The organism is Phascolarctobacterium faecium DSM 14760 (genome assembly GCF_003269275.1).
In the GTDB taxonomy this organism is placed as follows: Bacteria; Bacillota; Negativicutes; order Acidaminococcales; family Acidaminococcaceae; genus Phascolarctobacterium; species Phascolarctobacterium faecium.
In genome coordinates this window covers 288,358-346,028 of the sequence record NZ_QLTS01000001.1, presented here as the reverse complement: position 1 = coordinate 346,028, position 57,671 = coordinate 288,358, and the positions used below count along the sequence as shown (strand labels likewise).

At 45.6% G+C, this 57,671-nt stretch carries 58 protein-coding genes, 1 tRNA gene and 1 other annotated feature (2 of these 60 only partly in view); of the genes, 54 read left to right on the top strand and 5 right to left on the bottom strand.

Annotation, left to right across the window (positions count from 1 at the left end):
- The 17 genes from C8D73_RS01630 to C8D73_RS01555 all read left to right on the top strand — a co-directional run.
- On the top strand, window positions 1-1,468 hold the 3' portion of the coding sequence (locus C8D73_RS01630) for a radical SAM protein (protein WP_113077114.1). It extends 269 nt beyond the left edge of the window; 1,468 of the gene's 1,737 nt are visible here — the last part of the coding sequence; the start codon falls outside the window, past its left edge; it ends in the stop codon at window positions 1,466-1,468.
- Entirely contained in the window at window positions 1,465-2,265 is an 801-nt protein-coding gene (gene pgeF / locus C8D73_RS01625; RefSeq protein WP_113077113.1) for a peptidoglycan editing factor PgeF, read from the top strand. The genes C8D73_RS01630 and pgeF overlap by 4 nt, the downstream gene beginning before the upstream one ends.
- Window positions 2,266-2,318: 53 nt before the next feature.
- Entirely contained in the window at window positions 2,319-3,017 is a 699-nt protein-coding gene (locus C8D73_RS01620) for a YggS family pyridoxal phosphate-dependent enzyme (protein ID WP_113077112.1), read from the top strand.
- Between the two features lie 22 nt (window positions 3,018-3,039).
- Window positions 3,040-3,603 carry a cell division protein SepF gene (locus tag C8D73_RS01615; RefSeq protein WP_113077363.1) on the top strand — a complete coding sequence of 188 codons (564 nt, stop codon included), beginning with the start codon at window positions 3,040-3,042 and terminating at the stop codon, window positions 3,601-3,603.
- On the top strand, window positions 3,591-4,418 hold the full coding sequence (gene proC, locus C8D73_RS01610; protein ID WP_113077111.1) for a pyrroline-5-carboxylate reductase: 828 nt from the start codon (window positions 3,591-3,593) through the stop codon (window positions 4,416-4,418). Before C8D73_RS01615 ends, proC begins: the two co-directional genes overlap by 13 nt.
- 3 nt (window positions 4,419-4,421) lie before the next feature.
- Window positions 4,422-5,207, top strand: coding sequence for a YlmH family RNA-binding protein (locus C8D73_RS01605; RefSeq protein ID WP_113077110.1), 786 nt, complete (start codon window positions 4,422-4,424; stop codon window positions 5,205-5,207).
- 18 nt (window positions 5,208-5,225) lie between these two features.
- Entirely contained in the window at window positions 5,226-6,143 is a 918-nt protein-coding gene (locus C8D73_RS01600; RefSeq protein ID WP_113077109.1) for a DivIVA domain-containing protein, read from the top strand.
- A gap of 14 nt (window positions 6,144-6,157) precedes the next feature.
- Window positions 6,158-6,829, top strand: coding sequence for a histidine phosphatase family protein (locus C8D73_RS01595; RefSeq protein WP_113077108.1), 672 nt, complete (start codon window positions 6,158-6,160; stop codon window positions 6,827-6,829).
- Between the two features lie 44 nt (window positions 6,830-6,873).
- Window positions 6,874-7,092 (top strand) — a binding site (T-box leader).
- A gap of 35 nt (window positions 7,093-7,127) precedes the next feature.
- Window positions 7,128-9,914 (top strand): isoleucine--tRNA ligase, encoded by a 2,787-nt coding sequence (ileS, locus tag C8D73_RS01590; protein WP_113077107.1) that lies wholly within the window; start codon window positions 7,128-7,130, stop codon window positions 9,912-9,914.
- 205 nt (window positions 9,915-10,119) lie between these two features.
- A complete protein-coding gene (locus C8D73_RS01585) occupies window positions 10,120-10,602 on the top strand; it encodes a PaaI family thioesterase (protein ID WP_113077106.1) in 483 nt (160 codons plus the stop codon).
- 632 nt (window positions 10,603-11,234) lie between these two features.
- On the top strand, window positions 11,235-11,573 hold the full coding sequence (locus C8D73_RS01580; protein ID WP_021717682.1) for a helix-turn-helix domain-containing protein: 339 nt from the start codon (window positions 11,235-11,237) through the stop codon (window positions 11,571-11,573).
- 39 nt (window positions 11,574-11,612) lie between these two features.
- Entirely contained in the window at window positions 11,613-14,165 is a 2,553-nt protein-coding gene (locus C8D73_RS01575; RefSeq protein WP_113077104.1) for a YadA-like family protein, read from the top strand.
- 672 nt (window positions 14,166-14,837) lie between these two features.
- Window positions 14,838-15,047 (top strand): Rrf2 family transcriptional regulator, encoded by a 210-nt coding sequence (locus tag C8D73_RS11275; protein WP_211305762.1) that lies wholly within the window; start codon window positions 14,838-14,840, stop codon window positions 15,045-15,047.
- Window positions 15,037-15,249 (top strand): Rrf2 family transcriptional regulator, encoded by a 213-nt coding sequence (locus tag C8D73_RS11270; RefSeq protein ID WP_211305761.1) that lies wholly within the window; start codon window positions 15,037-15,039, stop codon window positions 15,247-15,249. The genes C8D73_RS11275 and C8D73_RS11270 overlap by 11 nt, the downstream gene beginning before the upstream one ends.
- Window positions 15,250-15,258: 9 nt before the next feature.
- Window positions 15,259-15,552 carry a helix-turn-helix transcriptional regulator gene (locus C8D73_RS01565; protein WP_113077103.1) on the top strand — a complete coding sequence of 98 codons (294 nt, stop codon included), beginning with the start codon at window positions 15,259-15,261 and terminating at the stop codon, window positions 15,550-15,552.
- 285 nt (window positions 15,553-15,837) lie between these two features.
- Window positions 15,838-19,098, top strand: a complete 3,261-nt coding sequence (locus C8D73_RS01560) for an autotransporter outer membrane beta-barrel domain-containing protein (protein WP_249033575.1) — start codon at window positions 15,838-15,840, stop codon at window positions 19,096-19,098.
- A 379-nt stretch (window positions 19,099-19,477) separates the two neighbouring features.
- Window positions 19,478-21,931: an autotransporter family protein gene (locus tag C8D73_RS01555; RefSeq protein ID WP_113077101.1), complete on the top strand. Its 2,454-nt coding sequence runs from the start codon at window positions 19,478-19,480 to the stop codon at window positions 21,929-21,931.
- A gap of 175 nt (window positions 21,932-22,106) precedes the next feature.
- On the opposite strand, the gene C8D73_RS01550 is transcribed toward C8D73_RS01555, so the two are convergent.
- Complete coding sequence (locus C8D73_RS01550; protein WP_211305760.1) at window positions 22,107-22,343, bottom strand: hypothetical protein; 237 nt, start codon at window positions 22,341-22,343, stop codon at window positions 22,107-22,109.
- A gap of 131 nt (window positions 22,344-22,474) precedes the next feature.
- On the opposite strand from C8D73_RS01550, the gene C8D73_RS01545 reads away from it, so the two are divergent.
- Both C8D73_RS01545 and C8D73_RS01540 read left to right on the top strand, forming a co-directional pair.
- Entirely contained in the window at window positions 22,475-23,155 is a 681-nt protein-coding gene (locus tag C8D73_RS01545) for a L,D-transpeptidase (RefSeq protein WP_227202304.1), read from the top strand.
- Between the two features lie 84 nt (window positions 23,156-23,239).
- A tRNA-Val gene (locus C8D73_RS01540) sits at window positions 23,240-23,316 on the top strand.
- 33 nt (window positions 23,317-23,349) lie between these two features.
- Here the strand turns inward: C8D73_RS01540 and C8D73_RS11190 are convergent.
- The gene (locus tag C8D73_RS11190; RefSeq protein WP_130921064.1) at window positions 23,350-23,547 is read right to left on the bottom strand and encodes a hypothetical protein; all 198 of its coding nucleotides are present in this window, start codon (window positions 23,545-23,547) and stop codon (window positions 23,350-23,352) included.
- A 114-nt stretch (window positions 23,548-23,661) separates the two neighbouring features.
- Here C8D73_RS11190 and C8D73_RS01535 point away from each other — a divergent pair, with 114 nt between their 5' ends.
- The 6 genes from C8D73_RS01535 (at window position 23,662) to C8D73_RS01510 (ending at window position 26,915) form a co-directional block, all read left to right on the top strand.
- Window positions 23,662-24,171: a YdbT family protein gene (locus tag C8D73_RS01535; RefSeq protein ID WP_113077100.1), complete on the top strand. Its 510-nt coding sequence runs from the start codon at window positions 23,662-23,664 to the stop codon at window positions 24,169-24,171.
- Complete coding sequence (locus C8D73_RS01530; RefSeq protein ID WP_113077099.1) at window positions 24,149-24,406, top strand: hypothetical protein; 258 nt, start codon at window positions 24,149-24,151, stop codon at window positions 24,404-24,406. The genes C8D73_RS01535 and C8D73_RS01530 overlap by 23 nt, the downstream gene beginning before the upstream one ends.
- A gap of 185 nt (window positions 24,407-24,591) precedes the next feature.
- Window positions 24,592-25,023 carry a phage tail protein gene (locus C8D73_RS01525; RefSeq protein WP_021718283.1) on the top strand — a complete coding sequence of 144 codons (432 nt, stop codon included), beginning with the start codon at window positions 24,592-24,594 and terminating at the stop codon, window positions 25,021-25,023.
- 46 nt (window positions 25,024-25,069) lie between these two features.
- Window positions 25,070-25,309 (top strand): DUF1653 domain-containing protein, encoded by a 240-nt coding sequence (locus C8D73_RS01520; protein ID WP_021718284.1) that lies wholly within the window; start codon window positions 25,070-25,072, stop codon window positions 25,307-25,309.
- Window positions 25,302-26,216 carry an ADP-ribosylglycohydrolase family protein gene (locus C8D73_RS01515; RefSeq protein ID WP_113077098.1) on the top strand — a complete coding sequence of 305 codons (915 nt, stop codon included), beginning with the start codon at window positions 25,302-25,304 and terminating at the stop codon, window positions 26,214-26,216. The genes C8D73_RS01520 and C8D73_RS01515 overlap by 8 nt, the downstream gene beginning before the upstream one ends.
- A gap of 39 nt (window positions 26,217-26,255) precedes the next feature.
- Window positions 26,256-26,915 carry a M48 family metallopeptidase gene (locus tag C8D73_RS01510; protein WP_170123148.1) on the top strand — a complete coding sequence of 220 codons (660 nt, stop codon included), beginning with the start codon at window positions 26,256-26,258 and terminating at the stop codon, window positions 26,913-26,915.
- A 58-nt stretch (window positions 26,916-26,973) separates the two neighbouring features.
- On the opposite strand, the gene C8D73_RS01505 is transcribed toward C8D73_RS01510, so the two are convergent.
- Window positions 26,974-27,873: a DMT family transporter gene (locus C8D73_RS01505; protein WP_113077096.1), complete on the bottom strand. Its 900-nt coding sequence runs from the start codon at window positions 27,871-27,873 to the stop codon at window positions 26,974-26,976.
- A 174-nt stretch (window positions 27,874-28,047) separates the two neighbouring features.
- Here C8D73_RS01505 and C8D73_RS01500 point away from each other — a divergent pair, with 174 nt between their 5' ends.
- Complete coding sequence (locus C8D73_RS01500; protein WP_113077095.1) at window positions 28,048-28,644, top strand: 3'-5' exonuclease; 597 nt, start codon at window positions 28,048-28,050, stop codon at window positions 28,642-28,644.
- Between the two features lie 59 nt (window positions 28,645-28,703).
- On the opposite strand, the gene panF is transcribed toward C8D73_RS01500, so the two are convergent.
- Together panF and C8D73_RS01490 are read right to left on the bottom strand one after the other, a co-directional pair.
- A complete protein-coding gene (panF, locus tag C8D73_RS01495; RefSeq protein ID WP_021718289.1) occupies window positions 28,704-30,200 on the bottom strand; it encodes a sodium/pantothenate symporter in 1,497 nt (498 codons plus the stop codon).
- Window positions 30,193-30,453 (bottom strand): YhdT family protein, encoded by a 261-nt coding sequence (locus tag C8D73_RS01490; RefSeq protein WP_113077094.1) that lies wholly within the window; start codon window positions 30,451-30,453, stop codon window positions 30,193-30,195. The genes panF and C8D73_RS01490 overlap by 8 nt, the downstream gene beginning before the upstream one ends.
- 257 nt (window positions 30,454-30,710) lie before the next feature.
- Between C8D73_RS01490 and C8D73_RS01485 the strand changes: the two genes are divergently transcribed.
- The 28 genes from C8D73_RS01485 to C8D73_RS01350 all read left to right on the top strand — a co-directional run.
- A complete protein-coding gene (locus C8D73_RS01485) occupies window positions 30,711-30,947 on the top strand; it encodes a hypothetical protein (protein WP_021718291.1) in 237 nt (78 codons plus the stop codon).
- 95 nt (window positions 30,948-31,042) lie between these two features.
- Window positions 31,043-32,170: a M20/M25/M40 family metallo-hydrolase gene (locus C8D73_RS01480; protein WP_113077093.1), complete on the top strand. Its 1,128-nt coding sequence runs from the start codon at window positions 31,043-31,045 to the stop codon at window positions 32,168-32,170.
- 295 nt (window positions 32,171-32,465) lie between these two features.
- A complete protein-coding gene (alaS, locus tag C8D73_RS01475) occupies window positions 32,466-35,090 on the top strand; it encodes an alanine--tRNA ligase (RefSeq protein WP_113077092.1) in 2,625 nt (874 codons plus the stop codon).
- Window positions 35,091-35,254: 164 nt separating this feature from the next.
- A complete protein-coding gene (locus C8D73_RS01470) occupies window positions 35,255-35,515 on the top strand; it encodes an IreB family regulatory phosphoprotein (protein ID WP_021718294.1) in 261 nt (86 codons plus the stop codon).
- Window positions 35,516-35,534: 19 nt separating this feature from the next.
- Window positions 35,535-35,963, top strand: coding sequence for a Holliday junction resolvase RuvX (ruvX, locus tag C8D73_RS01465; protein ID WP_113077091.1), 429 nt, complete (start codon window positions 35,535-35,537; stop codon window positions 35,961-35,963).
- 4 nt (window positions 35,964-35,967) lie between these two features.
- Window positions 35,968-37,560 carry an AsmA family protein gene (locus C8D73_RS01460; RefSeq protein WP_113077090.1) on the top strand — a complete coding sequence of 531 codons (1,593 nt, stop codon included), beginning with the start codon at window positions 35,968-35,970 and terminating at the stop codon, window positions 37,558-37,560.
- A 62-nt stretch (window positions 37,561-37,622) separates the two neighbouring features.
- Window positions 37,623-37,970 (top strand): DUF1292 domain-containing protein, encoded by a 348-nt coding sequence (locus C8D73_RS01455; protein ID WP_021718297.1) that lies wholly within the window; start codon window positions 37,623-37,625, stop codon window positions 37,968-37,970.
- A 73-nt stretch (window positions 37,971-38,043) separates the two neighbouring features.
- On the top strand, window positions 38,044-39,054 hold the full coding sequence (gene mltG / locus C8D73_RS01450) for an endolytic transglycosylase MltG (protein WP_021718298.1): 1,011 nt from the start codon (window positions 38,044-38,046) through the stop codon (window positions 39,052-39,054).
- 18 nt (window positions 39,055-39,072) lie between these two features.
- Window positions 39,073-40,299, top strand: a complete 1,227-nt coding sequence (locus tag C8D73_RS01445; protein WP_170123162.1) for a U32 family peptidase C-terminal domain-containing protein — start codon at window positions 39,073-39,075, stop codon at window positions 40,297-40,299.
- Window positions 40,293-40,523 (top strand): DUF4911 domain-containing protein, encoded by a 231-nt coding sequence (locus C8D73_RS01440; RefSeq protein ID WP_021718300.1) that lies wholly within the window; start codon window positions 40,293-40,295, stop codon window positions 40,521-40,523. Before C8D73_RS01445 ends, C8D73_RS01440 begins: the two co-directional genes overlap by 7 nt.
- A 71-nt stretch (window positions 40,524-40,594) precedes the next feature.
- A complete protein-coding gene (locus C8D73_RS01435; protein ID WP_021718301.1) occupies window positions 40,595-41,653 on the top strand; it encodes a M24 family metallopeptidase in 1,059 nt (352 codons plus the stop codon).
- Window positions 41,654-41,676: 23 nt separating this feature from the next.
- Entirely contained in the window at window positions 41,677-42,234 is a 558-nt protein-coding gene (gene efp, locus C8D73_RS01430) for an elongation factor P (protein ID WP_021718302.1), read from the top strand.
- 153 nt (window positions 42,235-42,387) lie between these two features.
- Window positions 42,388-42,882, top strand: coding sequence for an Asp23/Gls24 family envelope stress response protein (locus tag C8D73_RS01425; RefSeq protein WP_211305759.1), 495 nt, complete (start codon window positions 42,388-42,390; stop codon window positions 42,880-42,882).
- A 6-nt stretch (window positions 42,883-42,888) separates the two neighbouring features.
- Entirely contained in the window at window positions 42,889-43,407 is a 519-nt protein-coding gene (gene amaP / locus C8D73_RS01420) for an alkaline shock response membrane anchor protein AmaP (protein WP_021718304.1), read from the top strand.
- A 13-nt stretch (window positions 43,408-43,420) separates the two neighbouring features.
- Complete coding sequence (locus tag C8D73_RS01415; RefSeq protein ID WP_021718305.1) at window positions 43,421-43,648, top strand: DUF2273 domain-containing protein; 228 nt, start codon at window positions 43,421-43,423, stop codon at window positions 43,646-43,648.
- Between the two features lie 23 nt (window positions 43,649-43,671).
- On the top strand, window positions 43,672-44,082 hold the full coding sequence (gene nusB, locus C8D73_RS01410) for a transcription antitermination factor NusB (protein WP_021718306.1): 411 nt from the start codon (window positions 43,672-43,674) through the stop codon (window positions 44,080-44,082).
- The gene (locus C8D73_RS01405) at window positions 44,075-45,034 is read left to right on the top strand and encodes a Kae1-like domain-containing protein (RefSeq protein WP_113077088.1); all 960 of its coding nucleotides are present in this window, start codon (window positions 44,075-44,077) and stop codon (window positions 45,032-45,034) included. The genes nusB and C8D73_RS01405 overlap by 8 nt, the downstream gene beginning before the upstream one ends.
- The gene (gene xseA, locus C8D73_RS01400) at window positions 45,027-46,241 is read left to right on the top strand and encodes an exodeoxyribonuclease VII large subunit (protein ID WP_113077087.1); all 1,215 of its coding nucleotides are present in this window, start codon (window positions 45,027-45,029) and stop codon (window positions 46,239-46,241) included. Before C8D73_RS01405 ends, xseA begins: the two co-directional genes overlap by 8 nt.
- Window positions 46,238-46,492 carry an exodeoxyribonuclease VII small subunit gene (gene xseB, locus C8D73_RS01395; protein ID WP_021718309.1) on the top strand — a complete coding sequence of 85 codons (255 nt, stop codon included), beginning with the start codon at window positions 46,238-46,240 and terminating at the stop codon, window positions 46,490-46,492. The genes xseA and xseB overlap by 4 nt, the downstream gene beginning before the upstream one ends.
- 1 nt (window position 46,493) lies before the next feature.
- Window positions 46,494-47,369, top strand: a complete 876-nt coding sequence (locus C8D73_RS01390) for a polyprenyl synthetase family protein (RefSeq protein ID WP_113077086.1) — start codon at window positions 46,494-46,496, stop codon at window positions 47,367-47,369.
- Window positions 47,370-47,404: 35 nt separating this feature from the next.
- Complete coding sequence (gene dxs / locus C8D73_RS01385; RefSeq protein ID WP_113077085.1) at window positions 47,405-49,303, top strand: 1-deoxy-D-xylulose-5-phosphate synthase; 1,899 nt, start codon at window positions 47,405-47,407, stop codon at window positions 49,301-49,303.
- Window positions 49,300-50,118, top strand: a complete 819-nt coding sequence (locus C8D73_RS01380; RefSeq protein ID WP_113077084.1) for a TlyA family RNA methyltransferase — start codon at window positions 49,300-49,302, stop codon at window positions 50,116-50,118. Before dxs ends, C8D73_RS01380 begins: the two co-directional genes overlap by 4 nt.
- Window positions 50,119-50,134: 16 nt before the next feature.
- Window positions 50,135-51,001, top strand: coding sequence for an NAD(+)/NADH kinase (locus C8D73_RS01375; RefSeq protein WP_021718313.1), 867 nt, complete (start codon window positions 50,135-50,137; stop codon window positions 50,999-51,001).
- Window positions 51,002-51,042: 41 nt separating this feature from the next.
- A complete protein-coding gene (gene argR / locus C8D73_RS01370) occupies window positions 51,043-51,489 on the top strand; it encodes an arginine repressor (RefSeq protein ID WP_021718314.1) in 447 nt (148 codons plus the stop codon).
- A 20-nt stretch (window positions 51,490-51,509) separates the two neighbouring features.
- A complete protein-coding gene (gene recN, locus C8D73_RS01365) occupies window positions 51,510-53,192 on the top strand; it encodes a DNA repair protein RecN (RefSeq protein ID WP_113077083.1) in 1,683 nt (560 codons plus the stop codon).
- A gap of 5 nt (window positions 53,193-53,197) precedes the next feature.
- Window positions 53,198-53,746 (top strand): NUDIX domain-containing protein, encoded by a 549-nt coding sequence (locus C8D73_RS01360; RefSeq protein WP_113077082.1) that lies wholly within the window; start codon window positions 53,198-53,200, stop codon window positions 53,744-53,746.
- 423 nt (window positions 53,747-54,169) lie between these two features.
- A complete protein-coding gene (locus C8D73_RS01355) occupies window positions 54,170-56,854 on the top strand; it encodes an autotransporter outer membrane beta-barrel domain-containing protein (RefSeq protein WP_170123147.1) in 2,685 nt (894 codons plus the stop codon).
- A gap of 445 nt (window positions 56,855-57,299) precedes the next feature.
- Window positions 57,300-57,671: the 5' portion of a ShlB/FhaC/HecB family hemolysin secretion/activation protein gene (locus C8D73_RS01350; RefSeq protein ID WP_146739212.1), read on the top strand. 1,221 nt of this gene lie beyond the right edge of the window; the window shows 372 of its 1,593 coding nt (coding positions 1-372); its start codon is at window positions 57,300-57,302; its stop codon lies off the right edge, out of view.

Here is a 57,671-nt window from a genome sequence, read left to right as displayed (position 1 = left end):
GCAGCTTGCAGATTTTGAAGTTATCTGCGTGATGATGTCATTTGAAATGGATTATACCAATTTACTGACTATGCTGGCGCAGAGCAATGTGAAGCCTGAGGCGGCAGCACGCGGCGCCAAAGAACCGCTGGTGATCATCGGCGGTCCCTGCGCGACCTTCAATCCTGAGCCTTTAGCAGGGGTTGCCGATGCTTTCGTGATCGGTGAAGGTGAAGAAACTGTCAATAAACTGCTGGACGCTGTTTATGAAGCCAGGGACAAAGGCCTGTCTAAGGAAGATACACTGTTGGAGCTGGCGCAGCTGAGCGGCATCTATGTGCCGCGGTTTTATAAGCCGCAGTACGATGCTGGCGGTATGTTCTGCGGTATGCTGGCGTCACCGCAGGTGCCTGCCAGCGTAAAACGTCAGTGGGTACGTGAACTGGATAATTATCCGCAGACATCGGCAATTATGACAGATGCGACTGAATTTGAAAATATGTATATCGTCGAAGTAGCACGAGGCTGCGGGCGGCATTGCCGTTTCTGCATGGCAGGTTATTGCTTCCGCAAACCGCGGGCGCGCGATCTTGAGCTGCTGCTTGCTAAAATACGCAACCGTCCGCCACAGACTAAAAAGGTCGGGCTGATGGGGGCCGCGGTATCTGATTATCCGTACATCAAAGAACTGACACAGACACTGGTAGATGAGCAGGTACCTTTTACGGTAGCCTCTCTGCGGGCCGACACTTTAGATGTAGAGCTGACGCAGGCTTTGGCTGCCAGCGGTCAGAGGACGATGACTGTGGCTCCGGAAGCAGGCAGCGTGAAAATGCGTAATATCATCAATAAAGGCATTACCGAAGAACATGTTTTTAATGCCATAGAACTGGCAGCGGCAGCAGGTATGAAAAATATCAAGCTGTATTATATGCTGGGCCTGCCGGGGGAAGCTGACAGTGATATCGAAGAAATGATAGCGATGATCGGTCGGGTACGAGAAAAGATGGATGCCGCCCTTAATAAAGGCGATCTGATAATTTCCGTGAATGGTTTCATCCCCAAGCCGTTTACACCGTTTCAATGGTCGCCGCTGTGCGATGTCAAAACCTTGAAACGCCGTTTAAAAATGCTGGAAACCGCTTTTAAAAAAGCGAAACATATCCAGGTGCAGACAGAATCCTTGAAGGAAACTGTTCTGCAGGCAGTTTTGGCAAGGGGTGATCGCAGGATCGGCACCGCTTTACTGGAAGCCTTCCGCAGAGAAATGCCGCTGAAGCAGGTGCTGAAAGAGCAGGGACTGGATATAGAGGAACTTGCTGCTGCTGCTTACGAGATCGGCAGGCCTTTGCCCTGGCAGCATTTGGATATGGGCTTTACCGAAGCTTATTTGATCAGCGAGTGGCAGAAGGCGCAGCGGGAAGAATTTACACCGATGTGTTTTGACTTATGCCGCCGCTGCGGTGTTTGCGGGGAGGCACAGGTATGAGTTTCAGATTAAGAAATAACGGGCCGGTCTGGCTGGGTGAATTTACGGCGCTGACAGAAGCAGGATTCAGCAACGGCTGCAGCTGCCGTCTGCATGGAGCAAGCAGTATTGTGCCGGACGGATTCAACCTGGCGCTGCATGTGGGCGATGAAGCAGAGCTTGTAAACGCCAACCGCAGGCAGTTTGCGGCGGCGTTGGGTGTGGATGCGGCAAGGTTTACTACCTGTGCCCAGGTGCACGGCAGTAAGGTCGTTTGTGTGACAGAAGGCCTTATCGGCAGCGGCGCTGTGGATTTTGCCGATACTATTGCCGACACTGATGCTTTGATCACCGATTTGCAAAATGTGCCGCTGCTGCTGTTTTATGCAGATTGCGTACCGGTTTTGCTGGCTGATACAGAAACCGGGGCTGTGGGACTGGCGCATGCAGGCTGGCGCGGCAGTGTGGAGGAGATCGCCCTCAAAACGGTGCAGATGATGTGCCGTCATTATGGCTGCAACCCGGAAAAAATGCTGGCGGCGATCGGACCGTCGATTGGCAGCTGCTGTTACGAAGTAGACGATAAAGTTCTGACGGCGGGTGCAAAATACCGTGAGTGTTTTACGCTTAAACCAAATGGTAAATATCATCTGGACTTATGGCTGATGAATAGATTACAATTAAAAGCAGCAGGACTGGAGCGAGGTAATATCCACTGTGCCGCGACATGTACCTGCGATAATCGGGAACTGTTTTTTTCCTATCGTGCCGAGTTGGGTAAAACCGGGCGCATGGGCGTAAGCATTTGCCGAAGATAAAAAAGGAATAATAGTTTTTGTGGCGAATATAAAACTTTTAGGAGGTCTTTATTTTGTTAAAAGACAATCTGCACAAAGTACAGACCCAGATCGCCGAAGCTTTGAGCCGGCGAACTGAAACTAAACTGACCGGCGATAAGGTAACACTGGTCGCCGTAACTAAAAATCATCCCGTAGACGTGGTGCTGGAATCGCTGGCGCTTGGTGTGACTAATATCGGCGAAAACCGGGTGCAGGAAGCGAAGGAAAAACGCACTATTGTGCCTGACCGCGGCTTCTGGCATCTGATCGGCCATTTACAGACCAATAAAGCCAGGCAGGCCGTCACCTTGTTCGATCTGATTGAATCAGCTGACAGCGAGCATCTTTTGGCTGCGCTGGACAAGGCGGCTGGACAGCAGCATAAGCAGCAGGATATTTTGCTGCAGCTCAACATCGCCCGCGAGGAGCAGAAGACAGGCTTTTTGATTGAAGATTATCTGGCGGTATTGCCGCAGCTGGACGAATATCAAAACCTGCGTGTACGCGGTTTGATGGTTATTGCGCCGCTGTGCGATGATATAGAGGAAACACGCCCCGTTTTTAAAGAAGGTTACCGCTGTTTTTGCGAGCTGCGTGCGCAGCGGACCGGGATCGAGCTGCTGTCGATGGGTATGACTCACGACTTTACAGTAGCTGTTGAAGAAGGGGCCAACATCGTGCGTGTGGGTACGGCCTTATTTGGTAAGCGCGATTACAGTAAAAATAAATGAGCATGAAGGTATGGTGAAATGTATGAAATTTTTTGATCGTATCTCTGAAACATTAGGTCTATATGAAGAGGAAGATGATGAACTTTTAGAGGAAGAGGAACCCGTAAAAAAAGCTGAACCAGCTCCTAAACGGATTCCCCGCAGCACACCTGCCGTCAGCAGGGCAGCACTTCCCCCCGAGCCTGACGCTTTGGAAAAAAGCGAAAGCAGAAGCGAAGCGCCGGCCGAGAAAAAATCCTTCTTCAGCAAAAAGAACGTCCAAAATTCGCCTGAAGGCAAAACCATTTCCATGCCGCTTGCTCAAAAGCAGGTCAAGGTAGTAGTGCTGGAACCGGCTAATTTTGACGATTCGCAGAAGGTTGCCGATTATCTGCGCAACAACCAGCCTGTAGTAGTGAACTTTGAAGGTACTGAAGGCCTGGTGACCAAAAGAATGACCGACTTTATCAGCGGGACTATTTACGCTTTAGGCGGCAGTATGAAAAAAATCGGCCGTAATATTCTGGTCTGTGCCCCGAAAAACGTAGATATCGACGCCAGCGTCAACATTTATGATGAAAAGGGTGGTCAACCGTGGAAAAAATAACAGCTCAAACCGGCCCGCTGGCTTTTATCGGCGGCGGCGCTATGACTGAAGCTATCATCAAAGGTATTCTGGGAGCCGGACTGGCTGACCCGGGTGAGATCTTTGTCGGCGAGCCGTCAGCGGCACGCTGTGAATATTTACAGAAAACCTACGGCATTAAAGCATCTGGTGATAATAAAGCTGTGGTAAAAGATGCAGGGCTGATCATTCTGGCAGTAAAACCGCAGGTTGTTGATGCGGCGATCACTGCTGAGCTTGCTGCAGCAATGCCGCCGCAGGCAACGGTGCTTTCGATCATGGGCAGTGTCGATCTGGCGAAGCTGCATCAGGTAGTGCCGGGACATGCGGTCATCAGAGTGATGCCCAATACACCGCTGGCAGTAGGTGCGGGTATGACTGCTATCGCACCTGACAGCAAGGCCAGCGCCGGGATGATCAACGCCGCTAAAACTATTTTTGGTTCCTGCGGCGAGGTCGAAGTAGTGGCTGAAAGTGCTATCGAAGCGATCACGGCGGTATCAGGCTGTGGTCCGGGCTATGTCTTTATGCTGATCGACGCTCTGGCAGATGCTGGCGTTAATGCAGGCCTGCCGCGGGCGCTGGCGATCAAGCTGGCCGCCCAGACATTTGCCGGCAGCGGCAAAATGGTGCTGGAAACAGCATTGCATCCGGCGCAGCTGCGCGATCAGGTAACTTCGCCAGGCGGAACTACCATTGCCGGTATCCATGCTCTGGAAAACCGCGGAGTGCGTGCTGCGATGTATGATGCTGTACTGGCCGTGCTGGAACGCAGTGAGAAATTGAAGGGTAAATAACCAATGGCAGATAGAGAAAAGATTTTAAGATATTTTCGGGCCGGCGGCGATGAAGAACTGGCAGCCAAGCTGCTTGATCTGGCGGAAGGGGCTCATAGAAGCCGAAAATTCCGCGTCAGCGATTTTCTTGATCCGCATGGCTGTAATGTGGCCGAGATCGTTGCGGCCAATTTTGAAAATGTGAAGCTGGAAACCAGCGGCGGTTTTAAAAATGCCGAGCGTATGAAAGTTGCTTTTGTTGCCGAAGACTTTTTTGGTCAGCCGGATTTTGGCATGGTCTGCTTTAAAGTCGAATGGGACAAACGCTATTATGAACTCAGTCACCGCGATATTTTGGGAGCTTTTATGGGGATGGGCTGTAAACGCGAGATTTTGGGCGATATTATTTTTATCCCTGAAGGAGCACAGTTCGTAGCCGACAAATCCTTTGCTGCTTACATTATGAACAATCTGACGCAGATAGGTTCTGCCCCGGTTTCACTGACCGAGATCACAGAAGCTGACCTGCTGCAGAAGGAAGAAAAGGTCAAGGTCATCAGCGCTACAGTTGCAGCTTTAAGGCTGGATGCCGTTGCTGCTGCAGGATATGGCGTATCCCGGTCACGTATGGCTGACGAGATCAAAGGCCAGAATGTTAAAGTAAACTGGAAAGAGGCCAAGAACGCAGCCCAGCCGGTCAGCGAAGGCGATATCATTTCTTTCCGCAGCCGCGGCAGGGTAGAAGTAGCCGAGATCAGGGGCACTACCAAAAAAGGTCGTTTAAGCATCACGCTGAAAAGATATATTTAATGGGGAGGGTATCACGATATGTTGACACCGTTAGATTTAAACAATAAGAACTTTTCCAAAGGCTTCCGCGGATATGACACCGAAGAGGTCGATGAGTTTTTTGCCAAAGTTGCCAAGGATTTTGAACGCCTGTATCAGGACAACGTAGAGCTTAAAGATGCTGTGGAACGCGTCAGCGCCAAACTGGAATACTATCAGCAAATGGAATCCACCATGCAGAACACTTTGGTCATCGCACAGGAAACTGCCGACGAAGTGAAAAAGAACAGCGAGCAAAAGGCTGCCCTGCTGGAGCAGGAAACTGCCATGAAATGCAAAGAGATCACTTCTGAATGCCAGGCTGCTGCTGCTAAAGCAAAAATGGACGCTGAAATCGCGGCGACTCAGGCCAGGACAGAAGCAGAAGCTTATGCTGAAAAACTGCGCAGCGAAGCTGAAAGTGAAACTACAAAATTGCGTAATGACACGCTGGCGGAAATTGCCAGACTGCGCGGCGAAGCTGAGGCCGAGCTGAAGCAGATGAAAAATGAGACTCAGAATTTTGTAGACAAAATGCGCAGTGCCGCCGAAGTAGAAGTCGCTAAAATGAAAGTGACGACAGAGGATCTGTGCAAAAAAATGTCGTCGCAGGCAAAAGACGAGGCCAGCGATGTTTTGGCACAGGCACGTGCCGAAGCACAAAAGCTGACCGGCGAAGCCGACGAACGCTACAGAACGATGATCGCCGATGCCGAAGAACGTTCCAGAACGCTTTTGGCTGACACCGACGAAAAAGTAAGAAAAATGATTTTTGAAGCAGAAAATAAAGCTGCTCTCGCAAAAGGTATCTTTGAAGATCAGGTCAAAAAGGCCGCTGTGCATCGTCAGCATATGATGAGCATTTTGGAAGGCCAAATGGAGCTTTTGAAAAACTTTAGCGAAGATACTGAAAAATAAGCGAGGTCGGCAGCATGATTATTTTGGTACGCCACGGTGAAGCAACTCATCATACAGAGCATTTGACAGGCGGTTGGACCGATTCGGAGCTTACGGCTGCGGGAAAGGTTCAGCTGCAGGCCGTTGCGTCCAAATTAGCCAAAGATTTTGCAGGGCAAAGCCGTGATCTGCGAATCCTGACCAGCGATTTGAAGCGGGCGGAAGAATCAGCCCGGATCATCGCCGCCAGGCTGGGAATCAGTAAGCTGGAACCGTATGAATTTTTGCGCGAAAAAAATAATGGACAGGCGGCAGGCTTGACTGAAACGGCTGCCAAAGCTTTGTATCAGCAGCCTCCGACCTTAAAGGAACTGCATCACCGCAACTATCCGGGCGGCGAAACGCGGCAGGAATTTTATGACCGTAATGTGCAGGGCCTGATAAAATGCGCTGATCTGGAGCGGGAAAATCTTCTGATCGTAGCCCATAAAGGCACGATCCAAAACATCATTTTCCATTGGCTGGGGCTTGATATAGCTGCCGTCAACGTTTTAAATTTTTCTGTCGATATCCTGCCGTCCAGCGTGACGGTCCTGGGAATCAACAAATGGCGCGAACATGCTGTGTTCAGGCTCAACGATACCTCACATCTGCATACTGACAGCGGTTATGGCATCTTTGAGTTTAAATATGGCAAATACCATTGACTATAACTTGTATAATGGTGTATAATGACTTTGTTTTAATAAAAGCAGCAGCGATGACGAAGACAGTAGCCTGCCGGGCACAGTCAAGCGAGTCGGGGACAGTGCGAGCCCGACCGGAAAGATGGCAGGGGAAGATCACTTCAGAGCTTCTGGGCTGAAAACAGTAAGCCCGGACGGGTAACACACGTTATGGTGTTTCGAGTGGCAGGCAGCTTAAGTCTGTCATGAGGGTGGTACCACGGGTTTATAGTCTCGTCCCTTTTTGGGAGCGGGGCTTTATTTTTTTGGAGGTGTACACATGGATTACAGCAAGACTCTTAATTTACCGGAAACTGAATTTCCGATGCGTGCCGGTTTACCGGAACGCGAACCCGAATTTTTGAAATACTGGGAAGAAAACAAAATCTATGAAAAGAAACAGGAACTGCATGCGGGCCATAAAAAATTTGTCCTGCACGACGGTCCGCCGTACGCTAACGGCAAGATCCATATGGGTACGGCTTTAAACAAGATTTTGAAAGACATCATTATGAAATATAAATATGCGCAGGGATTTGATACCCCGTATGTTCCCGGCTGGGATACCCATGGTATGCCGATCGAGCACGCCGCTATCAAAAATCTGGGACTGAACCGCCATGAGCTTGATACACTGGTACTGCGTAAAGAATGTCACGACTACGCTTTAAAATGGATCGACGAGCAGCGTACCGACTTCAAACGTCTGGGCGTTCTTGGAGATTGGGATCATCCTTATATCACCATGACCCACGATTATGAAGCTGTACAGATCCATGTTTTCGGCGAGATGGCAAAAAAAGGCTATATCTATAAAGGTAAAAAAGCTGTTTACTGGTGTCCGCACTGCGAAACCGCTCTGGCAGAAGCTGAAATCGAATACGGTGAAGAAAAGTCGCCGGCGATCTTCGTAAAAATGCCGCTCGTCAAAGACAACGGCATGCTGCCAGAAGCAGCTCAGGGCAAACCGGCCTATATCGTTATCTGGACCACTACTCCGTGGACCATGCCTGCCAACGTAGCGATCGCGCTGCATCCGGACTTTGAATATGCCTGGGTAGAATGCGAAGGCGAAATCCTGTTTATGGCCAAAGAGATGCTGGAAGCCGTTGGCAAGGTCTGCAAAAAAGACCTCAGCAATATCATCGGCACCTGTAAAGGTAAAGATATGGAATATGCTGAATGCAGACATCCGTTTGAAACTATTGACCGCAAATCCTTAGTCGTTTTGGCTGATTATGTTACGCTGGAAGCCGGCACAGGCTGTGTACATACCGCTCCCGGACATGGCGCCGACGACTTTGAGACCGGCGTTCGCTACAATCTGCCGATCATCTGCCCTGTTGACGGCTCAGGTAAACTGACAGCAGAAGCCGGTGCGGATTTTGCAGGCATGTTCGTTTTTGATGCCAACGTACCCATCATCAAATATCTGGCCGGGCTGAACCGCCTGTTTGGCAAAGAAAACATCCGCCATCAGTATGCACACTGCTGGCGCTGCAAGAACCCTATCATCTACCGTGCGACCGAGCAGTGGTTCGCATCTGTTGACGGCTTCCGTGAAGAAGCCCTGAATGCTATTGCCAATGACGTGCAGTGGATCCCGTCCTGGGGCGAAGCACGTATCCATAATATGGTCGCCGACCGTCACGACTGGTGCATTTCCCGTCAGCGTGTCTGGGGCGTACCGATCCCGATCTTCTACTGTGAAGACTGCAACGAACACCTGGTCAACGACGATACTATCAATGCTGTTGCCGACCTGTTTGCTAAAGAAGGCTCTGATGCCTGGTGGGCTCATTCTGCTGAGGAGATCCTGCCGCAGGGCACCAAATGCCCCAAATGCGGCGGCACTCATTTCCGCAAAGAATCTGATATCATGGATGTCTGGTTCGACAGCGGTTCTTCCCATGCAGCAGTCTGCAAAACCCGTCCCGAACTGGCATGGCCTGCAGATATGTATCTGGAAGGCAGCGATCAGCATCGCGGCTGGTTCCAGTCTTCACTGCTCACTTCCGTTGCTACCGAAGGCAAAGCGCCTTACCACGCAGTTCTGACGCATGGTTACGTTGTTGACGGCGAAGGCCGCAAAATGTCTAAATCTGTAGGCAATACTGTTGCCCCGCAGGAAGTTATCGCCCAATATGGCGCCGATATCATTCGTTTGTGGGCAGCTTCCTCCGATTACAAGGCTGATATTCGTATCTCCAAAGAGATACTGAAACAGCTCTCTGAGGTTTATCGCAAGATCCGCAACACCATTCGCTATATCCTGGGCAACACCAACGATTTCAATTATGAAACCGATAAAGTTGAATTTAAGGATATGCTGGAGCTGGATCGTTGGGCTTTGATGCATATGCAGCTCTTGAAAAAAGAGGTTTCCGCAGCTTATGAAAGCTACGACTTCCATGTGCTCTATCATGCTATCCATAATTTCTGCAGCGTCGAGATGAGCAGCTACTATCTGGATATCCTCAAAGACCGCCTGTATGCATACAAGGCCGATTCCTTTGAACGCCGCAGCGCTCAGACTGCAATGTACGAGATCATGCTGGATCTGGTCGTAATGATCGCGCCCGTACTCAGCTTCACGATGGAAGAAGTATGGCAGTTCATGAAAAAACCTGCTTCCATGCCTGAATCCGTATTCATGATGCCGTGGCCAGAATGCAAGGAAGAATATATCGACGAAGCCCTGGAAAGCAAATGGGATAACTTCATCGAGATCCGCAGCGAGATCACCAGAGTTCTGGAAGGTGCCCGCCGCGCTAAAACTATCGGTCATTCTCTGGACGCTAAAGTCGAGCTGCATGCTACAGGCGAAGCGCTGGCGATACTCAGATCCGTTGAAGGTGATCTGGCGACACTGCTGATCGTATCGCAGGCTAAACTGGTGGAAGGTTTGGCCGGCGGCGTAGAAGCGACCGGACGTGAAGACCTGAAAGTAACTGTTCAGGCTGCGGAAGGCGAGAAATGCGAACGCTGCTGGATCTATAGCGATACCGTAGGTAAAGATGCTGAGCATCCGACTGTGTGCGCACGCTGTGCGGCAGCTTTGAAATAAGTAAAACTGCATAATAAAATTAAAATGCAATACCGGACAGATATCTGTCCGGTATTTTTTTGCTGCAGGCCTTATCGTTAGCAAAGGATCTTTATCATAATTGTCAGGCAGTGAAGAATAAAAGCTTTATTAAGATGAAAAATTAGTGTAATATAAAAGCTGAAAGAGTGATAGCTGCAAAAATTGAAAGAGCAGGTGAAATGCAATGCGAAAAGTGAATCCTGAATACGCCAAAGCAATTATGGCGATTGCCAACAGAGCCCCGTATCTTAAACTGCTGGGCATGAAGATATGTGAGCTTGACTATGGCTACTGCCGTGTCGAAACGCAGATCAATGACAGCCTAAATAATCCCTTTGCTTCAGTACATGGCGGCGTCTTTTCATCAATTCTTGACACGGTTACCTTTTGGGCTCTTTACTGCTGCATCGGCGAAGAGGACGGCATAACTACGCTTGACCTGCAGGTGAATAACCTTGCCGCTGCTGCTTCTGGCAAAATAATTGCGGAAGGCAGACTGATAAGAATGGGGAGGACGATCGGGCTTGCCGAAGGTACGTTAAAAGATGAAAACGGCAGACTGCTTGTTCAGGGCACATCAAAAATGTTTGTTCTGCCGGGCCTGCAATCCATAGATAAAGTGGCAGACAGGGTTGGCTTTGAAACCTTGCCGCCTAAATTCCTTTGATCGCGAACAGCATAATATAAATATAAAAATCCCGGACATATTACTATCCGGGATTTTTATATTTATTAAAATTTTCCGAAAAACGACATTTTTATTATGCTTAATAAATTTAAAATAATTCATAATATTAGCTACTTTTGAATAATTAGCTATAACATAAAATTTAGTTTGAAGAAAAATAAAACATTTGTAATATAAACAAAATTGCGCTGAGAATATATACATGATATCATAATATAAGAAATTTATTATATATAAAATTTATTATATGATTAAATTTATATTTTTTGGAGTTAAAGTAACCCTAGAAAGTCTACTTTCCTTTTACTGCAGTGAAATTTATTCATAAAAATTATAAAAATAAAGAAGGAATGCGATTCTATGAATTCAAAATTCTGCCATGACAGTGAAATGACATCACGTAGATCAGGCATTGAATCATTAATGATGAAATGCCCTATTTGTGGCCGTGAATTCAGCTGTAACAAAACATATCATGTTTATACGGCTTTGCTTGCCAGAAAAAGGCAATATTATTGCAGTTATTCTTGTTTTAATAAACGGCCAAACCCAAGAAAATAATTTTGCCGGCAAAAATGTTTGTTACTATTTGTTTTCGGAGGTGCTTGATAATGGAAAAAGAGCTTCAAAAAATTGGACACAGAATAAAGCTTCTGCGCATTGAAAATAAAATATCACAAAAGGTGCTGGCTAAAAAACTGTGTATATCGCAAACACATTTAAGCAATATCGAAAATGGCAGAGTTGGTGTGACTTTGTTGCACTTAATAAAAATAAAAGAATTGTTTGAATGTCCGATAGAATATTTTTTTGAAGAAAAAACACTCTCTGAAAACGAAGCAGAAAAAAACGAATGCCAAAAAATAAAAACTATAGTCGAAGAAAATAACTTTAGACTGGAAGATTTGTCTAAAGCCATAGAAATAATGAAAGTTTTACAGAAAGGCTGAAGATAAATACTTCCATTGTTGGAAGGAAGCTGATTTTTCATGAAAAAAATAAATAAAAAATTGAGCCTTTGCATTGCCTTAGCTTTGATGCAGTCTGTATATGTCAGTAATAGTTTTGCAGCAGATGCTACAGGGGTAACTAATCAGGGCAGTAGATATTATTTTGGCGTAGGTACAGAACCTACTCTTGAAGATTTGTCCCAAAAAGGAATTATTGATTATAAGAAGGCCAGCCAAAAGTCTCAAAATAATAATGAGAATGGAGAAGGCGCAGGGCCTAACGCCTTAGATAAAAATAATTATGGCGCTTTGGCAGCGGGTATGGGTGCATTTGCGTCGCATGGATACAGTACTGCGGTCGGTTATAATGCAACGTCTGTTATCAGCTCTACGAGTTTGGGCGCTGCCAGTTATGCCACTAGTAACTCGGCTGCTGTCGGTGTTAATGCATATGCAACGAACAAAGGCACTTCTGTTGGTAATAATACGCAAAGTACTAACGGCGTTGCCATAGGCTATAACGCAACTGCCGGTGATTTTTACAAAAATCTGCCTGGGGAATTATTTTCTTCCTACAGCGGCACAGCTATTGGCAATAATGCGTTTGCCAGAGGCGGCGTTGCGGTGGGGGACAGCGCTTCTGCAGAAGCTTATGGTGTTGCCCTGGGTGACAGGACTTATGTAGCATGGCGTGGCAGCGCGCTGGGCGATAGTGCATCGGTTTTGGCAAACGGCGGTGTTGCGCTTGGCCCTGATGCAGTTGCCGATACGGCTGCTGGGAAAATTGGTTTTGTAGCGACTGCTGCTGGTCAGCCTGCAACAGAGATGGAGCTTGCCGCATCTATTGGTAAAGCTGATGTTGTAAATCAATTCAATAATAAATGGTCTGAAAAAAATAACGAATATACAGAGGTTATGAAAAACTATTACAGCCTTTATGATGAAGCGCAAAAGAACGACGATATCCTGCGCAATACAAAAGGCAGTACGGATGCGGAAAAACAAAAAGCTTATGAGACTGCCTTGGCCAAAAAAGCTGATCTGTCAACTCGTATGTTAGAAGCTACTAAACAAAAAAATGCATGGTTAAGCCAAAATAAGGATTTTTTAAATGCTTTAGAAGAAAAAAATAATGCCCTTTCAGCATGGCGCAGCAGTGATGGCGCAATAAGCGTAGGTTCGGCAGCATATACAGATGAGAACGGTAAGTTCCATGCCGCTAATACACGCCAGATCACCAATTTGGCGGCAGGTACAGAAGATACTGACGCAGTCAATGTAGCGCAGCTTAAAAGTGTAAAAAATCTGGTAGATGAACTTAATACAGACCAGACAACTAACAACGAAAATATCACAAAGCTGCAGGGCGGATTTACTGTAAGTAACGAAATTGGTACTAAAACAGATATCAGACTTGGCGGCGAAAACAAAACAGATATCAAATTTATCGGAGCCAAAGATAAAATCGATGTCAGCGTTGAAACTACTGCAGAAGGAGCTAAAATAACTATTGCGCCTAACGCTAAGCTTGGAGAAACTCTTGACATCAGTAATAATACCTCTATCACTAACCTGAATAACAGGGTTGATAATCTGGAGGTCAAATTTGGTGATATCAATGACCAGATCGCAGCCAATAAAGTTACTGTTGAAGGCGACAGCAACAGCGGTGTGAAGGTAGAAAATGTTGCTCAGGACGGTGATCCTGTAAAATACAAAGTAAGTTTAGAAGACAAAGTACAAGTTGGTAATGTCACTATAGAAGGGAGCACTGATAACGGCAATAAAATCGGTGAAATAACAGGTCTTACCAATACGACTTTGAACAGCGCTGATTTTGCAACAACTGGTCGTGCTGCAACTGAAGAACAGTTAAAATCAGTCATGGATACTCTTGGAACTGTTGGCAGTGTAGATTTAAGCGCCGGTGAAAATATCCAGATAGATAAACTGGGCAACAACGATTATAAAGTATCTTTAAAAGATGATATAAGCTTAAACAGCATCGAAGCCAAAGAATATAAGGTCGGCAACGAAACCTACATCGACAGCAACGGTATCAATGCCAATAACAAAACGATCAGTAATGTTGCTCCCGGACGTGTCGATGCGACCTCAACAGACGCTGTAAACGGCAGCCAGTTATATCAGGTAAAACAGGATATCCAGGGACTCAGTAACGATATCAGCCGTTTTGGAGAAGAAATAGACAGCGTTGGCGCATTATCAGCGGCAATGGCAGGTCTGCACCCACGCTTCCAGGATGGTAACAAAGGTGAACTGGCGATGGCAATGGGGTCATATGATGGCAAAAACGCTTTGGCCGTCGGCGGATTTTATGCACCAAATCAGGAAGTAATGTTTTCGCTGGGGATGGGTATAACCCAGGGCGGTAAAAAAATGGGTAATATTGGTGTAAACTTTGCTTTAGACCGCACTAAAAAAGGCGAAGTACCAAAACGTGATATTATTTACACACGCCGTGAAGTCGATACTTCCTTAAAAGCTCAGGAAGAAAAAATCCAGCTGTTATTGATGAAATTAGAAGCGCAAAGCCGTGAAATCGAAACCTTAAAAGCGAAATTGCAATAAAAAGAACCGATTAAAACACAAAAAATACCGGATAGATATTCTATCCGGTATTTTTTATGCTTATAAGTCCGTTACAGGTTCTGTTACTGTATATCTGTTTTCCAAATGCCTGATGATTTCATTCAACCGCCGCTTGCTGTTTTCCCTGTCAGCTGCGGCCCTGCCTGAACAAGCTAAGCAGTGCCATTGTAAAAGAACAAGGTACACAAAAATAACGTCCATGTAGGAAGCTATTTGGTTGAAATGGTAACAATACTGTTAATTGCAGCATAAAAAGCCTGTAATTAACAGTACCTCAATGCCAAAATAAGTAAACATGTGATTGTTTGGAGCTATGACGCGACAGTCATAGCCTATGCAGTTGTGGGAAAACAAAAAGATAAGGCGACACTTAACCTAAAGGTGAGTGTCGCCTTATCTTTTACATTTTTTATTATACACCTAAAAGTTACCAGTTGCAAGACCATCGAACAAAGTTTTTTGATAATTCGAGCAAGAATGTCTTGCGGGGGGGACGAATATGATAATATAATGTAAAATATTAAAAATGCTTTGAAAAAATATAGAATAGCAAAACCGTTGGTTGGATTTTATAGACAACTATCAGGGCTTGTTTGTTTGTAACAAAAGAAACCTGAGAAGGTATGGTTTCCATTAGTGAGGAGATGGACGATGCAGATGATGCAATTAAATGTTACGACTGATTATGCCATCAGGACTGTTTTGTATCTTGCTATCAAAGATGAACTGGCAACATCGAATGAAATAGCTATGGCAATGGGTATACCGCCAAGCTATGTTTTAAAAATCACCAGCAAGCTGGTAGTGGCCGGTATCATCAAAAGAATAGTAGGGGCACAGGGCCGGCTTTTTGCTGGCTAAAAAGCCAACGGAGATCAGCCTTTACGAAATCATCAATGTGCTGGAGGCGACTACAAAGCTTAACCGTTGTTTGGAGGTCGGCAGGTATTGCAGCCGTTTTGCTACTGAAAATTGTCCGGTACGGGCCTTTTACTGTGAGCTACAGAGCTTGATTGAAAAGAAGCTGCAAGCAATGACGGTAGCAAGCCTGCTACACGGATAAGCGGTGGAAATGGATGGGAAGATGGAAGAGTTGGATTATAAAAAAGTTGGCTGCGAGATCCAAGTAAGGCGTACCCGCAATGGCATAACGCAAACAGAATTTGCTAAATTTTTGGGTATTTCGCAGACGCATTTAAGCAATGTAGAAAGTGGCCGAGTGATGCTTAGCTTAAAGATGCTGCTAAAAATAAAGCAGCGTTTTGTGTGCACGTTAGACGAGATAGTAGACCCGGAGGGCTATAAAGAGCTTTTGAATAGTAAAAATAAGCTTAGGCGCTTTAGGCTGGTGCGCTGCGACGAGTAACAAATAGCGGCAAGGAGATGTTTTAGTTGCATATCGAGATATGGGAAGAGGTTACCAATAAAAGTATACAACCTGGTTTAAATGGTTTAACGGTGCGGTGCCCAATTTGCGGACGTGAGTTTGGCTGTAATAAGACTTACCACGTTTATACAGCCCTGGTAGGAAGAAAACGGCAGTATTTTTGCAGTTTTTCTTGTTATAAAAAAAGACCTGATCAAAAACAGAAAAGATGAAAGGATGTTTATGAAAATGAAAAACTTGGAGAAGGCTATAATTTTGAGTTTAATGTTGTCGGGTGTTGGTAGTAGCAGTGCAATGGCTTTGGAATGGGGCTTAAATAATAGTGGCACTACATTTGATATATCTGAGGCAAGTAAAAGTTATAGTGTGCACAGTACGACTGATAAGCCAATGGGTATCATAAATACTAACAATGGTATATTGACAGCTAACGACATTGTACTGGAAGTGCGCAGCGATAGCAATGAGGCGGCAGGTTTTTTTAATGATGGCGGCAGTGTTTATACAGGTAAAAATATGGAAATTACAGTTGTTGGCGGTTCAGGTAATTTTATGGTCAATGGTATTGTCAATCAAAGTACAGGGGCCAACAACGCCTCAAAATTTACTGCCGGTAATATAAAAATGGATTTGACAGGCTATGGCAGTGAGCTTTACGGTATTATCAATGGAAGCCATGGGATTAACGGAAATAATGCGGTAGATTTTAAGGCGGGGAATATTACAATTGAGGCCAATAATGATGGTAACCTGATAGGAATTACCAACAAAAACGGAACTAGTGCCGCGAGTACATTTACTGCTGATGATATAAACATTACCGGCAGTGGCAAGGGATATATTGTAGGGATAGAAAATCAGACATCTAATCAAATGAGAATGAAAAATGTTGCTATAAAGCTTACTAAAAAAGAAAACGGCAGTGGTCATGCCAGTGCAGGTATGCTTGGAATTTCTAATACCAGTGCGGATTTTAAGTCTGATAACACAACTATTATTCTGGATAATATTAATGGCAACGATAAAACTACAGGTATCAATGTTGGTGGCAACAACGCAATGATCAATGGCGATTTGAATATGCGTATCATCGGCAATGCCAATGCTGATGTTATAGGTGTTAAAGGTGAAGCGCAGGTTGCAGGCGATGTGAAAGCAGAGTTGAGCGGAGGGAAAAACGTTACTGGTATCCTTGGGACATCCACCATTGACGGTAGCGTAAAGATGAAGATAAACAGCTTAGGTAGTGCTTGTGGCATTAATGCAGGCCAGGTCACTGTTGCCCATGATGTGAATATGGATATAAGCGGACAAAGCGGGATGGTTGCTGGTATCGCATCCAATGATGCCATTACGGTGTCCGGAAATTTGAATATCAATATTCACGATACAACTGCTTATCAAAGAATGGCTGCTGTAATAGGGAATACGAATTCGGCCACACATATAACAATTGGTGGACTGCAAAACAATATCAATGTTGAAGGCAGCAGTGATTTTGCTGAAGGCTTATTCAGCGGCGTTAAGTTGGCAGATAATTCTGTGACAAATATTGTTTTGAAAAATACTAAAGACACCTACTGGCAAACACACGGTATTTATGACAGAGATGACAAAGGCTTCAATTTGGAAACTAATGCTGTTTTAAATGTTGATGTTGAAGCAAACGGTCTACAGTCTGGCAGTACAGGAAGTTCTGAAGGTGTGTTTGGATTACTTTTGACTAATGTAAATGGCACAGAATCTAGTGCGAAAGCTGGTTCACAAATTAATGTAGCAGTACAGGGGGCCGCAGTAAACGATGCAGGTTTGATTGGTACTGTAGGTATCAGCGGCAGTATTAAAGCAGATGGTGATGTAAGGGTTGATGTTAAAAGTGAAAAAGGCATTGGTTTACGTGCAAATTCTGTTGGGGATCACAGCGAGTATACGGGTGAAGTTATTGTTAAGACAAATAATGGTACAGCAGTAGGTGCTGTAGGCTATAGTGGTAGTTACGATGCATCAATTAAAATAGATCCGGTGACAGGAAAAAAAGTGCAGCTTCTGGGTGATGTTAAACATTTTACCAAATATGGTACTCAAGGAGCTTTGATCGATATCAGTTTGAAGACGGCGGATTCTTTTCTTACTGGTGCTAGTATTGGTGCAAATGGCGCAGATAGAATAACTAATCTTAGCTTTGATAATGCATCGACATGGAATATGGCAGGCGACAGTGTTGTAAATGCGTTGATAAACAATAATAATGCTGTTATTGATTTGACACAAGGAGCAGATACTTTAAATGTTACCGATTACAGCGGTACTGGAGGAAAGTTTGTTATGGATACCGACCTTGCCAGTGAAACCAATGGCGATAAGATTGCTATTACAGGTGCTACGGCAGGGATTACTTATGTACAGGTCAAGGATTCAAGTCTGCTTAGTGGTATTGAAGTAACAGGTAATAAAAGTCTACTTTTGATAACTGATACCAGTGAAAAAGCCACCTTTACAGGAAAGCATCTTAATGCTGGAGGTATATGGGATGTTACGCCGACTATTGAGAATGGTGCAGATGTTACTAAGGCAGATGGTAGTACAGGCAGTAAAAAGGAGTGGTATTTAACCAAAATAGAAAAAGTAATAAATAATGATACGGGAGTATTGCTCTCTACAATGGATAACAGTTACGCTCTCTGGCGTAATACCAACGACAGTCTGCGTAAGCGTCTGGGAGATTTGCGTTTTAGAGACAACACAGTAGATGGTGATGGCATTTGGGCACGATACAGCGGCGGAAAGTTTGCCGGCAGCGGTTTTGACAGCGGTTATAATATGTATCAACTGGGATATGATAAAGCGGATAATGCCAAAAGTACCTATGGCTTTGCTATTGATAGTGGTAATGCTAATGCCAGATATGGGACCGGAAGCGGTAAAGACAAGCTGTTTGCAGGCAGTATTTATGGAACCTGGCATGGCGATAACAGCAGCTATACAGATGTAGTGACTCGCTTCGGCCAGTTTGATACGGACATCAGGTCCTATGGCGATTATCCGGATAAGGCCAAGGCAAAAAGCCATGCGTATAGTCTGAGTGTGGAATATGGAAAAACCATAGAACTGAATAAAGCACAGGGGACTTTTATCGAACCGCAGGCACAGCTGATTGTAGGACGGTTGGGCAGCAGCAGCTACACGACTGATCGTGGCAATAATGTTTATATGGGCGGTGTAAACAGCTGCATTGGACGTTTGGGCGTAGTAGCAGGCAAAAAAGATGCGTCAGGCAACGATGTATATCTTAAAGTGAATATGCTGCATGAGTTTGGTGGTAACCGTGATGTCATGATGCTGGCGGGCAATGGTGAAACATTGAGTGAGTCGCAGGATTATGGCGATACCTGGTTTGAGCTTGGTTTGGGTGGTAATATCAAGCTGGGCAACAGCAGTCATTTATACGGCGATATCGAACGGAGCTTTGGCGCCGATATCCAAAAGAAATGGCAGGTAAATGCAGGAGTAAGGTTTGAATTTTGATTTATGGTTTTGATAAAGATATCGTTTCTTTATTGCAGTATTTAGATTTGAGAAGATTATAAAAGCACAGACTATATTGGTCTGTGCTTTTTTTAATTATTTTATTATGCGTAACTTATTATAACTTAACAGTTATATTTACAATCTTTTAGTGGTAATAATTTTGTTAAAAACGAAAAGTATTAAAGGTAAAGAACGGATAAAGCATCTGTATCACAGAAAAATTGCTGTGATAATTCAGAAATGAAGTGATAAACTGATGAGAATAACTTGTTAAAGCAGTTAATTTATTATACTATAAGCGAAGTATCTATGGTTTTAGTTGATTTGCATAAGCGAATGAAAAACCAAGAGCAATTGTAAAGGAGAGGGTTAAACTATGAAAAGGAAAAAAGATGTAATTAAAAAAGCAGTCTTGGCAAGCGTTTTAGCAATGTCATTAAATAATGTGGTGTGGGCTGCTGAAGGTGTCGATCAGCCATTTTCGACAGTAAGTGAGTTGGAGGCGCTTGGGGGAATAGCGTCTATCGACTCCAGCAGCATTAGCCATGTTACGAAGGGCATTTATGCCAGTGGTAATGATTTTATTTATAATAGCGGTGCTATCAAGCTGGATATTAATGGTTTTGCCAACTCTACAAACAGTGGCTACGATTCTATTGGTATTTTTGGCTATAACAGCACGATTGACCTGAAGCAGATCGAGATGAATTTTATTGATACTTCAGGAACGGTACATAATCTGGATGTTTATGGTATTAAGACATATGCTTCCGGAGTTGTAAAAATCGGTGATGATTCTAAAATCACTGTTTCCGGTAATGTCAGCGGTCTGGATTCCAATAATCAGCCTAATGTGATGAAGGGTATGTATGCCGGTGATAATGCGACAATGGATTCAGGTATTATTGAAGTTGGCGATAATTTAGAGTTGAATGTTATCAATGCGGGAACTGGCTGGACTTATGGTATCGATTCTTATGACGGAGCTACTATTTCTGTTGGTGATGGGTTGAGGTTATTTGTTACAGGCGGAAAGGATACCAGAGGAGTCGAGGTTGGTTTTAACGACGCTAAGGTTACTTTGGGGGAAAATGCTTCTATCATTGCTAACAGCAGGGATGGCGTGGCGTTGGGAGTATTTGTATTTAATAAAGGGAAGTTTGAGGCAGCTAAGGATCTTGTTATTAACGTCAGTGCGGATGATGGAAGCCAATGGGCAGCAGGTGTGTTGGCGCAAGGCACTGGCAGCGAGGCTGTATTAAATGGAGCTGTTATCAGTGCGACTGAGGGCGGTACTGCGAGTTATGCTATTTATACTTATAATAACGGCAGCGTGGTGGGTAATGCGGGCAAATATAATATTTACGGCAATATCCTTAATAACAGTGGCGGCATAGTTGATCTTACTGCTAATAGCGGATCGTTTATCGAGGGCTGGATAAGCACTGCCAGTACAGCTAAAACTAATATTTCGCTGGAGGAGGCTTCCTATTGGAAGGTGACTGGTGATTCTAACCTGACGCATTTGCATAACGATAATTCGATAGTGGATATGACTCACGACAGTAATACTTTCAGCACTTTGACGGTAGATAATCTCAGCGGTGAGAACGGCGTTATCAAAATGGATATCGATGCCAGTCAGAATTCGTTGAACAGCGACAAGCTGTATGTTACCGATACGTTGACCGGGACGCAGTATATTGATTTGTACGAGGTCAATGGTTATACGCCTGTAGGGGAAGAAGGCGTCGGTACGGTGCTGGCGACTGTCAATAACCATAACGGCAGTTTTGCCGCTGTAGATGGTGAGGGGACGCTGTACTGGAAGCGTTATGAGCTGGATCATCAGGATACTGCCGATACGAGTGGTAATTATACTAAGGACTGGTATTTGAAGCAGGTAACGAATATTGATCAGCCTACTACCAGTACGGATACGATCATTGCAGCCAATGCGCTGAACTATCACACGTGGCGGACAGAAAACGACAAGCTGCTGCAGCGTATGGGTGAGCTGCGGCATAATGGCGAAGAAGCCCAGGGGGCCTGGTTCCGGCTGCGGGGAACAAAAATAGGCCGTGACGGAAAATTTGATTTTGAAAACAAGTATACTTCTTACGAGCTGGGTTACGATACCATAACTAAAAATACTGACGACAAGATACGTTATCAGGGGGCGGCGGTAAGCTATGTTGACGGCGACAGCAGTTACAATCGTGGCAGCGGCGACAACAGCAGCAAGGCGATCAGTTTCTATAATACGGAAATCGGCAGTAAAGGGCATTATTTGGATGTGGTGTTTAAAGTCAGTAATCTGGAGAATGATTTTAAGGTGTACGATACGAAAAATAATAAGATCACCGGTGATTTTAACAATACCGGCGTATCGCTGAGTGCTGAATACGGCCGGAAAAATGTCTTGCACAACGGCTGGTATATCGAGCCGCAGGCCCAGTTTACTTTAGGTTATCTGGGCGGTGACAGTTATACTACCAGTAATGGTATCGAAGTAAGCCAGAGCGGGATCAAAAGCGCTGTCGGACGTATCGGATTCAATATCGGCAAAGAGGTCGGCAGCAAAGGCGTCGTTTATGCTAAGGCCAATCTGCTGCATGAGTTCGGCGGCGCTTATGATGTAACGATGTATGACGGCAGGGATAGAGTTAAGGTTGGCGATACCTTTAACGATACCTGGTTTGAATATGGTGTTGGCGCCGCTTTTGCCGCAGGTAAAAACAGTCATGTTTATCTGGATGTGGAACGCAGCTCAGGCAGTGATTTTACTAAAGACTGGCAGTGGAACATCGGCGCCAGATGGACGTTTTGATAACTTTGCATTGTTATAGGGGAATATTAGCAATGTATAAGTGAGGGGTGCAGGCTTGTGAAAGCAGCGGGCAGAAATTGCAAGCTGCTTTTGCATGTTGTTATAAAGCAGGTAACAGGTTAAGCTGGTAATATAAAAACCACTCAGCTTTTATAGTTGAGTGGTTTTGTTGTGCTTAATCCCAGCGTTTTAAAATATCGGCGACGATTTCTTTTTGTGTCTTTTTACGTTTTTTCTTTTCAAAATTACGATAGTTGTTATCGCGGTGGTCGGTCGAATAATCTGCATAATCTATGTCGTTGTTTTCGTATTGTTCGTAGCTGCGGTTATAATCGCCGTGTCCGTCGTCCAGCAGTAGCGGGATAAAAACTGCAGCGGCAGGCAGCTGAAAGTTTACAGTCAGGTTTTCCATATGGGCCTCCGTCATCAAAGGTTAATAGTTATTTATATTTTAACACGGCTGCACCTGCTAGTAAATATTTTTACAGCGATTGACAAAAACTGGCGTCGGTTATACCATAAAAACATAAAGGAGATGTTACTGTGAGCAAATCTTATAAAGACCAGTTTAAGGAAGAAAGTGTCAGGCGCCGGCAGCGTCAGCAGAAACAGATCGCCGCTGTAATAATTTTGATCGGTGTGCTGGTTTCGGCTGCTATATGGTATCTAGACGGGCTGAGTAAAGAACAGCAGGTGCCGCAGCAGACATCTCAGCAGCAGTCGGCGCAGACTGCTGAGCAGCCAGGGCAGGAGGTCAAGACGGAAACCCCTGCTGCAGAGCCTCCTAAAGAGGAGCAAAAGCAGCCGGAAGCTGTTAAACCTGCTTATACGATATTGATAGATAAAAGTGAGTACAAGCTGTATGTGCTGAAGGATAACGAAGTAATTAAGCAATGGGGCGTTGCTGTTGGGGCAAAACCGGGTCAAAAGCAGCGTGCCGGCGATATGACTACGCCGACAGGTAATTTTGAGGTGGACGAGATTTTAGACGCATCGTACTGGACGCATGATTTCGGCGACGGCAAAGGTGAGATTAAAGGGGCTTACGGGCCTAATTTTATTTCTCTGGTAACAGGCTGGGACGGGATTGGTATTCATGGTACACATGCGCCGGAATCCATTGGTACGATGGTTTCTGAAGGTTGTGTGCGGATGCGTAACGGCGAGCTGCTGGAGCTTCTGCCATATGTCGAGGTCGGTACTAAAGTTACGATACGGGAATAAACTGCCGGACAGCCTGGGGACATTGATTTTTACGCTGTCACAGCTTGACAAAAAGGTGATTCTGCGCTAAAATAACATCGTTGCGGAACTATAGCTCAGTTGGTTAGAGTACCTCGTTGACATCGAGGGGGTCACTGGTTCGAGTCCAGTTAGTTCCACCAGATTGAAAAGTAACCCTATAACTTCGTCAGAAGTTATAGGGTTTGTTTTTTATTATTTATTACGGCATTGCTGTCAAAGTTGCGGATATGCTGAAGCATAAAAGTCAAAAGCACCTGCGTGAAAACACAGGTGCTTTGTGCTCCAGGCGGAGCAAAAGATATCGGCTCATCAATATCAAGTGAGATTATAACACAGATAGTCATTGCTGGCAATGTTTTATTATTTTTCAAAGGATAGGCGCCGGGCTGTTTAGATTTAGCTGATTGTTAACTTTTAATCTGGATAGTGACTTTGCAAATAATATATGCTATATTGTTAAGCAAAACTACAGGTGAGGTGTTTGGATGGATGCAAACAGTACTGGACTGCGGGGGCTGCTTGATGTGGTGAAGTCGAACAGGCTGATGTCGACAGGGGTGATAGGATTTCTTCTGCTGATGGCGGTTATGGCGGTAATTGACGGTGGAATAAGTATGATGCCGCTGATTTTAGCAACTTGCGCAGTGGGGACGGCTGCTGTATTTTTTTGGCAGGCCGGCAGCTACAGAGTAGATATTTATGAAAACGGGCTGGAAATTTTTGGCGGGGTATTAACAAGAGCCGGAGTATATTTGTATAAGGATATTGAGAGTATCGATATCGAAGATACGACATACAGATTATTTGGTGTTTTTCCGGTACTAAAATATACGACTGTTTCCATTCAGGGTAAAAATGACTTGTGGACGCAGCTCAGCAGTTTTAATTTTACTGATTTGAAAGTAAAAATGCAGCAGGTAAAAAAAACGGTTGGCAAAGTAAAAAACATACACAAGATAGGGGATGAAATTTATGAGGATCAAAGTAAGCGGTGAGCTGGGAACGGCAGTTATGAGCTTGGCGGTGATAGGGCTTTATTATGGCGCTGCCAGCTTTCTCGTCGAAAATGTTATTCTGCGCAATCTTACTGAAGAAGAACGGGATGAACATATTTTAAGTAAGCTGTTGTTCTGGAGCACGGTGATTTTACTGGTTGCCGATGTTCTGCTGGTCATTTTACCAGCCTTCGGGATGCAGTTGTTGCCGGTAACGATTTTAGATTTTATGTAGCTGAGCCGATAAAAATATTAAAGAACTGTACTTTAGACAGTCTGTAGCTTATGATAACTGCTGCAGGCTGTTTTTTATTTGAAGTTCATAATTATTTCGCTGGTAACTTGAAGCTGAAATAGGGTAAAATATAGATACAGGCTGCATGAGAATATCGGGCGGCAATTATAAAGGAGTGAGAGCAAATGGCAACAGGCTATCCTTTTAAAAAATATAATTTTAATGTTTTGATAGATGGTAAAGCAGTAGGGTATTTTTCAGAAGTTTCAGCACCTGAGATGGCTGACGAGCCCATAGAATACCGGGCAGGTGATCATCAGGCAGGCACGCCTGTGAAAATGCCGGGCTTAAAAAAGTATGGTAACGCAACACTGAGATGGGGCACATCTGTTTCGCGGTATTTAACGGATTGGTTTGAAAGTGTTGAGCGTGGAGAGTTTGAGCGGAAAAATGTGACGATCGAGCTTTTGGACGATTGCCAAAAAGTAATGGCACGCTGGCAGCTTGTTAACGCCTGGCCTGTTAAACATTGTGTTCCGGGGTTTAACGCCGAAAGTAATGAAAATGCGATAGAGAATATGGAGCTGGCGCATGAAGGGCTGGAACGCGAGTTTTAAAAACAGCTGTGAGAATGAATTTTAAATATTGAATGAGGTAATTGTTATGCGTAAGATTTTGGCAGGCAGGGTCTATCGGCATTTTAAAGGGAAGGACTATAAGGTGTTAGTTGTGGCACAGCATACTGAAACAGGTGAGCAGTGCGTTGTTTATCAGGCTTTGTATGATGATTTTGCTTATTATGTGCGGCCTTACGCGATGTTTGCTTCCGAGGTGGATCGTGAAAAGTATCCCGAGGTGGAGCAGCAATACCGTTTTGAGCTGACCGAGGAAGAATATGACTGATTATATTTTAAACGGCGTTTTAGGCTTGGCGGTGGGCGATGCGTTGGGGCAGCCGGCGCAGGGAAAAACACGCGAAAGTCTGAAGTTCAGCCCGGTACTTGAGATGAGGCAGGGTCTGTGGTCGGACGATACCAGTCTGACTCTGTGCACTTTAGCAAGCCTGCGCGAAAATGACTGGCGGCTTGATTATCATGATTTGCTGCGGCGTTTTGCCAAGTGGCTGGAATATGGCTATCTGACGCCTGAAGGCGTGGCCTTTGATATTGGCGCAACAACGAAGCAGGCGCTGCTGAATTATTTGAACGGAGTACCTCTGGAGTGCTGCGCACCGCGTAACGAATGGAACTGCGGTAATGGTTCGCTGATGCGGATTTTGCCGGTAGAGTTTTATTTGCAGGCACAGCCGGCAGCAGGACGATATGAAATCATTCGTAATGTTTCGGCGCTGACCCATGCGCATATTTGCTGCACTTTGGGATGTTTTTTGTATTGTGCTGTTGCCGGTGAGATCATTCAGCACCGGGAGCGTTTTAAGCTGGCAACTTTACTTGTGCGGGGTGTTATCAGGGCTGTAGATGATCTGCGGCAGGTGGCTGATGCAGATGATAACCGTGAGCTGCATTATTACAGCCGTATTATTGACCGCAGTGTGTATGAATTGCCGGCAGATGAAATCGAGAGCAGCGGTTATGTTGTAGATACGCTGGAAGCGGCGTTGTGGTGTCTGGCCAATACGAATTCATACCGCGAATGTCTGTTGTGGGCTGTAAATTTGGGTGAGGATGCCGATACAGTTGCTGCCGTTGCCGGCAGTCTGGCAGGTTTGTACTATGGTTATGACAGTATTCCGCACGAATGGCTGGCGGGTTTGAAAAATAAGGAAATGATCGTGCGTGTGTGCGGTTAGGCAGAATTTTAAAAACAGCATAAAGATATGGAGACAGGAATGACAGTAGCTTATGAGTTGATACGAAGTAAACGCAGGACGATTGCTATTGTGATCGACAGCGAGGGCAAGTGCAGGGTGCGGGCACCGTTGCAGGCCCGTTTGAGCGATATAGAACATTTTGTGCAGGCAAAGACCGGGTGGATAGAGCAGAAACAGCAGCATTATGCCGCAGTGCAGAAGAAGCGGGAGCTGATATTGACCGATGGGATGCAGTTGTCTGTATTGGATAACAGCTATACGCTGCGTCTGACGGAGGTTGGGCAGGTGCAGGTAAACGGTACAGTGCTGTTGTGTCCACAGTTCAAACCGCAGCAGGCACTGGAAAAATGGCTGCGGCAGCAGGCTTTAGCAGTTTTGCAGGAACGGACAGCACATTATGCGGAGTTGATGGGTGTTGTTTATCAGAGTGTGAAGCTGTCTTCAGCGGCGAAACGCTGGGGTTCGTGCAGTATAAAGGGAAATTTGAATTTTTCGTGGCGGCTGGTATTTTATCCGCTGGCAGTTTTAGATTATGTTGTGGTGCATGAGCTGAGCCATATTGGCAATATGAATCACAGCCGCCGTTTTTGGCAGCGTGTAGCCAGTGTTTTACCTGATTATCAGATGCGGCAGCGTTGGTTAAAGCAGCAGGCGTATATTTTGCAGTGGTTAAGATAAAAACCCGCTTCTATATTTTGTATAGAAACGGGTTTTGTTTATGCTGCAAGTTTTTATTTTATTGTTGTTTGGGAGGCATCTGTGCCAGCAGGATCGCGGCAAAGACCAGTACGCAGCCTCCTATTTCACGCAGGGAAAGCTGTTCGCCCAGCATCAGCCAGCCTGCGAAAACCGAAAAGACGGATTCCATACTTAAAATGATGGAAGCTAAAATAACATTGACGTATTTTTGACCAAGGATCTGCAGGGTATAGGCGATGCCGCAGGACATGATGCCGGCGTATAAGATAGGCAGCCAGGCCTGGTCAAGCGCTTCCCAGGACGGCGTTTCATAAAAGAAGATGGCAGGCAGACTTAAAATACCGCAGACGGCAAATTGCAGCAGCGACATCCGCACACCGTCTACCAATACGGAAAAACGTTCGATAGTGATGATATGCAGTGCGAAAAAGCAGGCGCAGGCCAAAATGATCATATCGCCGTAATTGACGCTGAAATTTTCGGTAATACAGATAAAATACATACCGACAGCGGCAATAAAAACGCTGAGCCATTGCAGTTTGGTAACGGTTTTGTGTACAATAAGCCCAAAAAGGGGCACGATAACGATATAGAGCGTAGTAATAAAACCGGCTTTGCCGACAGTGGTATGGCCGATACCGATCTGCTGCAGAGTACTGGCGATAGTCAGCACGATACCGCAGACGATGCCGCCGGTAATAAGGTCCTGCTGTTCTGTTTTGTTATCAGTACCCCAAATAGAAAAAGGTCTGCCTGCAAGCCGGTCAAAAAAGGCGACGCAGGGGATCAGAAAAACCGCGCCGATCAATGAGCGGAGGCCATTGAAGGTAAATGCGCCTACGTGGTCGGCTCCGACGCTTTGTGCGACAAAGGCCAGTCCCCAGATCAGGGCGCAGAAAAACAGCATCAGGCTGCCTTTTAATTGATGTTGCTGCATCTATAACACTCCTGTTGTTTATAAAAGTATGAACTTTTATATTTTAGCATTATTTTAGGGAAAGTTTAAGTAATTAGGCAAAATTTTATAATTCGGAAAATTCAGCAGATAGTGCATTAATGGCAGATGGTGTTATAATTAATGTAAATATTTAGAAAAGATGGTGGCAGATTGATGAGCAGGGACTTTTTTGTGGCAGATTTTGAGTTTACTCAATATACCAAAAGAATGGGACGTCCACGAGGATTTTTTTCAGAAATAATTGAGATCGGAGCGGTGAAAATAGATGGAAATTCCCTTGCGGTCACAGGTAAGATCCAAAATTTTGTCCATCCGCATTTTTATCCGAAGCAGGCTAAAGAGGGAATGGATTTTTGTATGATCACTGAAAAGGATATGGAATCAGCAATAGAATTTGGAGAGATGCTTGAACAGATCAAAGCTTTATATGTACCGGGGCAGACTTATTTTGTGGCCTGGGGTGATGAGGATTATAAGGTGGTGGCGGAAGGCTGCAGACGGCATAAATTGGAAAATCCTGTTTTACCTGAAGACTATCTTGATCTGGCGGCAGCTTATAAGCTGCTGAAAGGCGATACGTATACGACCGGGCTGAAGAAGGCAACAGAAGAACAAAACGTTGATACAGGCGGTTTGTGGCATACTGCTTATGACGATGCTGCCAATACCGGCAAGCTGCTGGTAAAATTGCTTGCTGACGGCTGGAAGCCGGAGGCTTACTGGGACGAGGCAGCAGAGCTGCATAAATAAAATACAAAAAAAGCTTCGCAGCGGGTAATTTTATGCTGCGAAGCTTTTTTATAACATTTTTAATCGCTATACTTTTCGGGAAAGAAAATACGCAGAATATGTTCGTCGTGTTCTTTGCCAAGGGCGTTGCCGATAAGGAAGAAAATCAACGAAGCTCCGATGCCGATAACTATCTGGTGCAGATCAAAGAATTTGATTTGCAGCGCCATAGTAGTGCAGTAGGCGAGTACGCCACCAGCCATAGCGAAAACGGCGCCGGTGCGGTTGGCTTTTTTCCAGAACAGCCCGAAGATCAGGACCCAGAAGAATGCTGTTTCCAGGCCTCCGAAAGCGAACATATTTATTTTCCAGATAACGCTGGGCGGGGCAATGGCAATAAAGTAAACTCCAAGGCCAAGGATAACGGTAGCACCCATGCTGAACAGACGTATCGTATTATTGGAAACTGTTTTATGGCGTTTGGAGCATTCGTGCATATATACGTCTTTGATGATAGCGGAAGAGGAGGCCAGCAGCAGGGAAGACACGGTAGAAATAGTTGCTGCGATAGGACCGATGATGGTGATGCCGGCCCAGAAAGGGTCCATGGTACCAATGATAGTAAGCGGGGTGATGTTATCGACGCTGCCGCCGTAAGCCTGCAGGGTATCGGTAAGCACGCCCTTGGAAAGGACGCCGATCCAGGTAGCGATCAGAGTCATGGCGCCGATAACGACGGTGCCGATAATCATAGCGTTATGCAGGGCTTTGGTGTTTTTGTAACTGATGCCGCGGACTACTGATTGCGGTAGTGCCAGTGTACAGACACCAACAAGCAGCCACTGGCTGATATAGAGCGAGATCGGCATTTTGCCGCGGGAAAGCGGTTCCAGCATATCGGGATGATTGGTTTGGATATGGGTCATGATTTTTTCATAACCGCCTCCTGTTTCCAGCATTGAGAAGAACAGGATAAAAAGGCCGATGATCATAGCGACGGCACAGATAGCGTCAGTAATGGCAACGCCTTTGAAGCCGCCAACAGTAGTATAAAAGACAACGATCAGGCCAAATAATGTCAGTCCAGTGACATAGGAGAAGCCTGTAACAGCTTCAAAGAGCTTGGCAGCTCCCACGAACTGGGCGACCATCGTCGCACAGAAGAAGGCAACGATCACCAGCGCGGAAATATTGGCAAGCAAATCGGATTGATAGCGGCTGCGGATAACATCGACTACTGTAACAGCGTCAATTTTGCGTGAAACCATAGCGATCTTTTTGCCGAAAATACCTAAAACGAGGAAGATGACTACGACTTGTACGATCGCCATATAAAGCCAGCCATAACCGATGGCCCAGGCCATACCGGGACCACCGACAAAGGTGCTGACTGAGCTGTAGGTTGCAACGGTAGTCATAGCCAGGACAAAACCGCCCAGACTGCGGCCGCCGATAAAATAATCTTTAGCAAAGTTCTGCTGGCGGTCGCCGCGGGAAGCTCGCTGCACCCAAAAGCTGACGCCAAGCATAAAGGCAAGGAATAAAAGAACAGGCCAGAGGTGGAAGAAATTACCCATTGATTTCATCCTCCTTGTCGTCCAAGTCCATATCTTTAAAGATGCAATTGGCAAGAACTACAGAAACGACGATGGCAAACAGCCAGGTGCCGATGCAGCCTGCCCAGACCCACAGGGGCGTCTGGAAAAATTCTACCTTAACGTCAGCAAGACCAAAGCCTGCGACGCACCAAAAGAAGATGACAATAAGAAGGGCTAACCAGGTGGCATTTGCTTCCCGATTAGCCTGTTTGAATTTTTCTTTACGATTCATTTTTTGCTCCTTCTGCAGTATCGGCCAGGATGAAAAGAGTGAGCGGTCCGGTCTGCGGGATTTATCGCTATTATTGTACCACATTTTTGTTATTTGCCAAGCTATTTATCAGATAAAGGAGATATTTTTGGGAACTGGACGATTATCAAAACGTTTGAGCAAAAACGTTGCGTCAGGCGAAGATAAAAAGTTCTTGTATGTCTTGTGGGGGGGTACTCTTGTGCTATAATAAGGACAGAGGGGAACGGAGGGAGAATATGTTTTATAAAAAAGTAACTTCCCGTGATCATAAATGGTTCTTTCTACTGCGTTATGGTGATTTAAAAGAAGGTTTGGAAATGTGGAGCAGCCGCAGTTTAAAATGGCAGTATTTTGATTATCAGCAGAGCAGAAGCCTGCAGGCGATTTTGAATGACACTGACTTATGTAATGATATTATGCCGGAAGAAGCCGCAGATATCATAAAAAAATATCTTGATCAGGAGCAAGGATAGATTCCCTGCTCTTTTTTATTTGGCAATTTATAAAAGTAGCTGCCGGAGCAGGTCGGTGCTATAATAGATAATATCCTGTAAATTGTGAGGTAATAATGATGATTAATAAAACACGTATTTTAAATGAATTTATAGAACTGGTCAGTGTGCCCTGTCCTAGTAAGGACGAAAAGGCCGAAGCCGATCTGCTGGTACAGAAGCTGCAGGCAATGGGACTGGAAGTAAAGGTGGACGATGCCGGCAGGAAGATCGGCGGGACAACAGGCAATGTGTGGGCATTTTTACCGGGCAATGTAGAGGGTGCAGCCGGACTGTTTTTTGAAGCACATATGGATTCAGTGCCGCCGACAACGGGAACGAAGGTCGTGCGCAGGGACGGAGTCCTTTATTCTGACGGAACTACTACTTTAGGCGGTGATGATAAAGTTGGTATAGCGGCTGTGCTGGAAGCAGTGCGGGCCGTGCAGGAGCAGAATATCCCGCATGGCGATATCCAGCTGTGTTTTACGATTGCCGAAGAGATCGGTTGTCTGGGAGTGGTCAATCTTGACCCGAAGGATATCAGGGCTGATCTCGGTTATTGCCTGGATATCGGTGGTGCGCCCGGTATCGTTACGAACTCTGCGCCGCGGCTGTTCGATATTTATTTTACAGTCAAAGGTAAGTCGGCTCATGCAGGTATCGAGCCTGAAAAAGGTATCAATGCCATTATGCTGGCGGCGAAAGCTTTGACGGCGCTGCCTGCTTACGGACGTCTTGATGAAGAAACTACATTAAATATAGGACAGATCGAAGGCGGTGCTGCAACAAACATCGTTGCGGAGCAGGCTAAATTCGTGATCGATATGCGCTGTATGGACCCTGATAAGCTGGAGCGGCTGAAGAATGAAACGATCAGGTGTATCAGAGAAGTGGTTGAAGCCGGCGGCGGTATTTTAGAGGTTGATCCGGTAGAAGGCTGTCCTGCTGTTCATGTAGCGGAAGACCATACGGCGGTATTGCTGGCTAAGCAGGCAGCCGATAATCTGCAGCTGCCTTTTGAACTGACGAAAACAGGTGGCTGCAGTGACGGCAATTTCCTCTGCGGCTATGGTTTGCCCTGCGTACTTCTAGCTACAGGTATGAACAAGGTACATACTACAGAAGAGTGCCTGCGTGAGTGTGATTTGTACGACTGCGCTCGCTGGGTAACGGAAATAATCCGAATTACCGGGGAAAAATAGCCAGGCTGTTTTCACAATAACCAAAAACAGAAAATTACATTAAACGAGAAAAATGAAAAAGAATATTGACTTTGTGTAAAAACATATCTATAATTGATAGTGCCGAAAGTTTTGGGTGTCCTCCTGAAATACTTGGCGTGGAGCCGTAAGTTTTTGCTTACGGCTTTTTTATATAAATAAAAGTTTAGTGTCAGGAAAATAGTGTATACTTTGTCAGTTTAATTGACTTTAGCCGTTAATTTTTATATAATTTTTTATTATGATGTTTCGACTTTAAAGGAGCGATAAAACGATTATGAAGTACATGACTGGTAATGAAATTCGTGAGAAATTTTTAAAATTCTTCGAAGATAGAGGACATTTGATCCTGCCCAGCGCGTCACTCATTCCTCAGGATGATCCGACGCTGCTTTTGATTGGCGCCGGTATGGCTCCTTTCAAACCTTTTTTTACAGGTAAAATGAAACCGCCTTCTCCTCGTATTGCGACCTGCCAAAAATGCGTGCGTACAGGCGATATTGAGAATGTCGGCCGTACTGCCCGCCACCATACTTATTTTGAAATGCTTGGTAATTTCTCTTTCGGCGATTATTTTAAAAAAGAGATCATTCCCTGGAGCTGGGAATTTGTTACCAAAGAGTTGGGGATTCCTGCTGATAAGCTGTGGATTACTATCCATACCGAAGATGATGAAGCTTTTGATATCTGGCATAATGTCGTTGGATTGCCTGAAGAACGCATCGTACGGTTGGAAGAGAATTTTTGGGAGATCGGCAGCGGCCCCTGCGGTCCCTGCTCCGAGATTCATGTCGATCTGGGTGAAGAACGCGGCTGCGGCAAACCGACTTGTGCTGTAGGCTGCGATTGTGACCGTTTCCTGGAAATCTGGAATCTGGTATTCACTCAATATAATCAAAATGAAGATGGTACTTATACGCCGCTGGCTAACAAAAATATTGATACCGGTGCCGGTCTCGAACGTTTGGCTTCCGTGCTGCAGGGCAAACCGTCTAATTTTGAAACGGATCTGATTTTCCCGATCATTGAATATGCATCTGAAGTAGCGGTTGTAGAATATGGCAGAGAAAGAAAAACCGATATTTCTTTGAAGGTAATTGCCGACCATGCCCGCAGTATGACTTTTATGATCGCCGACGGTATCCTGCCTTCCAATGAAGGCCGCGGTTATGTTTTACGTCGCATTCTGCGCCGTGCTGTACGTCACGGACGTTTGATCGGCATCGACAAAATGTTTTTGGCCGGTGCTGTGGATGTGGTTATTGAAATGTACGGTCATGTTTATCCAAACCTGGTCGAAAAACGCGAATATATCCAAAAAGTTATCGAAATGGAAGAAACAAGCTTCCTGCGTACTCTGCGTCAGGGCAGTGAACTGCTGAGTGACGAGATAGCTAAATTAGAGGCGGCAGGCGCTACGATACTGGATGGAGCTACAGCTTTTAAACTGAACGATACCTTTGGCTTTCCGTGGGAACTGACTGCTGAAATCTTGGAAGAAAACGGAATGACGATGGATAAAGCTGGTTTTGACGCTGCGCTGGAGGTTCAGCGTAAAATGGCGCGTGAAGCCCGTGATGATAAAGCAGGCCGTCCGGTTATTTATAATACCCGCGGTATTGATATTGCTTCCTTAAAGGTTGATGAAGCTGCAGATACAGGTAAAATCGTTATGCTGTACCCTGCGCATGACGCACAGCCGATCGAAAATGCAGAAGATGGTAAAGACGTTGCCGTTATTCTTGACGTTACTGCCTTTCATGCTGAAGGCGGCGGCCAGTTAGGTGATTTGGGCCGTATCACTGCTCCTACAGGTGTGATTGAAGTTGAAAATACCAAAAAACTGCCGGACGGCGCTACGATCCAGATTGGGCGTGTAGTTGAAGGTACAGTCAATGTGGGAGATGCGGTAACTTACGAAGTAAACAGCTGCCGCAAAAGCGATATTGCCCGTAATCATACGGCAACGCATTTGCTGCACGCAGCTTTGAAATCTGTCTTAGGCGGTCATGTCAATCAGGCAGGCAGTTATGTAGGTCCGGACCGTCTGCGTTTCGACTTTTCGCATTTCTCGCCGGTAACAGAAGAAGAACTGAGCCGCGTCGAAGCTATTGTTAATGAAGAGATTTTGGCAGCCAAGGGTGTGACCATTGAAGAACTGCCGATTGAAGAAGCTAAAAAACGTGGTGCGATGGCGCTGTTTGGCGAAAAATATGGCGATATCGTGCGTGTCGTTACTGTACCGGGTTTCTCTATGGAATTCTGCGGCGGCGTTCATGTGACTAATACCGCTCAGATCGGTATGTTTAAAATAATTTCCGAGTCCAGCACCGGTGCTGGCGTTCGCCGTATCGAAGCTGTGACAGGGCATGGTGCTGTGGCTCATGTCAACGAAATGGAAGCTATGGTAAAAGGCCTGGCTGCAAGCTTGAAATGCCGTGTAACTGATGTGCCTGCACGTTTGACAGCTCTGCAGGGCGAACTGAAAGCTGTTGAGCAAAAAGCTGCCGAGCTGGCCGATAAGATCGCTAAAGCTCAGGTCAGTGACGTTGACAGTCAGATTCGCGACATCAAAGGTATCAAAGCTTTAGTGCAGCAGGTCAGTGTCGATGATATCGAAGCACTGCGTAATCTGGGTGACCAGATGCGTGATAAGGTCGGCGGCGTCGTTGTGCTGGCTTCAGTATTTGCCGACGGCAAGATCAGTATTCTGACTATGGCTACGAAAGATGCTGTCGCTAAAGGTATCCATGCCGGCAACATTGTCAAAGAGGTTGCCAGGATCTGCGGCGGCGGCGGCGGCGGACGTCCTGATATGGCACAGGCAGGCGGTAAAGATGCTTCTAAATTAGGTGAAGCGTTGGAAGCAGCCTGGGGCGTTATCGAAACACAGGTAAAATAATAAATTGTGCAAAAAAACTTAAAGGCCGAGAGTATTCTCGGCCTTTATTTATACAAGTTCACAGTTATTTTATATTTTTTTGTCTCAAGGTATGCTACAATAGTAATGTATCTATATCAAACGGTTGTTCAACAAGGGAATTTTGTATCAAGGAGGGATCAACGATGACTCAGGTATCGCAGGAAACAATGATGTTTAAGCGCAACAATGAAAATAAAGACGTCTCGCAAACAATCAGCGAGGTGTGCAAAGCGCTGGAAGAAAAAGGCTATAATCCTATTGACCAGCTCGTAGGTTATCTGCTCAGCGGCGATCCTACATATATTACCAGTCATGATGACGCACGCACGAAGCTGCGTCGTTTTGAACGTTATGAGCTTATTGAAGAACTGGTAGTAAAATATTTGGAAAAAAACACAAAATAAGACGGGGAGAGCTGCTTACATGAGAAGTATGTCTCTGGATGTCGGCACGCGGACTATCGGCGTAGCCGCCAGTGATCTGATGGGGATGATCGCCAACGGGGTGGAAACAATCCGTCGTACCAGTGAAGAACGTGATCTGCAGCGTATCGGCGAGCTTATCGCTGAATATGAAGTAGATACGATGGTGGTAGGTTATCCTAAGAATATGAACGGCAGTGTAGGCGAACGTGCGCAGAGCTGCGAGGATTTTGCCAGAGTGATCGGCGAAATGTTCCCGCAGCTTAAAATCGTCTTATGGGACGAGCGTCTTTCGACAGTTGCCGCTGAAAAAGTTTTGATAGATGCCGACCTGCGCCGCAGCAAACGCAAAAAAGTTATTGACATGATGGCGGCTGTGGTGATTCTGCAAAATTATCTGGATAGTCCACAAAGTAAAAGGACGGAATGAAAGTATGGCGAAAAAAATATTTATCGGCTTTGTTGCGCTGGTTCTGGTTGCTTTCGTGCTGCTGTTCCAGTTCGGAGGCCGTGCTGCCGAAGAGCTCACTAAAAAGCTTCTGGCAGAGCAGACTGCGCTGCAGGGGACTTTAAAAGCTGAAGAAATTCAGGCTAACTGGTCGGGTGATGTTATTTTCAAAAATGTCGTCTGGGTAGGGCCGGATGGCAAAACGATTGCCGAAATACCTCTGGCTACGGTATCTGTCAATTTATTTGACGCTTTGCTGAAAGGCGGTACCGGAGCTTCTGTTGGTGATGTGGTGATCGATAAGCCCAGTTTTTTTGTGTCTTATAATAAAAAAGACGGTTTGAACATTGTCAATTATATCAATTTTCAGGTTGAAGAAGAGCAGAAGAACAATGAGCTGCTGACTGTAAAAAAGGCGGCTGCAGCAACGCAGTTCCGCGGTTTGATGGAAATCAAGGACGCGAAGGTGAATCTGCTGCTGGAGAACAAGCCGCTGGATTTTGATAAAGTACAGTTCCAGGGAAATTTTAAACAATATCCAAAAATCAAATACGGTCTGCGTGTTAAAGATGGTAAAAGCGATATTATCGCTGACATCCAAAATGATTCAAGCACGACGGCAGTTGTGGCAGAGGTAAAGAAAATGCCGCTGCAGAATATCCTGAATGTTTTGCCGCAGGCTGCTGATGTGGTGATCACTGAAGGCAATCTGCCTGACGTAAAAATCAGGGCTGATAAAGCCGATGATAAATGGACTTTGAATATCGACGGTACGATCGACGGTTTGAAAGGTTCTTTGATCAATTATCCTGTAACGAAAGGCAGCGGCAAGTTTTCGGCTGATACCGAGGCTTTGAAGTTTGCCGGACTGAATCTGGAGGTTGCCGGACAGACGGTGATCATAGACGGCAATGTTTATTATGCTGAAAAGCCGGAGGCAAAACAGACATATGCTTTGACTGTTAATGCGCCGAGCTTTGTGATAGAAGCTTTGAGTCCGGGCCTGGGCTTGAAGGATGCTGTTACCGCTTTGGGTAAGGTCAAGGGTACTATCGACAAACCTGAGGCTGAAGGCACCTTCGGACTTGATAAGCTGGCCTACGATCCGCTTTATATTACTGCGCTCAGCGGCAAGTTTCTGTATAAAGACGGAAAGCTTAATATCGGTGATGCTATTGGTAATGTTTATGCTGGTCAGGTCAATGTCAATGGTCAGATTGATACTAAAACCAAAGACTTCAAACTGGAAGTACAGGGTATAGACCTCGACAGCTCCGTAGTTACGGAAACGCAGGTCGACGGTCCGCTGTCATTTAAAATGCTGGCGATAGGAACTGCTGATGCAGGCAGTGCCACAGGTGCGGGCAGCTTCCGCATCGAGGAAGGCAAGTACATGATGCTGCCGTTCCGTTCCATCAAAGGTTCGATCACCAGACAGCAGGGAAAATTTGCTTTTTCCAATATCAAGATCGCTACCGCTGTCGGCAGCTTTGATACTAATATCATAGTTAAAGATAACGGTAAGCTTGGATTTGATCTGGATAAAGGTTTTTTAGCTGCACAGCTTGGTGAAAAATGATAAATTGACAGCATTACTGTAAATGATATAAAATGTATATAATTTAGAAACGAGGTGTCGTAATGGACCAAACAGAAAATAAAGAAAATATGGAAGCTATGGAAGAAGAACAAATCGTAGTTATTACTGACGATGAAGGCAACGAATTATATTTTCGTGAAGAAATGGTAGTACCTGTAGGCAAGAAAAATTTCGCTATTTTAGCGCAGATCAATTTGGAAGACTGCGAATGTGAAGATGAAGATTGTCACTGCCATGAACATGAGGAAGACGAAGAAGAAAATGTGATTATCGCCCGTATTGAGTTTGATGAAAACGGCGAAGAAGTTTATTTAGCTCCTACAGACGAAGAGTTTGATGAAGTAAAAGCTGCTTACGAAAAACTCATGGAAGACTGGGACGAAGAATAACAACTACTAGTGCCGGACATACTGTCCGGCACTTTTTGAGCTTTATTATCTCTGGTGTGAAGGGAATGGAAAAATGAGGAAGGTACTGCCATTTTTTTTAGGCATCTTTCTGGTAGTTGTAGTAGGTGCTTACTGGGTATTGAACTACACTGGCAGCAATAAAGATCTGGCGACTGGAAGCCCGTATCTGATTACGGTTGAGCCGGGGATGACTACTGCGGATATCGCAAATCTTCTGCATAAGCAGAAATTGGTGAAAACTCCGGAAGCGTTTCGACTGGAAGCCAAATTCCGTGGATTGGAACGCGATCTGCAGGCCGGGCGTTATGAAATAACAGCCGGGATGTCTAACAGTGAGATCGTTGAAGTTCTGTCAAAGGGACAGGTGCAGCGGGTGAGGTTTACGGTTCCAGAAGGCTTTACCGTAGTTAAAACTGCGAAAAAAATTGAGGCTGAAGGTCTTGGTTCTGCTGAAAAGTTCATCGAAGCCGCGCGTAATTATACTCCATATCCCTATATGGAAACCAGTGATCCTAATGTTATTTATAAGGCGGAAGGATTTATTTTTCCCTCTACCTATATGTTTGACATCGGTATGAATGAAAAAGATATGCTGGCCATGATGGTCAAGGAATTCAATACGCAGATGAACAAAGAAAATATTCCGGAAGAAGCAGAAAAACAGAAAATGTCGATCAGAGATCTGGTAAATATGGCAGCCCTGGTAGAGATGGAAGCTGTTTTTAAAGAAGAACAGCCGCGCATTGCCGGAGTTTTTCTGCGTCGCTTAGAGATTTATATGCCGATTCAGTCAGATACTACTATTCAGTATATTTTGGGGACTCAAAAAGAAGAAATTACAATTGCAGATACCAGGATCCAAAACCCTTATAACACTTATCAAAATCCAGGTTTGCCGCCGGGACCGATTTCCAGTCCTGGGATGAGTGCGATCAAGGCTGTTTTAAATCCTGAAAAAACGGAGTATTTATACTTTGTTGCTGAAAAAGACGGACATCACCGTTTTACGAAAACTTATGCCGAGCATTTGAAGGCAATCGAAGATATTCATGGACCACAATAAGGAAGTAATATGACGAGAATGAAAAATAAGCCGGAGCTTTTGGCGCCGGCAGGAAATATGGAAAAATGTAAAATAGCTTTGCGTTATGGCGCTGATGCCGTTTATTTGGGTGGTAAGATGTTTGGGCTGCGGGCTTTTGCCAATAATTTCAGTATTGAAGAAATTGCAGAAGCGGCTGCTTACGCGCACGGACTTGGCAAAAAGGTCTATGTGACGGTTAATATTTTTGCCCATAACGAAGATTTGGCCAGACTGCCGGACTATCTGCTGGAATTGCAGCAGGCCGGAGTTGACGCTTTGCTTATTTCTGATCTGGGTGTTTGGAACGTGGCACGTCAGACTGTACCTGAAATGCCGCTGCATGTAAGTACGCAGGCTAATACAAGTAACTGGGCAGCAGTGCAGGCATGGAAGGCACTGGGAGCTGAACGTGTCGTGCTGGCACGCGAGCTGTCACTGGAGGAAATCCGGGAAATCGGTGCAAGGACTGATGTTGAGCTGGAAGCCTTTGTGCATGGAGCAATGTGTATCTCATATTCCGGCCGCTGTCTGCTCAGCAGTTATCTGACTGGACGCGACGGCAACCGTGGTGCCTGTGCGCAGGCCTGCCGCTGGGAATACAGCCTTATCGAAAAGAACCGTCCTGATGAAGGCTTTGATATTGAAGAGGATGAACGCGGTACTTATGTAATGAATTCAAAAGATCTGTGTCTGATCGATCATATTCCTGATTTGATAGAGGGGGGCATTTGCAGCCTGAAAATCGAAGGGCGTATGAAAAGTATCCATTATGTAGCGACTGTGGTCAGCGTATACCGTAAAGCGATCGACGCTTACTGTAACGATCCCAAAAAATATCAGGTCACGGATGAATGGCGTCAGGAGTTGGAAAAAGTTTCTCACCGGCCGTATACGAAAGGGTTTGCTTTTGGCAAACCAGGCAGTGACGGACAGGTCTATACGACCTCCAGTTATGAACAGACACATGATTTTGTCGGTATCGTGCTTGCATATGATGCTGACGCTAAACGCGCTTATATTGAACAGCGCAACAATGTGAAAAACGGCGAGGTATTGGAACTGCTGATGCCGGACGGGGAACTGTTCCCGCTAACTTTAGAGGATATGCGTAATGCAGACGGAGAAAGTATCGACTGTGCACCGCATGCTCAACAAAAATTTTCTATCGTCAGCGACAGGGCTTTGATGCCTGATTCGCTGCTGCGGAGGAAGGTAATATGTTAGAAGACCGAAGTACCATCTACGCGAAGGTGGCGCCTGAGCGTATAGCAGACGTAAACTGGATCATGGAGGGCTATGAGCATCTGGCCTTAGTCAGCACGATTGATCATCAGGAAGGCATCATTCTTTTGCGTGGTACGCCTGATACCTATAATGATGTTTTAGAAATTGTTGAAAATATGCCGTTTTCAGTAGAAATTCTTGAAAGTTTTAATGAAGCTTTGTAGGCAAATTGTCAAAAGTGTGATAAAATATTTGGGTATCGTATTATTTTATAAAAAAAGTGAGGTAAGGATTTATGCCGCGTATCGGTAAAATCTTTGATTTTCTGGAAAAAGAACATTTGGATTGCGTCGTTATTAAAGACGTTAATACAATTCGCTATTTGACCGGCTTCAGAGGTGATTCGAGCATTCTTTATGCCGATGACCGTCGGGCTGTCCTTGTCACTGATGGCAGATACTTGTATCAAGCAAGGGCAGAAGCCAAATGCTGCCATATCGTCGAATATGCGGAAAACATCTGGCATACAGTTGCCGAATTGGCGCAGGATGCTAAAACAGTTGGTTTTGACGGCGATTATTTCACTTATAATGACTTCAATACTTTGCAGGAGCTTCTATGCGGCAAAGAACTGAAGGTCATTGACCTGAAATATATCCGTATGGTCAAAGATAAACGCGAGCTGGAATTGATGTGGCGCGCTGTAAAAATTGCCGACGAGGCGTATTTACGGTTGCTGGATGAATTACAGCCCGGCATGACTGAAAAAACTCTGGCTGGCCGTCTGGAATACTATATGCGCAGCCTGGGAGCAGAAAAACTCGCTTTTGAAACTATCGTAGCTTCGGGTGAACGTTCTGCGCTGCCGCATGGTATCGCTTCCGATAAAGAAGTGGAGATCGGCGACTTTATTACTTTTGATTTCGGTGCCGTTTATGACGGCTATCATTCTGATATGACCCGTACCGTTGTCTTGGGAATGGCCAACTCATGGCATAAAGAAATTTATACCATTGTTGAAGAAGCCCAGTGGCGCGGTTTGAAAAATGCTAAACCCGGTATTACCGGTGCAGAGCTGGACGCTGTTGTCAGGGATTATATAACTTCCCGGGGGTATGGCGAAAACTATGTGCATGGGCTGGGACATGGTATCGGTCTTGAGATCCATGAAATGCCGAATATCAACAAACGCGGTCAGAATGTAATTTTGCAGCCCGGTATGACATTTACTGTTGAACCTGGTATTTACATCCCCGGCAAGGGCGGTGTACGTATAGAAGACACGGTTGTGTTGACCGACGAAGGCGCAAAAGTGCTGACCGGGGTTAAAAAACAGCTGATGGAAATTGTTTAATTTTTTATATAGGAGGACTATTTATGATTTCTACTAACGAATTTAAAACTAATGTGACTGTTACTATTGACGGCGATGCCTGGCAAGTCGTTGAGTTCCAGCATGTAAAACCTGGTAAGGGTGCAGCTTTTGTCCGCGCTAAAATGCGTAACATGTGTACTGGTTCTGTTGTTGAACGTACCTTTAATGCAGGCGAACGTCTGCCGAAAGCACGTGTTGACCGTCGTGAAATGCAATATTTATATGAATCTGACGGACAATATGTTTTTATGGATAACGAAAACTATGAGCAGACCGAATTGACAAAAGAGCAGTTGGGTAATGCTTTGAACTTCCTGAAAGAAAATATGGATGTTAAAATCATGGTTTACGAAGGCCGTATTCTCGGTGTTGACCTGCCGAATACTGTTGAACTGACCGTAGTTGAAACCGATCCCGGCATCCGCGGCGATACCGCTACCGGCGGCAGCAAACCGGCTAAAATGGATACCGGTTATGTTGTAAAAGTTCCTCTGTTCATCAACGAAGGCGATGTTCTTCGTATCGATACCAGAACTGGCGAATATATCGAACGTGCATAATTAAAAGCGACTGTTTAAACAGCGGTGAATTTACTTTCGCCGCTGTTTTTTTATGCATTTATACATAGTATTCACGTAGTAGTTATGGTATAATTAAAAGCAAAATAGGGTAAGTATATTCTGTTGCCGCACAGACAGGAGGTGGCATGGTAGTTGAAATCAGATTCTGAAGATAAAGAATTGGAAACCGGTACAGGGGAGTTTGTGAATGCAGACGATGCAGCTGAGGCAGAAGAACAGCTGCCTGACGAAATCGGTGATGTGAAAGTTGCCGACGAAGTAATCAGTATCGTTGCAGGCCTGGCTGCGCAGGAAGTCAACGGTGTTATTGGTATGAGCGGCAGTTTTGCCGAAGGCCTGAATGAATTTTTAGGTAAGAAAAGTTTTGCCAAGGGTGTATGGATCACCGTCGATGGGCATGTTGTGACAGCCGCAGTTTATGTTAATGTTGAATATGGTTCATGTATCCCTGAAATAGCTTTGGAAATACAGGAAAAGGTTAAAGAAGCAATCGAGAACATGACCGGTTATGAAGTCAAATTCGTCGATGTGCATATACAGGGCGTGGCGCGCCGACCCAAGAGCGAATTGGAAGAGAGCCTGGAAAAAATGGACGCCGCCCATGAAAATTTCTTTGGTGAGGAGTGAGTTATTTTGGGAATACCTGATAGAATAATTTTAACTTTATACACTTTTTTGATGGCAGTAGTGGCCGTTTTGGTAGTGCTTTGCAGCTTGGGCGTTATCGGCCAGACTGCTATCACTGCTTTCTTTGCTACTATTCCCGGCAACTGGGAGTATGCGGTGGGCGGGATCATCATTCTGCTGGTAAGTATCCGCCTGCTTATTGCAGGTATTGGCGCGACTGGAATGACTTCGCTGACGATCAGCAGTGCCGATTCCGGTAAAGTATCTGTCGGTAAAAGCGCTATTGAAGATTATGTAGCGGAGATCGCTAAAGAGGTTTATGGTGTTTATGGCGTTAAGGTCGAGGCAAAAATGGGCGAAGAACATATCAGCATTCGCATCAATGCGTCGATAGAGCCTGGTATAAATATTCCTGAAACTACAGATGAAATTAAATATAATGTACGTGATACGATCAAAAAGGTCTTGGGTATGGAGATCAAGGACATAGATCTGTTCTTCAAGCAGATCAAAGCGAAAGGCTGAGGAGGTAGACGGCATGCTTAACGAAATTTTCAGTGATCTTTGGAAGAATTACCGTGGCCGGCTGCTGGGGTCTATATTTGGTCTGTTTATCGGCGTAATGTTTTTGATCTTAGGCTTTCTGCAGACGATTTTTCTGCTCATATGTATTACTGCCGGGTTCTTCCTCGGCAATAAGCTGGACAAAAAAGAAGACCTGATGGAATGGCTGGACAGACTGCTGCCGCCAGGCTATCATAAATAAATTTCAGACAAGAGAGGGCTAATATGATTCGCAGGATTGCAAGGGAATTGGTTTTACAAAGTTTGTTTCAGATAGATTTTGCTCAGGTCGACTGTGAGGCAGCGTTGAATGCTGCTGTTGAAGAACGGTCTGATAAAAGTGCTGAAAAAGCCAAAGAGTATGCACAAGATGTTTTAAATGGTGTTTTGGCTAATAGTGAAGCGATAGATGCCAGGATCAGTGAGTATGCTATTGACTGGACCTTGGAGCGTATGCCGGCTGTCGACCGTAATATTTTGCGGGTCGCCGTTTATGAAATGTTTTTTGCAGCAGAAAAGCTGGTGCCTAATGTGGCAATCAACGAAGCTGTGGAAATAGCGAAAATTTATGGAACAGATGATACTCCGCGGTTTATCAACGGAGTTCTAGGTAAAATGGTTCGCAGTGATGTCTAAAAATGAGGTCTATCTGGGCATTGATACCAGCTGCTATACAACGTCGGTCGCACTGATCGGCAGAGAAGGCGGACTGGTAGGTGAGGCCCGCAGGATTTTACAAGTGAAACCGGGCTGCAGAGGTCTGCAGCAGTCGGAGATGGTGTTTCAGCATACGCGTAACCTGCCGATTTTGCTGGAAGAGGTTTTAAAAAAGCCGCTGAAAGTCATCGGTATCGGTGTTTCTGCCCGCCCGCGGCCCTTGGAAGATTCGTATATGCCAGCATTTTTGGTTGGGTTGGGCCTGGCGCGCTCTTTAGCGGCTGTAAACGAAATTCCGTTATGGCAGATCAGCCATCAGGAAAATCATTTGGAAGCCGGATTGTGGTCAGCGCAGGGGCCTGATGCCGACCGTTTTCTGCTTTTACATGCTTCCGGCGGTACTACTGACTTATTATTAGCGGAAAAACAAACTGACAGCACTTATGCACTGACACAGGCAGGCGGCAGCAAAGATCTGCATGCCGGTCAGTTTGTTGATAGAGTAGGTGTTGCGTTGGGACTGCAGTTTCCGGCAGGAGCCGCTTTAGAACAACTGGCGGCAACTGCGGCCGATTGCATCGAATTGCCGGTAGCAGTACGTCAGGGTGACGTCAGTTTATCCGGGCCTGCTACTGCTGCTTTGCGTAAAATCGAGGCTGGCGCTGATCCTGCAGCTTTGGCGGCAGGTGTGCAATATGCCCTGGCAGAAACCTTTGTCAGGATGATCCGTAACGTGGCAGCGCAGAAAGAAATTTTTGATGTTTTGCTGGTAGGCGGTGTGGTTTCTAATGCTTATATCCGCCGTCATATGATAGAAAAGCTTGCTAAACGCAGGATCAGGGTCTGGATACCCGAAAGCCGGTTTAGCCCCGATAATGCTGCCGGCTGCGCTGCTTATGCGTTCAGGCAGGGAGAAAGCAGTTATGAATGAAGTAATTTATTCCGTAAGTGAATTGAATTTGATGATCAAAAGCCTGCTGGAGGGCGATCGTACTTTTACTAATATCCAGATCCAGGGTGAAATCTCTAATTTTAAACGTTATTCTTCAGGGCATTGTTATTTTACCTTGAAAGATGCCGGCGGCGTACTTAAAGCAGTTATGTTTCGCAATCAGGCGCGCAGTCTGCGATTTGAACCGCAAAACGGTGATACTGTTGTTGCTATCGGGCGTGTCGGAGTGTACGAGCGCGATGGCGTTTATCAGCTTTATACAGACCTGCTGCTGCCGTTAGGTGCTGGAGATCTGATGCTGGCTTATGAAGAATTAAAGAAAAAACTGACTGAGGAGGGGTTGTTTGACAGTGAACGTAAACGTGAACTGCCGCTGAACCCTAAAACAGTTGGAATGATAACATCGCCTTCCGGTGCTGCTGTACGTGATATGATTACTGTCGCGCAGCGGCGCAATCGCGGCATCAAGCTGTTGCTGTTTCCTGTCAAGGTGCAGGGAGATGGTTCTGGTGCTGAAATTGTCAGGGCGATCCGGTTTATGAATAAACACCGTTTGGCTGATGTCCTGATCGTTGGACGCGGCGGCGGTTCCATAGAAGAATTGTGGGCTTTTAATGAAGAGCCTGTTGTGCGTGCTATTGCTGCGTCTGAAATACCAGTAGTTTCAGCAGTAGGGCACGAAACTGATTTTACATTGTCAGATTTTGCTGCTGACCGCAGGGCAGCTACGCCTTCACAGGCTGCTGAGCTGGTTGTTGCAGATGCTGATTCGTATCTGCGCTATGTTGAGGAACTGACAGCACGCGGCGAGCGGGTGCTTGTGCATCAACTGGAACAGGCGCAGCATAAGCTGCAGCGTCTTCAGGGATCATGGGCTTTAGCCAAGCCGGAACGCTGGCTGGAGCCATTGCAGCAGCGTACGGATATGGCGATGCGGCAGCTGCAGGGCAGGATGGAAAGTATTCTGCAGAAACGGCAGCACAAGTTTGGACTGCTGGCAGCGCGGCTTGATGCTTTATCACCGCTGACGGTACTTGCCAGAGGTTATTCGATAACCAAGACAGACTCAGGCAGGGCTTTGCGCAGTATCGCAGATGTGCGCTGGGGAGAAGAACTCAGGACTCAGGTTGCTGACGGTGATGTGATATCGGTTGTGCAGCAGGTAGAAAGGCGTGAAAAACAATGACGATGAAAAAAATCGCCAAAAACATAAAGTTTGAAGAAGCGTTGGCCGAGCTGGAACAGCAGGTACAGCTGCTGGAAAGTGGAGAACTGCCGCTGGAAGAAGCGCTGGCAGCGTTTCAGCAGGGCGTTGCTTTGAGTAAGGTATGCATGACTAAACTCAATACGGTGCAGCAGGAAGTAGAAAAAATCGTCGTTGCTGCTGACGACGATAACGAATATGAACTGGAAACATTCGCAGAGCTGGAGGATTGACATGGATTTTAATAAGTATTACGAAGACAGGCAGAAGCTGGTCAATACTTTTCTGGAAAAACGTTTGGAAAAAAAGGGCATCTCGCGTGTCGATGAAGCAATGGCTTACAGCCTGCTGGCAGGTGGCAAGCGTATCCGTCCCATAATTTTAATGGCAACAGCCGATGCTTTGGGTGTCAGCGGTTATAATTTTCTGCCGGTAGCCTGTGGTTTAGAAATGATCCACACCTATTCGCTGATCCATGATGATCTGCCTTGTATGGATGATGATGAATATCGTCGCGGCCGTTTGACCAACCACAAGGTTTTTGGGGAAGCGCTGGCGCTTTTGGCTGGTGACGCTTTACTGACCCTTGCTTTTGAAGTGATGCTGGAACAAAAAAACGTACCGGCGGAAGTTTTGGTCGAAACTGTGCGCGAAGTGGCAATGTGTGCCGGAAACTTCGGTATGGTCGGCGGTCAGGTCATTGATCTTGATTCCGAAGGCAGGCAGATCAGTGAAGAAGAACTGCGTAAGCTGCATGCAGGCAAAACAGGAGCACTTTTCATTGCGGCAGTTCGCAGTGGTGCGCGATTGTCTGGTGCTGCCAGTGATGAACTGCTGGCTTTGACAAAATTTGCCGATCTTCTGGGTCTTGCTTTCCAGATCACAGACGATATCCTTGATGTCGAGGGTGATGCTGCTCAGATGGGCAAGGCAGCGCATAGTGATGAGAAAAAGCATAAGTCCACTTATGTGACCTTATATACTCTGGAAGGCGCCAAAGCGCTGGCTCAGAAAACTGTTGACGAGGCGCTGGGCTGTCTGGAAATGTTTGGAGAAAATGCCGAAGCTCTGCGTGAGATTACAAAAATGATGTGCGGGCGTAAAAGCTAAGTTATTTGTTATTGAGAAGAAAGGCGGATTGCTGAATGCAAAATGAGCAATTATTGCAAAAAATAAATTCTCCCGCAGATCTGAAAATGCTGACTCTGGATGAAATGAAGCTTTTAGCAGGCGAGATCAGGCAGCTGATCATTGATGTCGTTTCTAAAAACGGCGGCCACTTAGCTCCTAATTTAGGTGTGGTAGAACTGACTTTGGCTTTGCATAAAGTATTTACGACACCGAAGGATAAAATTATCTGGGACGTAGGCCATCAGTCATATATCCATAAAATACTGACGGGGCGTAAGGACCAGTTTCCGACGCTGCGGCAATATAAAGGCCTGTCAGGATTCCCGAAGCGTAAAGAAAGCGAGCACGATGCTTTTGGTACAGGACATTCCAGCACATCCATCTCAGCTGCTTTGGGGATGGCTGTAGCACGTGATCTTAAAGGTGAAGATAATAATGTTATTGCCGTTATCGGTGATGGTTCGATGACTGGCGGTATGTCTTTTGAAGCTTTGAATAATGCCGGCGATCTGCATAAAAAAATGATCGTTATTTTAAACGACAACGAAATGTCTATTTCTAAAAATGTCGGCGCGATGTCACAGTATTTGTGCGATCTGCGCACAGGTGAAACCTATAACAAAATCAAACACGATGTTGAAGGCTGGCTGAAAAGCCTGGACTTCGGCACTGATGTTTTAAATGCTATCGAACGTGTTAAAGGCAGTGTAAAGTACCTGATGGTACCAAGCTCTGTTTTTGAAGAGTTGGGCTTTAAATATCTTGGCCCGATTGACGGCCATGATTTGAATAAGCTGCTGGAGGTTTTGGAAGCGGCAAAGCATGTCGATGGTCCTGTTTTAGTGCATGTGATCACTAAAAAAGGTAAAGGCTATGAACCTGCAGAAAAAAGTCCGAATAAATTTCATGGCACGGGTCCGTTTGAGATTGCAACAGGTAAAAAAATCACCGATCCGCAGGCTCCGATCGCTTACACGGAAATGTTTGGTAAAACTTTGGTCGAACTAGCTGAACAAGATGCAGATATTGTTGCTATCACAGCGGCTATGCCTGACGGCACAGGTCTTAACAAATTTGCCGAATGCTATCCGCAGCGCTTTTTGGACGTAGGTATCGCTGAGCAGCATGCTGTTACTGCGGCTGCCGGTATGGCGGCTGCTGGAATGAAGCCCGTTGTTGCGGTGTATTCTACATTTTTACAAAGAGCGTATGATTCGGTGCTGCACGATATCTGCATGCAGGATCTGCATGTAACGATGTGCCTTGACCGTGCCGGTATCGTCGGTGACGACGGTTTTACACATCATGGTGTTTTTGATTATGCTTATCTGCGTTCGATGCCCAGGATGACGATTATGGCACCTAAGGACGAAAACGAACTTCGTCAGATGCTGAACACGGCATTACAATTCAACGGACCGATCGCGATCCGTTATCCGCGCGGCAGCGGTATTGGCGTTGACTGTGAAGACGAACTGAAAGAACTTCCTATTGGTAAAGGTGAGCTTTTGCGGGAAGGTACCGATGTTTGCCTGCTGGCGATCGGCAGCATGGTGCAAACAGCTTTGCGGACTGCTGATGCTTTGGCGGCAAACGGTATTCAGGCTGGTGTGATCAATCTGCGTTTTGCCAAACCTCTTGATGAAGAATTGATCGTTCAGGCGGCCGAAAAATATGGAAAACTGGTCACCCTGGAAGAAGGCGTGCTGGCTGGCGGTGTTGGCTCTGCAGTTTTAGAGCTGCTTAATAAAGCCGGTCTGATGCAAAAGGTGCAGGTCTTAAATTTGGGACTCCCTGACGAATTTGTACCGCATGGTGACAAAAAATATTTGTTCCGGGATCTGGGTTTAGATACAGAAAGTATAAAAGAAAAAATTACTGCTTTGGTGAAAGGTGCCGGAGAAGCAAAGTGAAAAAAGAACGATTAGACGCACTGCTGACAGCCAGAGGACTTTTTGAAAGCCGGGCAAGGGCTCAGGCTGCTATTATGGCAGGTCAGGTGCTGGTCAATGAACAGAAAATAGATAAACCGGGGACACAGGTTCCCGAAGAGGCAGCGATACGCCTGCTGGGCGAAAAACTTAAATATGTGAGCCGCGGTGGGCTGAAATTGGAAAAGGCATTGCAGATATTCCCCATCAGCGTAGAAGGTAAAACTGTTGCGGATATCGGCGCTTCCACAGGCGGATTTTCCGACTGTGCCCTGCAGAATGGCGCTGTTAAAGTGTACGCCGTTGATGTAGGCTATGGTCAGCTGGCCTGGAAGCTGCGCAGTGATGAGCGTGTCGTAAATATGGAACGCACTAACGTGCGCTATCTTGAAGCTGAAAGCTTGGGAGAACTGGTAGACGCAGCAACTATCGACGTGGCATTTATTTCTTTGGATAAGGTGCTGCCGGCGGTACATAAACTGCTTAAGCCAACTGGATTTGTTATTGCGCTTGTTAAGCCGCAGTTTGAGGCCGGCAAAGAAAACGTCGGAAAAAAAGGTGTCGTACGCGACCCTAAGGTACATGCCGACGTTATCAAAAAAGTAGTAGCTTTTGCTAAAGAAGAAGGTTTTGGTATTGCCGGACTGGATTTTTCTCCTATCAAAGGGCCTGAAGGCAATATTGAGTACTTACTGCATCTGACACTGGGTGATGACAATGCGGTAAGTGAAACTATGATTGACGAGCTTGTATCCAAATCACATGGTGATTTGGATAAACCACAGACCCAGGAGTAGAAACAGCGAGGCTTTTATGAATAAATTACGGTTGGGGATATTCCCCAATATGAAAAAAGAAAATGTCAAAAACAGTTTGCCGAAAGTGTTGGATTTGTGCGATAAGGCTGAGATCGAGGCGGTACTGCCGCAGCGTCTGGATTATCAGGACAGGCCCAGCTACGACGTTTGCGACAGGGCAAGCCTGAAGCAGATGCATATGGCGGTATCTTTAGGCGGCGATGGTACGCTGCTGCAGATGACGAGATTTTTGGCGCCGCTGAAAATCCCTGTATTTGGTGTCAATTTTGGGAAATTAGGCTTTTTAGCGGAAATAGAACTCAAAGAACTGCCGGAAGCCTTATCCAAGCTGACGGCCGGAGAATATGTGCTGGAAGAGCGCAGTCAGCTGCAGGCCTGTGTTTGGCGTGACGGTAAGGTTTTGATTGACGCTCACGCCTTAAACGATATGGTAGTGGCCAAGGGGCATTTTTCAAAGCTGGCGCATCTCAGTCTGAAGGTCAATGGCAAACGTTCGGGCAATTATGCCGCTGACGGTATCATCATGGCAACGGCTACAGGCTCTACTGCGTATTCGTTATCGGCAGGGGGGCCGCTTGTACATCCCAGCCTCGATGTTACTATTATTACACCTATCTGCGCTCATGCGCTTTATACAAGACCGCTTTTGATTCCGATGGACAGGGTCATAGAACTGAATGCTATTCCACCCTATGAAGAACTGTTGCTTTCGGCGGATGGAGAAATAGTAGCATCGATAGCGGAAAATGATACAGTAAGAATTGCCAAAAGCCCTGACAAAGTAACTTTTATCAGGCTCAATGGCCGCAGTTATTATGAAACCTGGCAGGAAAAGCTGATCCGTAATACGGAAATGCTTTAAAATACCCAACCGCTTACAAATACAGATATGAGGTGAGAGACGTGAAAGGTATCAGACACGGCAAGATCAAAGAAATCATCGAACACAGCAAAATCGAAACTCAGGAAGATTTGGCGGCTGCTTTACGCCACGACGGTATCGAGGTAACTCAGGCTACTGTTTCCCGCGACATCAAAGAGCTGATGCTCATTAAAGTTCCGGATGCCGAAGGCAATTATCATTATGCTTTTCCTAAAGAACATAATATGCTGCTGACTCCCGGACGTCTGGAACGTACTTTCCAGGATTCTATCATAGGTATGCGTGCCTCAGAAAATCTGGTAGTTGTCCGCAGCCTTCCCGGTACTGCACAATCGGTAGCTTATGCTATTGATTATATGAAATGGCCGGAGGTTTTGGGGACTGTTGCTGGTGATGATACTATTTTTGTTGCTGTCGATTCAAAAGATAACACTGTAACCTTTATGGAACGCTTTAATAATCGCTGATAGGACGAGGTCGTTTAACGATGCTGCAATCTTTGCATGTGCATAATTTTGCTTTAATTGAAGATGCGAAAATAGATTTTGCCCCCGGTTTCAATATTTTTACAGGTGAGACCGGTGCAGGTAAGTCTATTCTGATCGATGCTTTTGGCGTCGTGCTGGGTAATCGGGCTTCGGCGGACTATATCCGCAGCGGAGCTGATTCCTTTTGGGTGCAGGCGGTATTCGATATCAGCGGGATAGAAGCAGTTAAGTCTTTGCTGGCAGAGCAGGGGATAGACGAAGAGGACGAACTGTTTTTGAGGCGGCGTATTTTAGCCAACGGCAAAAGCCAGGCTACAGTTAACGGCGTGCAGGTACCATTGGCAGTACTCAAAAGCTTCAGCGAACTTTTGGTCGATATTCATGGCCAGCATGAAAACCAGGCGCTTCTAAAGTCTGATGCACCGTTGGCATTGGTCGATTTGTATGGACGGGAAGAGATTGCTCCTGTGCGTAAAACGTATCGGGAGCTGTATACAGCCTATCTGACTACGCAGGCGAAGCTGACACAGCTGGAGCAAACCGGCAGTGAGCGGGAACGCATTTTAGACCGTCTGGAATGGGAAATCAAAGAAATTACTGAGGCCGCATTGGAAGCAGGCGAACTTGAAGCCTTACAGGAAGAGGTAAAACGTCTGCAGAACAGCGGCAAGATCATGACAGCAGTCAACAGTGCTCATGAATATCTTGACAGCGAAAGAGGTATTCTTGATAATTTGGCGGCAGCTAAAGATCAGCTGGCGGCAGTTGTGCGTTATGATGAACGGCTGCATAATGCGTGTGAAAGCCTGGAAGGCAGCTGGATCGCATTGGATGAATGCCGGCGTGAGCTGAGCGATTATCTAAGCAGCGAGGAATATGATGCTGCAAGAGCAGCTTATGTAGAGGAACGCTTGGATCTGTGGTATCGTCTGCAGAAAAAATACGGCGACAGCTATGAAGCGATCACTGCATACTTAGAGCAGGCACAGCAGCAGGCCGATGAATTGGCGCAGCTGGAAAGCAACATTGCTAAAACCAAACAGCTGCTGGCGCAGCAAAAAGGTGAATTAGAACAGCAGGCGCAAAGCTTATCTCAGCTGCGCGCTAAATATGCCGGGCGGCTGGCATCTAAAGTTACGGCACATATCCATGATCTGGCAATGCCGGAAGGCAGGTTTGAGATCGAGGTAACTGCTAAAGACACCCTGACTAAAACAGGTAAGGATGAATTGACCTTCCTGTTTACAGCTAACCTGGGAGAACCGATCAGACCCTTGTTAAAAGTCGCTTCCGGCGGCGAGCTGTCACGTGTGGCGCTGGCTATTAAAACGGTGCTTCTAAATGCCAGCGGTGTACCGACAATGGTTTTTGACGAGATCGATACAGGCGTCGGCGGCGTTACCGCACAGAAAATGGCCGAAAAGATCGCCGTTATTGCCAAGGTAGGACAGGTACTGTGTATCACGCATTTGCCACAGATAGCTTCTTTTGCTGACAGGCATCTTCTGATCCGCAAGGAAAGTACAGGCGGACGAACTTCAACAGGGTTGACTGTACTGGATGAAGAAGGCCGTATCCAGGAACTGATGAGGATGACAGTCGGCGATAATGTCAGCGAAGTAGCCTACGCTAATGCTAAAGAGCTTTTAGCAGCGGCTGCTAAAAATAAACAGGCAAGGTGAGAGCTATGAAAAAAATTCATCAGGCAAATTTAGATGAAACCTTTATCTGCAGTAAAGTGGGATTTTCAGGACGTCTGCTGCAGGTGAATATTGATTCGGTAATCTTGCCGAACGGAAGAGAAACGACACGTGAACTGATCCATCATCCGGGGGCTGTAGCTATTGTTCCTATTTTAGACGATGGCAGTATTATTTTTGTAAAACAATACCGTTATCCTGTGGGAACAGTAATGTATGAGATCCCGGCAGGGAAACTTGACCCGGGTGAAGAACCGGACGTATGTGCTGAGCGGGAACTGTCGGAAGAAACCGGTTATAGTGCGAAGGAATGGCAAAGGCTGACTTCTATCGTTACTACACCTGGCTTCACTGATGAAGTTATTCACCTGTATGCGGCGCGCGGTTTGGAAAAACACGACCAGCATACTGATGAAGATGAGTTTATCGATGTCGTAAAATTAACGCCGCAGCAGGTCAGGGAAATGGTGCTGGAAGGAGATATCTTCGATTCTAAAACTCTAAGCGCTTTATGTGTATTGGAAATGCTGAAATAAAACTTAATAAGTGATTTGAACGCAGACTGTTTCTGACAGTCTGCGTTTTTTTGTTGTTTTTACCGCCTGTTTAAAATGCAGGCGGTTTTGTTTATTGAAAGCGGTCTTAATAAATAAGCTGCACCGTAATGGTAGTTGTAGGCTGATAATAATTTAAAACTTTGGCGGCTATCAAACCGTATGGGCAATAACGGCAACAAACTGCGTCGTAAAAAAGTTCCTGTATGTCTTGTGGGGGGGTACAGAAGTGCTATAATGGTAAAAATAAAACTATTACAAATAAAATATTATTTTAAATCAAAAATATGATGCAAATAAAGAGCAGTTAGCTAAAAGCTGTATTATTTTATGAGGTACATATCAGACTGCTGGTTTTGCGGGTTATCTTTAAACCCTGAGTATATAATACAAGGAGAGTTGCATGTGAGAAAAAATGGGAGAATTTTAAACAAAAAAATTTTGAATGCATTGCTGGCAGGGGCAATGCTCAGCAGCTGTAACTATAATACAGCTTGGGCTAACAGCGGAGGTACGCTTGTTGAATGGAAAGATTGTTATATCGGCAACAGCAGCAGCGGATCTGATGTAGTCATTGATGAAAACAACAGCAGTACAAGTATTTATGGCGGCACAGATGCTACAAATGCCGTGACTGATAATACAGTTACTGTAGTAGCTGGCGCAGTGGCAAAGGATATTACCGGTGGGATAATAGAAACTTCAGCGAACGATAATGATGTAAAAAACAACAGCATTAGTATTGAACAAGGTGCTGAAGTGCGTTATATAAAAGGTGGTCTTACTACGGGCAGCGGTGTAGTAGAGGCTAATACTGTTACTATTGCCGGTATTGCAGCAGGCATCACCGGCGGTGATGGCGGCAGCAGCGTCAGAAAAAATAAAGTCGTGATAGAAAGAGACAGTGATATCAGCGGACCTGTTTATGGTGGAAAAGGTGCAGCCGGGAGTAAGGTCGTTGAAGAAAATGAGATAGTGTGCAATGGCGGCAAGATAGTATCAGATCTTTGCGGAGGGAATAGTGATTATGATGCGCTTGTTCAGAAAAATATCGTTACAGCTACCGGAGATACCAAGGTAAATTATATTTACGGCGGCAGCGGGGCAAACGGCTCTGTCACAGCCAACCAGGTAATTGTCGGCGGTAATGCTGTTTTAGCTCAAATGGGGCGTGTTATTGGCGGCTATATCGAGGCTGGCAGTGGTGACGTTACAGAAAATACGGTAACGATCACGGAGAACGCTTCTGTTCAGATGGTTATTGGTGGCTTTATTGATAACGGCGCCGGTGCGGTCCGCAGGAATGTACTTACCTTTAACAGCGGTACTGCCAATGCAAACATTTATGGCGGCTATAGTAAGGGCAGTGGTGTTGTAGAGGAGAACCGTGTAATCATAAATGCAGGAACATTAAAATCTGTTTATGGCGGCTACGGCAAAAGTAACGTTAATAATAATTATGTAGAAATAAACGGCGGCAGTTTTACATCAGGGGAATATGGCAGTATTTATGGCGGTTACAGTACAAGTAACGGTGATGCCACAGGTAATACGCTGGTGATCAATGGCGGTAATTTTATTGACGGAGATTGGGGAAAGGTTTGGGGAGGTTTTTATGGCGGCTACAGTAAGAATGGTTCAGCTACTGGAAATAGTGTTACGATAGCCAGCCGTGATGGCGTAGATCCACTTTTTGATACTGTGATTTACGGCGGTTTTTCAGGAAATGCAGATAAAGACGTTTTTTCGGGCAATACACTGAATATTCATACCAAGAATTTGACAACAGTAAATGTTAAAAATTTTGAATACTATAATTTCTATTTACCGGAAGATATAAGTGCGGGTGAAACGGTTCTGACGCTGACAGATAAGAGTGGCACTGATCTGTCAGGAAGCAAGATAAATGTCGGTGTGGTTGGCTCTGCACCGGCACTGCAGGCAGGGGACAAGATTTATTTGTTTGCAAATAAAAATGGCATCAAGGCTGACGCTGGTCTCACTTATGGTAAAATCCAGCAGGGTGTAAGTGTCATTTATGATTTTGGCGCGTTAGTTGAAGATGACGGGAAGAAATTATCTGCAACAGTCAATAGTATAGGCAGTACTGATGGGACTGGAGGGACTGGCGGAACAGGCGGTAAAGTGACAGAGCAAAGTAAATCACCCGTAGAGACCAGAGCGGCGGCATCGGCTGTTGTGAATAGTGGTGCGGACAATGTCAGCGGTACAGGCATTGCCAATGCAGTTCAGGCAGCGGGCGGCAATGGGCAGGCCGAAATGTTTGGCGCTTCAAGTGGCGGCAATATGCGTTATAAAAGTGGGTCGTATACTGATGTTCACGGCTATAACCTGGCATTAGGGGCAGCAAAAGCCGTTAAAAATAACGCTGGTAAGCTAACCTACGGTCCCTTTGCAGAATATGGCTGGGGCAATTACACTAGTCATCTTGACAGTGGGGTCCGCAGTGACGGTAATACCAAATACTATGGTGTAGGAGCGTTTGTACGTCAGGATAATAATAATGGTGTTTACTACGATGGCAGTTTAAGATATGGCCGCCTTGAATCTGATTATAGAAGCGGTGATATGATCGGCGCGGACGGGAATAAGGTTTATAGCAGCTATGACAGCAGCAGCAGTTATTATGGGGCGCATTTAGGCGTCGGTAAAGTTAGCAGTCTGGATGAAAAGGTACGATCCGACATATATTTAAAAGTGCTTTATAACCATCAGGGAAGCGACAGTGTAGCTTTGGGTGGGAAAGGCAATGGAGAGGTGTATGAATTTGACGCTGTGGACAGTACCAGAGCACGTGTCGGCGGCAGGTTGAGCAAGGACTTCGGCAAGCATGGCACGGGTTATGTTGGTATGGCATACGAATATGAATTTGATGGAACAGCACGTGCAACAGTCAAGGGGTTAAGTACGCCTTCACCAAGCATTAAAGGCAGCAGTGGAATGTTTGAAATTGGCTATGTTTTGAAAGCTGATGGAGAAAACGGGACTGATATAGAATTGGGGCTGCAGAATTGGTTAGGCAAAAAACAGGGTGTGACAGCAAGTGTGAACGTTGTCTTTAAATTCTGAACTGTATAAGCTCAAAGTAAAGCTTGAAAGATATAAGCCTAAAACTTAATAAGTGATTTGAACGCAGACTGCTTCTGACAGTCTGCGTTTTTTGTTGTTTTTACCGCCTGTTTAAAATGCAGGCGGTTTTTGTTTATTGAAAGCGGTTTTAATAAATAAGCTGCACCGTAATGGCAGTTGCAGGCTGATAATAATTTAAAACTTTGGCGGCTAGCAAACCTTATGGGCAATAACGGCAACAAACTGCGTCGTAAAAAAGTTCTTGTATGTCTTGTGGGGGGGTACACAAGTGCTATAATGATAATGTATATTGCTAAAACAAATGTTTTAAATATTTTAGCTATAAAAAACAGTTGATAATTAAAGAACATAAAATAAAATCTAAACGTAAATATAATAAGACAGCGAAGGAGAGAAGACATTGTTAAAATTAGCAGGAAAAAGTATGGCAGTAGCTTTAACTTTAGGCATGACATCAACCGTCTGGGCGGCGGCAGCTTTACCAGGCAGCGATCCGCAGGTGCGGGCATTGGAGCAGAACCGCAGCCAGGCAGAGCAGCAGGCAGAAGTATATAGTACTGCTGCCGATAGTAAGGTGCAGGGCGAGCAGACGTTTATGCTCAGCTGCTTTAAGTTTACCGGGCAGGATAAAATCGACACGACGGTTTTTGCAGAACTTACTAAAGACTATATGGGTAGAGATATAACTATCAGTGAATTGCAGCAGGCGGCTGACTTAGTTACAGACTATTGCCGTAATCAGGGATATACAGTTGCTACAGCTTTTTTACCTCAGCAGGATATCCAAAATGGCGTG

What these genes read in the sequence shown, in the direction of transcription:
- pgeF (WP_113077113.1), top strand. Translation starts at nt 1,465, where the DNA reads ATGAGTTTCAGATTAAGAAATAACGGGCCGGTCTGGCTGGGTGAATTT.
- C8D73_RS01615 (WP_113077363.1), top strand. Translation starts at nt 3,040, where the DNA reads ATGAAATTTTTTGATCGTATCTCTGAAACATTAGGTCTATATGAAGAG.
- C8D73_RS01605 (WP_113077110.1), top strand. Translation starts at nt 4,422, where the DNA reads ATGGCAGATAGAGAAAAGATTTTAAGATATTTTCGGGCCGGCGGCGAT.
- C8D73_RS01600 (WP_113077109.1), top strand. Translation starts at nt 5,226, where the DNA reads ATGTTGACACCGTTAGATTTAAACAATAAGAACTTTTCCAAAGGCTTC.
- C8D73_RS01595 (WP_113077108.1), top strand. Translation starts at nt 6,158, where the DNA reads ATGATTATTTTGGTACGCCACGGTGAAGCAACTCATCATACAGAGCAT.
- ileS (WP_113077107.1), top strand. Translation starts at nt 7,128, where the DNA reads ATGGATTACAGCAAGACTCTTAATTTACCGGAAACTGAATTTCCGATG.
- C8D73_RS01585 (WP_113077106.1), top strand. Translation starts at nt 10,120, where the DNA reads ATGCGAAAAGTGAATCCTGAATACGCCAAAGCAATTATGGCGATTGCC.
- C8D73_RS01580 (WP_021717682.1), top strand. Translation starts at nt 11,235, where the DNA reads ATGGAAAAAGAGCTTCAAAAAATTGGACACAGAATAAAGCTTCTGCGC.
- C8D73_RS01575 (WP_113077104.1), top strand. Translation starts at nt 11,613, where the DNA reads ATGAAAAAAATAAATAAAAAATTGAGCCTTTGCATTGCCTTAGCTTTG.
- C8D73_RS11275 (WP_211305762.1), top strand. Translation starts at nt 14,838, where the DNA reads ATGCAGATGATGCAATTAAATGTTACGACTGATTATGCCATCAGGACT.
- C8D73_RS01565 (WP_113077103.1), top strand. Translation starts at nt 15,259, where the DNA reads ATGGATGGGAAGATGGAAGAGTTGGATTATAAAAAAGTTGGCTGCGAG.
- C8D73_RS01560 (WP_249033575.1), top strand. Translation starts at nt 15,838, where the DNA reads ATGTTGTCGGGTGTTGGTAGTAGCAGTGCAATGGCTTTGGAATGGGGC.
- C8D73_RS01555 (WP_113077101.1), top strand. Translation starts at nt 19,478, where the DNA reads ATGAAAAGGAAAAAAGATGTAATTAAAAAAGCAGTCTTGGCAAGCGTT.
- C8D73_RS01550 (WP_211305760.1), bottom strand. Translation starts at nt 22,343, where the DNA reads ATGGAAAACCTGACTGTAAACTTTCAGCTGCCTGCCGCTGCAGTTTTT.
- C8D73_RS01535 (WP_113077100.1), top strand. Translation starts at nt 23,662, where the DNA reads ATGGATGCAAACAGTACTGGACTGCGGGGGCTGCTTGATGTGGTGAAG.
- C8D73_RS01530 (WP_113077099.1), top strand. Translation starts at nt 24,149, where the DNA reads ATGAGGATCAAAGTAAGCGGTGAGCTGGGAACGGCAGTTATGAGCTTG.
- C8D73_RS01525 (WP_021718283.1), top strand. Translation starts at nt 24,592, where the DNA reads ATGGCAACAGGCTATCCTTTTAAAAAATATAATTTTAATGTTTTGATA.
- C8D73_RS01520 (WP_021718284.1), top strand. Translation starts at nt 25,070, where the DNA reads ATGCGTAAGATTTTGGCAGGCAGGGTCTATCGGCATTTTAAAGGGAAG.
- C8D73_RS01515 (WP_113077098.1), top strand. Translation starts at nt 25,302, where the DNA reads ATGACTGATTATATTTTAAACGGCGTTTTAGGCTTGGCGGTGGGCGAT.
- C8D73_RS01510 (WP_170123148.1), top strand. Translation starts at nt 26,256, where the DNA reads ATGACAGTAGCTTATGAGTTGATACGAAGTAAACGCAGGACGATTGCT.
- C8D73_RS01505 (WP_113077096.1), bottom strand. Translation starts at nt 27,873, where the DNA reads ATGCAGCAACATCAATTAAAAGGCAGCCTGATGCTGTTTTTCTGCGCC.
- C8D73_RS01500 (WP_113077095.1), top strand. Translation starts at nt 28,048, where the DNA reads ATGAGCAGGGACTTTTTTGTGGCAGATTTTGAGTTTACTCAATATACC.
- panF (WP_021718289.1), bottom strand. Translation starts at nt 30,200, where the DNA reads ATGGGTAATTTCTTCCACCTCTGGCCTGTTCTTTTATTCCTTGCCTTT.
- C8D73_RS01490 (WP_113077094.1), bottom strand. Translation starts at nt 30,453, where the DNA reads ATGAATCGTAAAGAAAAATTCAAACAGGCTAATCGGGAAGCAAATGCC.
- C8D73_RS01485 (WP_021718291.1), top strand. Translation starts at nt 30,711, where the DNA reads ATGTTTTATAAAAAAGTAACTTCCCGTGATCATAAATGGTTCTTTCTA.
- C8D73_RS01480 (WP_113077093.1), top strand. Translation starts at nt 31,043, where the DNA reads ATGATGATTAATAAAACACGTATTTTAAATGAATTTATAGAACTGGTC.
- alaS (WP_113077092.1), top strand. Translation starts at nt 32,466, where the DNA reads ATGAAGTACATGACTGGTAATGAAATTCGTGAGAAATTTTTAAAATTC.
- C8D73_RS01470 (WP_021718294.1), top strand. Translation starts at nt 35,255, where the DNA reads ATGACTCAGGTATCGCAGGAAACAATGATGTTTAAGCGCAACAATGAA.
- ruvX (WP_113077091.1), top strand. Translation starts at nt 35,535, where the DNA reads ATGAGAAGTATGTCTCTGGATGTCGGCACGCGGACTATCGGCGTAGCC.
- C8D73_RS01460 (WP_113077090.1), top strand. Translation starts at nt 35,968, where the DNA reads ATGGCGAAAAAAATATTTATCGGCTTTGTTGCGCTGGTTCTGGTTGCT.
- C8D73_RS01455 (WP_021718297.1), top strand. Translation starts at nt 37,623, where the DNA reads ATGGACCAAACAGAAAATAAAGAAAATATGGAAGCTATGGAAGAAGAA.
- mltG (WP_021718298.1), top strand. Translation starts at nt 38,044, where the DNA reads ATGAGGAAGGTACTGCCATTTTTTTTAGGCATCTTTCTGGTAGTTGTA.
- C8D73_RS01445 (WP_170123162.1), top strand. Translation starts at nt 39,073, where the DNA reads ATGAAAAATAAGCCGGAGCTTTTGGCGCCGGCAGGAAATATGGAAAAA.
- C8D73_RS01440 (WP_021718300.1), top strand. Translation starts at nt 40,293, where the DNA reads ATGTTAGAAGACCGAAGTACCATCTACGCGAAGGTGGCGCCTGAGCGT.
- C8D73_RS01435 (WP_021718301.1), top strand. Translation starts at nt 40,595, where the DNA reads ATGCCGCGTATCGGTAAAATCTTTGATTTTCTGGAAAAAGAACATTTG.
- efp (WP_021718302.1), top strand. Translation starts at nt 41,677, where the DNA reads ATGATTTCTACTAACGAATTTAAAACTAATGTGACTGTTACTATTGAC.
- C8D73_RS01415 (WP_021718305.1), top strand. Translation starts at nt 43,421, where the DNA reads ATGCTTAACGAAATTTTCAGTGATCTTTGGAAGAATTACCGTGGCCGG.
- nusB (WP_021718306.1), top strand. Translation starts at nt 43,672, where the DNA reads ATGATTCGCAGGATTGCAAGGGAATTGGTTTTACAAAGTTTGTTTCAG.
- C8D73_RS01405 (WP_113077088.1), top strand. Translation starts at nt 44,075, where the DNA reads ATGTCTAAAAATGAGGTCTATCTGGGCATTGATACCAGCTGCTATACA.
- xseA (WP_113077087.1), top strand. Translation starts at nt 45,027, where the DNA reads ATGAATGAAGTAATTTATTCCGTAAGTGAATTGAATTTGATGATCAAA.
- xseB (WP_021718309.1), top strand. Translation starts at nt 46,238, where the DNA reads ATGACGATGAAAAAAATCGCCAAAAACATAAAGTTTGAAGAAGCGTTG.
- C8D73_RS01390 (WP_113077086.1), top strand. Translation starts at nt 46,494, where the DNA reads ATGGATTTTAATAAGTATTACGAAGACAGGCAGAAGCTGGTCAATACT.
- dxs (WP_113077085.1), top strand. Translation starts at nt 47,405, where the DNA reads ATGCAAAATGAGCAATTATTGCAAAAAATAAATTCTCCCGCAGATCTG.
- C8D73_RS01375 (WP_021718313.1), top strand. Translation starts at nt 50,135, where the DNA reads ATGAATAAATTACGGTTGGGGATATTCCCCAATATGAAAAAAGAAAAT.
- recN (WP_113077083.1), top strand. Translation starts at nt 51,510, where the DNA reads ATGCTGCAATCTTTGCATGTGCATAATTTTGCTTTAATTGAAGATGCG.
- C8D73_RS01360 (WP_113077082.1), top strand. Translation starts at nt 53,198, where the DNA reads ATGAAAAAAATTCATCAGGCAAATTTAGATGAAACCTTTATCTGCAGT.